This is a genomic window from Pseudomonas sp. GZJR-8, assembly GCF_002916705.1.
GTDB lineage: Bacteria > Pseudomonadota > Gammaproteobacteria > Pseudomonadales > Pseudomonadaceae > Aquipseudomonas > Aquipseudomonas synxantha_A.
The window spans coordinates 57,672-115,342 of sequence record NZ_JXSI01000008.1 but is presented as its reverse complement, the minus strand read 5'-3'; the positions used below and the strand labels follow the sequence as shown (position 1 = coordinate 115,342).

The 57,671-nt window shown below is 59.0% G+C and carries 43 protein-coding genes, 1 tRNA gene and 1 pseudogene (2 of these 45 cut by a window edge); 14 read left to right on the top strand and 31 right to left on the bottom strand.

The annotated features are described in order from the left end of the window. From TK42_RS17105 to TK42_RS17075, 7 genes are all read left to right on the top strand, one after another. Positions 1 to 1,083: the 3' portion of a sigma-54-dependent transcriptional regulator gene (locus tag TK42_RS17105; protein WP_005790844.1), read on the top strand. 426 nt of this gene lie to the left of the window's left edge; 1,083 of the gene's 1,509 nt are visible here — the last part of the coding sequence; the start codon falls outside the window, past its left edge; it ends in the stop codon at positions 1,081 to 1,083. A gap of 409 nt (positions 1,084 to 1,492) precedes the next feature. Further along, the gene (gene gcvH, locus TK42_RS17100; protein WP_032879722.1) at positions 1,493 to 1,876 is read left to right on the top strand and encodes a glycine cleavage system protein GcvH; all 384 of its coding nucleotides are present in this window, start codon (positions 1,493 to 1,495) and stop codon (positions 1,874 to 1,876) included. Between the two features lie 10 nt (positions 1,877 to 1,886). Then, positions 1,887 to 4,724 (top strand): aminomethyl-transferring glycine dehydrogenase, encoded by a 2,838-nt coding sequence (gene gcvP / locus TK42_RS17095; RefSeq protein ID WP_103734730.1) that lies wholly within the window; start codon positions 1,887 to 1,889, stop codon positions 4,722 to 4,724. A gap of 159 nt (positions 4,725 to 4,883) precedes the next feature. Beyond that, complete coding sequence (locus TK42_RS17090; RefSeq protein ID WP_103734729.1) at positions 4,884 to 6,260, top strand: L-serine ammonia-lyase; 1,377 nt, start codon at positions 4,884 to 4,886, stop codon at positions 6,258 to 6,260. 39 nt (positions 6,261 to 6,299) lie between these two features. Next, a complete protein-coding gene (gcvT, locus tag TK42_RS17085) occupies positions 6,300 to 7,424 on the top strand; it encodes a glycine cleavage system aminomethyltransferase GcvT (RefSeq protein ID WP_005790848.1) in 1,125 nt (374 codons plus the stop codon). A 393-nt stretch (positions 7,425 to 7,817) separates the two neighbouring features. After that, complete coding sequence (locus tag TK42_RS17080; protein ID WP_007253000.1) at positions 7,818 to 8,030, top strand: cold-shock protein; 213 nt, start codon at positions 7,818 to 7,820, stop codon at positions 8,028 to 8,030. Between the two features lie 94 nt (positions 8,031 to 8,124). Beyond that, positions 8,125 to 8,613, top strand: coding sequence for an RDD family protein (locus tag TK42_RS17075; protein WP_005790850.1), 489 nt, complete (start codon positions 8,125 to 8,127; stop codon positions 8,611 to 8,613). Between the two features lie 123 nt (positions 8,614 to 8,736). Here TK42_RS17075 and nadA read toward each other — a convergent pair whose 3' ends face one another. Next, entirely contained in the window at positions 8,737 to 9,795 is a 1,059-nt protein-coding gene (gene nadA, locus TK42_RS17070; RefSeq protein WP_032879720.1) for a quinolinate synthase NadA, read from the bottom strand. 471 nt (positions 9,796 to 10,266) lie between these two features. Between nadA and TK42_RS17065 the strand changes: the two genes are divergently transcribed. Beyond that, positions 10,267 to 11,982, top strand: a complete 1,716-nt coding sequence (locus tag TK42_RS17065; protein WP_103734728.1) for a ShlB/FhaC/HecB family hemolysin secretion/activation protein — start codon at positions 10,267 to 10,269, stop codon at positions 11,980 to 11,982. Positions 11,983 to 12,088: 106 nt separating this feature from the next. Beyond that, on the top strand, positions 12,089 to 17,044 hold the full coding sequence (locus TK42_RS17060) for a hemagglutinin repeat-containing protein (RefSeq protein ID WP_103734727.1): 4,956 nt from the start codon (positions 12,089 to 12,091) through the stop codon (positions 17,042 to 17,044). Positions 17,045 to 17,187: 143 nt separating this feature from the next. On the opposite strand, the gene TK42_RS17050 is transcribed toward TK42_RS17060, so the two are convergent. From TK42_RS17050 to TK42_RS17030, 5 genes are all read right to left on the bottom strand, one after another. Next, positions 17,188 to 17,649 carry an SRPBCC family protein gene (locus tag TK42_RS17050; protein ID WP_103734725.1) on the bottom strand — a complete coding sequence of 154 codons (462 nt, stop codon included), beginning with the start codon at positions 17,647 to 17,649 and terminating at the stop codon, positions 17,188 to 17,190. 86 nt (positions 17,650 to 17,735) lie between these two features. Next, entirely contained in the window at positions 17,736 to 19,283 is a 1,548-nt protein-coding gene (locus TK42_RS17045) for an MDR family MFS transporter (RefSeq protein WP_103734724.1), read from the bottom strand. Next, the gene (locus TK42_RS17040; RefSeq protein ID WP_103734723.1) at positions 19,276 to 20,427 is read right to left on the bottom strand and encodes an HlyD family secretion protein; all 1,152 of its coding nucleotides are present in this window, start codon (positions 20,425 to 20,427) and stop codon (positions 19,276 to 19,278) included. The genes TK42_RS17045 and TK42_RS17040 overlap by 8 nt, the downstream gene beginning before the upstream one ends. After that, complete coding sequence (locus TK42_RS17035) at positions 20,424 to 21,905, bottom strand: TolC family protein (protein WP_103734722.1); 1,482 nt, start codon at positions 21,903 to 21,905, stop codon at positions 20,424 to 20,426. The genes TK42_RS17040 and TK42_RS17035 overlap by 4 nt, the downstream gene beginning before the upstream one ends. Before the next feature lie 260 nt (positions 21,906 to 22,165). Next, a complete protein-coding gene (locus TK42_RS17030; RefSeq protein WP_103734721.1) occupies positions 22,166 to 22,906 on the bottom strand; it encodes a helix-turn-helix domain-containing protein in 741 nt (246 codons plus the stop codon). A 332-nt stretch (positions 22,907 to 23,238) separates the two neighbouring features. On the opposite strand from TK42_RS17030, the gene TK42_RS17020 reads away from it, so the two are divergent. Both TK42_RS17020 and TK42_RS17015 read left to right on the top strand, forming a co-directional pair. Further along, positions 23,239 to 24,627 carry a lipid II-degrading bacteriocin gene (locus tag TK42_RS17020; RefSeq protein ID WP_032879713.1) on the top strand — a complete coding sequence of 463 codons (1,389 nt, stop codon included), beginning with the start codon at positions 23,239 to 23,241 and terminating at the stop codon, positions 24,625 to 24,627. 80 nt (positions 24,628 to 24,707) lie between these two features. Beyond that, positions 24,708 to 25,262 (top strand): hypothetical protein, encoded by a 555-nt coding sequence (locus TK42_RS17015; RefSeq protein ID WP_103734719.1) that lies wholly within the window; start codon positions 24,708 to 24,710, stop codon positions 25,260 to 25,262. A gap of 110 nt (positions 25,263 to 25,372) precedes the next feature. Here the strand turns inward: TK42_RS17015 and TK42_RS17010 are convergent, their stop codons facing one another. From TK42_RS17010 to TK42_RS17000, 3 genes are all read right to left on the bottom strand, one after another. Continuing rightward, the gene (locus TK42_RS17010) at positions 25,373 to 26,251 is read right to left on the bottom strand and encodes a PoNe immunity protein domain-containing protein (protein WP_103734718.1); all 879 of its coding nucleotides are present in this window, start codon (positions 26,249 to 26,251) and stop codon (positions 25,373 to 25,375) included. Positions 26,252 to 26,343: 92 nt separating this feature from the next. Then, the gene (locus tag TK42_RS17005) at positions 26,344 to 26,943 is read right to left on the bottom strand and encodes a hypothetical protein (protein ID WP_103734717.1); all 600 of its coding nucleotides are present in this window, start codon (positions 26,941 to 26,943) and stop codon (positions 26,344 to 26,346) included. A gap of 13 nt (positions 26,944 to 26,956) precedes the next feature. Then, complete coding sequence (locus TK42_RS17000) at positions 26,957 to 27,541, bottom strand: papain-like cysteine protease family protein (protein ID WP_103734716.1); 585 nt, start codon at positions 27,539 to 27,541, stop codon at positions 26,957 to 26,959. A 534-nt stretch (positions 27,542 to 28,075) separates the two neighbouring features. Between TK42_RS17000 and grxD the strand changes: the two genes are divergently transcribed. Beyond that, the gene (gene grxD, locus TK42_RS16995) at positions 28,076 to 28,393 is read left to right on the top strand and encodes a Grx4 family monothiol glutaredoxin (protein WP_103734715.1); all 318 of its coding nucleotides are present in this window, start codon (positions 28,076 to 28,078) and stop codon (positions 28,391 to 28,393) included. Positions 28,394 to 28,639: 246 nt separating this feature from the next. Next, positions 28,640 to 29,839: pseudogene (locus tag TK42_RS16990) on the top strand (IS4 family transposase); the annotation flags it as partial. A gap of 83 nt (positions 29,840 to 29,922) precedes the next feature. Here TK42_RS16990 and TK42_RS16985 read toward each other — a convergent pair. The 20 genes from TK42_RS16985 to TK42_RS16890 all read right to left on the bottom strand — a co-directional run bounded on the left by TK42_RS16985 (position 29,923) and on the right by TK42_RS16890 (position 56,045). Next, the gene (locus TK42_RS16985) at positions 29,923 to 30,402 is read right to left on the bottom strand and encodes a pentapeptide repeat-containing protein (RefSeq protein WP_081883329.1); all 480 of its coding nucleotides are present in this window, start codon (positions 30,400 to 30,402) and stop codon (positions 29,923 to 29,925) included. Continuing rightward, the gene (locus tag TK42_RS16980; protein ID WP_256584600.1) at positions 30,399 to 40,745 is read right to left on the bottom strand and encodes a filamentous hemagglutinin N-terminal domain-containing protein; all 10,347 of its coding nucleotides are present in this window, start codon (positions 40,743 to 40,745) and stop codon (positions 30,399 to 30,401) included. Before TK42_RS16980 ends, TK42_RS16985 begins: the two co-directional genes overlap by 4 nt. Positions 40,746 to 40,775: 30 nt before the next feature. After that, positions 40,776 to 42,497: a ShlB/FhaC/HecB family hemolysin secretion/activation protein gene (locus tag TK42_RS16975; RefSeq protein ID WP_103734714.1), complete on the bottom strand. Its 1,722-nt coding sequence runs from the start codon at positions 42,495 to 42,497 to the stop codon at positions 40,776 to 40,778. 401 nt (positions 42,498 to 42,898) lie between these two features. After that, positions 42,899 to 42,974, bottom strand: a tRNA-Lys gene (locus tag TK42_RS16970). A 123-nt stretch (positions 42,975 to 43,097) separates the two neighbouring features. Then, positions 43,098 to 43,745 (bottom strand): 7-carboxy-7-deazaguanine synthase QueE, encoded by a 648-nt coding sequence (gene queE, locus TK42_RS16965; RefSeq protein WP_020302705.1) that lies wholly within the window; start codon positions 43,743 to 43,745, stop codon positions 43,098 to 43,100. Between the two features lie 164 nt (positions 43,746 to 43,909). Further along, complete coding sequence (ybgF, locus tag TK42_RS16960) at positions 43,910 to 44,740, bottom strand: tol-pal system protein YbgF (RefSeq protein ID WP_032879701.1); 831 nt, start codon at positions 44,738 to 44,740, stop codon at positions 43,910 to 43,912. 6 nt (positions 44,741 to 44,746) lie between these two features. Next, positions 44,747 to 45,247, bottom strand: a complete 501-nt coding sequence (pal, locus tag TK42_RS16955; protein ID WP_003193861.1) for a peptidoglycan-associated lipoprotein Pal — start codon at positions 45,245 to 45,247, stop codon at positions 44,747 to 44,749. 55 nt (positions 45,248 to 45,302) lie between these two features. Continuing rightward, entirely contained in the window at positions 45,303 to 46,583 is a 1,281-nt protein-coding gene (tolB, locus tag TK42_RS16950) for a Tol-Pal system beta propeller repeat protein TolB (protein WP_032803700.1), read from the bottom strand. A gap of 17 nt (positions 46,584 to 46,600) precedes the next feature. Further along, complete coding sequence (gene tolA / locus TK42_RS16945) at positions 46,601 to 47,674, bottom strand: cell envelope integrity protein TolA (RefSeq protein ID WP_005790902.1); 1,074 nt, start codon at positions 47,672 to 47,674, stop codon at positions 46,601 to 46,603. Continuing rightward, complete coding sequence (gene tolR, locus TK42_RS16940; RefSeq protein ID WP_161793227.1) at positions 47,674 to 48,126, bottom strand: protein TolR; 453 nt, start codon at positions 48,124 to 48,126, stop codon at positions 47,674 to 47,676. The genes tolA and tolR overlap by 1 nt, the downstream gene beginning before the upstream one ends. Before the next feature lie 23 nt (positions 48,127 to 48,149). After that, positions 48,150 to 48,845, bottom strand: a complete 696-nt coding sequence (tolQ, locus tag TK42_RS16935; RefSeq protein WP_003193865.1) for a protein TolQ — start codon at positions 48,843 to 48,845, stop codon at positions 48,150 to 48,152. A 1-nt stretch (position 48,846) separates the two neighbouring features. Then, positions 48,847 to 49,302 (bottom strand): tol-pal system-associated acyl-CoA thioesterase, encoded by a 456-nt coding sequence (ybgC, locus tag TK42_RS16930; protein WP_103734713.1) that lies wholly within the window; start codon positions 49,300 to 49,302, stop codon positions 48,847 to 48,849. A 140-nt stretch (positions 49,303 to 49,442) separates the two neighbouring features. Next, on the bottom strand, positions 49,443 to 50,501 hold the full coding sequence (gene ruvB / locus TK42_RS16925; RefSeq protein ID WP_103734712.1) for a Holliday junction branch migration DNA helicase RuvB: 1,059 nt from the start codon (positions 50,499 to 50,501) through the stop codon (positions 49,443 to 49,445). Beyond that, entirely contained in the window at positions 50,502 to 51,113 is a 612-nt protein-coding gene (gene ruvA / locus TK42_RS16920; RefSeq protein WP_003193868.1) for a Holliday junction branch migration protein RuvA, read from the bottom strand. Between the two features lie 68 nt (positions 51,114 to 51,181). Then, positions 51,182 to 51,706, bottom strand: coding sequence for a crossover junction endodeoxyribonuclease RuvC (gene ruvC / locus TK42_RS16915; protein WP_076949748.1), 525 nt, complete (start codon positions 51,704 to 51,706; stop codon positions 51,182 to 51,184). A 171-nt stretch (positions 51,707 to 51,877) separates the two neighbouring features. Further along, positions 51,878 to 52,624 carry a YebC/PmpR family DNA-binding transcriptional regulator gene (locus TK42_RS16910; protein ID WP_032879699.1) on the bottom strand — a complete coding sequence of 249 codons (747 nt, stop codon included), beginning with the start codon at positions 52,622 to 52,624 and terminating at the stop codon, positions 51,878 to 51,880. Positions 52,625 to 52,760: 136 nt separating this feature from the next. Further along, a complete protein-coding gene (aspS, locus tag TK42_RS16905) occupies positions 52,761 to 54,536 on the bottom strand; it encodes an aspartate--tRNA ligase (RefSeq protein WP_005790914.1) in 1,776 nt (591 codons plus the stop codon). Positions 54,537 to 54,644: 108 nt separating this feature from the next. Beyond that, the gene (locus TK42_RS16900) at positions 54,645 to 54,866 is read right to left on the bottom strand and encodes an FmdB family zinc ribbon protein (protein WP_003193872.1); all 222 of its coding nucleotides are present in this window, start codon (positions 54,864 to 54,866) and stop codon (positions 54,645 to 54,647) included. A 170-nt stretch (positions 54,867 to 55,036) separates the two neighbouring features. Beyond that, positions 55,037 to 55,390, bottom strand: a complete 354-nt coding sequence (locus TK42_RS16895; protein WP_032803701.1) for a ribbon-helix-helix domain-containing protein — start codon at positions 55,388 to 55,390, stop codon at positions 55,037 to 55,039. Positions 55,391 to 55,571: 181 nt separating this feature from the next. Next, positions 55,572 to 56,045 (bottom strand): Dps family protein, encoded by a 474-nt coding sequence (locus tag TK42_RS16890; protein WP_003193874.1) that lies wholly within the window; start codon positions 56,043 to 56,045, stop codon positions 55,572 to 55,574. Positions 56,046 to 56,473: 428 nt separating this feature from the next. Here TK42_RS16890 and TK42_RS27270 point away from each other — a divergent pair, with 428 nt between their 5' ends. Next, positions 56,474 to 57,076, top strand: a complete 603-nt coding sequence (locus tag TK42_RS27270) for a cold-shock protein (RefSeq protein ID WP_005790922.1) — start codon at positions 56,474 to 56,476, stop codon at positions 57,074 to 57,076. A 73-nt stretch (positions 57,077 to 57,149) separates the two neighbouring features. Here the strand turns inward: TK42_RS27270 and TK42_RS16880 are convergent, their stop codons facing one another. Together TK42_RS16880 and TK42_RS16875 are read right to left on the bottom strand one after the other, a co-directional pair. Continuing rightward, positions 57,150 to 57,356 (bottom strand): SlyX family protein, encoded by a 207-nt coding sequence (locus tag TK42_RS16880; RefSeq protein ID WP_005790924.1) that lies wholly within the window; start codon positions 57,354 to 57,356, stop codon positions 57,150 to 57,152. A 3-nt stretch (positions 57,357 to 57,359) separates the two neighbouring features. Next, positions 57,360 to 57,671 carry the 3' portion of an HIT domain-containing protein gene (locus TK42_RS16875; protein WP_032879698.1) on the bottom strand. Its footprint extends 114 nt past the window's final position, so only the last 312 of its 426 coding nucleotides appear in the window; the start codon falls outside the window, past its right edge; it ends in the stop codon at positions 57,360 to 57,362.

Here is a 57,671-nt window from a genome sequence, read left to right as displayed (position 1 = left end):
TTGCGCGAGATCAGCGTCAATGGCCAGACCCTGCTGCTGGACGCCACGCCGATCACCGACGCCGGAGCCCTGCTCACCCTCTACCAGCCCAACCGCATCGGCGAACAGCTATCGGCGCTGCACCACGACCATGCCGAAGGTTTTGATGCGCTGCTGGGCGAATCCCCGGCGATCCGCACCCTCAAGGCACGGGCACAACGGGTGGCGGCGCTGGATGCACCACTGCTGATCCAGGGCGAAACCGGCACCGGCAAGGAGCTGGTGGCCCGAGCCTGCCACGCGATCAGCACGCGCCACAGTGCACCATTTTTGGCGTTGAACTGCGCGGCGCTGCCGGAAAACCTCGCCGAAAGCGAGTTGTTCGGTTACGCCCCGGGCGCCTTTACCGGCGCCCAGCGCGGTGGCAAGCCAGGGCTGATGGAACTGGCGAACCAGGGCACGGTGTTTCTCGATGAGATCGGCGAGATGTCACCGTACCTGCAAGCCAAGTTGCTGCGTTTTCTCAATGACGGCAGCTTTCGTCGGGTGGGCGGTGACCGTGAGGTGAAGGTCAATGTGCGCATCCTCAGCGCCACCCACCGCGACCTGGAAAAAATGGTCAGTGAGGGCACCTTTCGCGAAGACCTGTTCTACCGCCTCAACGTGCTTAACGTTGAAGTGCCGCCACTGCGCGAACGCGGCCAGGACATCCTGCTGCTGGCCCGCTATTTCATGCAGCAAGCCTGCGCGCAGATCCAGCGCCCGGTCTGCCGCCTGGCCCCCGGCACCTATCCAGCGCTGCTGGGCAACCGCTGGCCGGGCAATGTGCGCCAACTGCAAAACGTGATCTTCCGCGCCGCCGCCATCTGCGAGGGCAGCCTGGTAGACATCGGCGACCTGGACATCGCCGGTACGTCGGTGGCGCGCCAGAGCGATGGCGAAGTCGACAGCCTGGAACAGGCGGTGGAAGACTTCGAGCGCGATCTGCTGGAAAAGCTCTACGCCAGCTACCCCTCGACGCGCCAACTGGCCAGCCGGTTGCAGACTTCCCACACGGCGATTGCCCATCGCTTGCGCAAATACGGCATCCCCAACAAACCCTGACTCAAGTTGGAATACAAACAAATGTGGGAGGGGGCTTGCTCCCGATTGCGGTGTGTCAGCCATAAATCTTTGACTGATACACCGCAATCGGGAGCAAGCCCCCTCCCACATTTGGAGAGCATTCCAAAATTTGGTCCAGGAACGACATTCAGTGTACTGAAAGCGCTACAGCGTAACGATATCGCTACAACCCTGTTTTTTACGCGCCATGCAAGGCTTTGATCCACATAGGCTTTTTTCAAGCACTCGACTGTAGCGAAATCGCTACAGCCAAATGCACTAACGTCATAACCGATTTTATTAACCTGTTGATTTATAACGAATTAATAACCTTGGCCGCAATATTGCTAAGCAACTCCCCATTATTCCAATCCCGTCCACCAGACGATTCTGGCCCTGAGGAGTTTCCATGAGCGAGTTGCGTTTCACTGAAGATCACGAATGGCTGCGCGCCGAAGCCGATGGCAGCGTCACCGTGGGTATCACCGCTTTTGCGCAGAACGCGCTGGGTGATGTGGTTTTCGTGCAACTGCCGGAGTTGCAGGCTTACGACAAGGGCGCCGAAGCCTCCACCGTGGAATCGGTCAAAGCCGCCAGCGGCGTCTACATGCCGCTGGACGGTGAAGTGCTGGAAGTTAACGACAAACTCGATGGCAGCCCGGAACTGGTCAACGAAGACCCGATGGGCGAAGGCTGGTTCTTCCGCTTTAAACCAGCCGACGCCGAGGCAGTGGCTAAGCTGTTGGATCAGGATGCGTACGACCGTCTGATCAAAGCCAACGCTGAAGCTTGAGGAGCGCGCCATGACCGTTAATCTGACCACCTCCAACGAATTCATCGCCCGCCACATCGGCCCTCGCCAGGAAGATGAGCAGCAAATGCTCGCCAGCCTGGGCTTTGATTCCCTCGAAGCCCTCAGCGCCAGCGTGATCCCGGAAAGCATCAAGGGCACCAGCGTGCTCGGCCTGGAAGACGGCTTGAGCGAAGCCGAGGCCCTGGCCAAGATCAAGGCCATTGCCGGGCAGAACCAACTGTTCAAAACCTACATCGGCCAGGGCTACTACAACTGCCATACACCGTCGCCGATCCTGCGCAACCTGCTGGAAAACCCGGCCTGGTACACCGCTTACACGCCCTATCAACCCGAGATATCCCAGGGCCGCCTGGAAGCGCTGCTCAATTTCCAGACCCTGATCAGCGACCTTACCGGCCTGCCGATCGCCAACGCCTCCCTGCTCGACGAAGCCACCGCCGCCGCCGAAGCCATGACCTTCTGCAAGCGCCTGAGCAAGAACAAAGGCAGCAACGCCTTCTTCGCCTCGGTGCACAGCCACCCGCAAACCCTCGACGTATTGCGCACCCGTGCCGAACCCTTGGGCATCGAGGTGGTGGTCGGCGATGAGCGCGAGTTGACCGATGTCAGCGCGTTCTTTGGCGCCCTGCTGCAATACCCGGCCAGCAACGGCGATGTATTCGACTACCGCGAACTGACCGAGCGCTTCCACGCCGCCAACGCACTGGTAGCCGTGGCCGCCGACCTGCTGGCCCTGACCCTGCTGACCCCGCCGGGTGAATTCGGCGCCGACGTCGCCATTGGCAGCGCACAACGCTTCGGCGTGCCGCTGGGCTTCGGTGGCCCGCACGCGGCGTACTTCTCCACCAAGGATGCATTCAAGCGCGATATGCCAGGCCGTCTGGTCGGCGTGTCGGTAGACCGCTTCGGCAAGCCGGCCCTGCGCTTGGCCATGCAGACCCGCGAGCAACATATCCGTCGCGAGAAAGCCACCAGCAATATCTGCACCGCGCAGGTGCTGCTGGCCAACATCGCCAGCATGTACGCCGTGTACCACGGTCCCAAGGGACTGACCCAGATCGCCCAGCGCATTCATCAACTGACCGCGATCCTGGCCAAGGGCTTGACGGCCCTGGGCTTGAAAGTCGAGCAGCAACACTTCTTCGACACCCTGACGATCAACACCGGTAGCAACACCGCCGCCCTGCATGACAAGGCCCGCGCCCAGCGCATCAACCTGCGCGTCGTGGACGCCGAGCGTGTTGGCCTGTCGGTCGACGAAACCACCACCCAGGCTGATATCCAGGCCTTGTGGGCCATCTTCGCCGACGGCAAAACCCTGCCGGCCTTTGCTGCAACCCAAAGCACCCTGCCGAGCGCCCTGCTGCGCCAGTCGCCGATCCTCAGCCACCCGGTGTTCAACCGTTATCACTCGGAAACCGAGCTGATGCGCTACCTGCGCAAGCTGGCCGACAAGGACCTGGCCCTGGACCGCACCATGATCCCGCTGGGCTCGTGCACCATGAAGCTCAACGCGGCCAGCGAAATGATCCCGGTGACCTGGGCCGAGTTCGGTGCCCTGCACCCTTTCGCCCCCGCCGCACAAAGCGCCGGCTACCTGCAACTGACCACCGAACTGGAAGCCATGCTCTGCGCGGCCACCGGCTACGATGCGATCTCCTTGCAGCCCAACGCTGGTTCCCAGGGTGAATACGCAGGCCTCCTGGCCATCCGCGCCTATCACCAGAGCCGTGGCGAAGAACGTCGCGACATCTGCCTGATCCCGTCGTCGGCCCACGGCACCAACCCCGCCACCGCCAACATGGCCGGTATGCGCGTAGTGGTGACCGCTTGCGATGCGCGCGGCAACGTGGACATCGAAGACCTGCGCGCCAAGGCCATCGAACACCGCGAGCATCTTGCCGCGCTGATGATCACCTACCCGTCCACTCACGGTGTGTTCGAGGAAGGCATCCGCGAAATCTGCGGGATCATCCACGACAACGGCGGCCAGGTGTACATCGACGGCGCCAACATGAACGCGATGGTCGGCCTCTGCGCACCGGGCAAGTTCGGCGGCGACGTGTCCCACCTGAACCTGCACAAGACCTTCTGCATCCCCCATGGCGGTGGCGGCCCGGGTGTTGGCCCGATTGGCGTCAAGTCGCACCTCACGCCGTTCCTGCCCGGCCACGCGGCCATGGAACGCAAGGAAGGCGCGGTATGCGCCGCACCGTTCGGCAGCGCGAGCATTTTGCCGATCACCTGGATGTACATCAGCATGATGGGCGGCGCCGGCCTCAAGCGCGCGTCGCAGTTGGCGATCCTGAATGCCAACTACATTTCCCGTCGCCTCGAAGAGCATTACCCCGTGCTCTATACCGGGAGCAACGGCCTGGTGGCCCACGAATGCATCCTCGACCTGCGTCCGTTGAAAGACAGCAGCGGCATCAGTGTGGACGACGTGGCCAAGCGCCTGATCGATTTTGGTTTCCATGCGCCGACCATGTCGTTCCCGGTGGCCGGCACCTTGATGATCGAGCCGACCGAAAGTGAATCCAAGGAAGAACTGGACCGCTTCTGCGATGCCATGATCGCCATCCGCGAAGAGATCCGTGCAGTGGAAAACGGCACGTTGGACAAGGACGACAACCCTCTGAAAAACGCACCACACACCGCGGCTGAATTGGTGAGCGAGTGGACGCATCCATACACCCGCGAACAAGCGGTGTACCCGGTGCCGTCATTGATCGAAGGCAAATACTGGCCACCGGTTGGCCGGGTCGACAACGTGTTTGGCGATCGCAACCTGGTGTGTGCGTGCCCGTCGATCGAGAGCTATGCATAACTGAAGAGGTACTCAGTCTAAATGTGGGAGGGGGCTTGCTCCCGATAGCGGAGGGTCAGTTATTAGATCTGGTGACTGACGCACCGCCATCGGGAGCAAGCCCCCTCCCACACTTGACCGAGTACGGCCTCAAGAATAATAAGAAACCGGAGAACAACCATGTCCCTTAGCGTGTTCGACCTGTTCAAGATTGGCATCGGCCCCTCCAGCTCCCACACCGTCGGCCCGATGCGTGCGGCGGCTCGATTCGTCGAGGGCCTCAAGCGTGACAACCTGCTGAGCGCCACCACCGGCATCAAAGTGGAACTCTATGGCTCGCTCGGCGCCACCGGCAAAGGCCACGGCAGCGACAAGGCCGTACTGCTGGGCCTGGAAGGCGAACACCCGGACACCGTCAATACCGAAACCGTAGCTGCACGCCTGTCTCAGATGCGCAGTGACGGGCGCCTCAACCTGCTCGGTGAACACAGCATTGCGTTCAACGAGAAAGAACACCTGGCGATGATTCGCAAACCCCTCGCCTATCATCCCAACGGCATGATCTTCCGCGCCTTTGACGCCGCCGGCATCCAGATTCGCAGCCGCGAGTACTACTCGGTCGGTGGTGGGTTTGTGGTGGATGAAGACGCTGCCGGCGCCGACCGGATCGTCGAAGATGCCACGCCCTTGACCTTCCCGTTCAAGCACGCCAAGAACCTGCTCGGCCATTGCACCACCTATGGGCTGTCCATCAGCCAGGTGATGCTGACCAATGAAAGCGCCTGGCGCCCGGAAGCGGAAACCCGCAGCGGCCTGTTGAAAATCTGGCAGGTCATGCAGGACTGCGTCGACGCTGGCTGTCGCAACGAAGGCATCTTGCCCGGAGGCTTGAAGGTCAAGCGCCGGGCGGCGGCGCTGCACAGGCAGTTGTGCAAGAACCCCGAGTCCGCCCTGCGCGACCCGCTGTCGGTGTTGGACTGGGTCAACCTCTACGCCCTGGCGGTCAACGAAGAAAACGCCAATGGCGGGCGCGTGGTCACCGCGCCCACCAACGGTGCAGCGGGGATCGTGCCGGCGGTGCTGCATTACTACATGCGCTTTATCCCGGGCGCTAACGAAGACGGCGTGGTGCGCTTCCTGCTCACCGCCGCCGCCATCGGCATCCTGTACAAGGAAAACGCCTCGATCTCGGGCGCCGAAGTCGGCTGCCAGGGTGAAGTGGGCGTGGCCTGTTCCATGGCCGCGGGCGCCCTGTGCGAAGTGCTGGGCGGCAGCGTGTCCCAAGTGGAAAACGCCGCCGAGATCGGCATGGAACACAACCTCGGCCTGACCTGCGATCCAATTGGCGGGCTGGTGCAGGTGCCGTGCATCGAGCGCAATGCCATGGGCTCGGTAAAGGCGATCAATGCGGTGCGCATGGCCCTGCGGGGCGACGGGCAGCATTTTGTATCCCTCGACAAGGTCATCCGCACCATGCGCCAGACCGGCGCCGATATGAAAAGCAAATACAAGGAAACCGCCCGTGGCGGTTTGGCGGTCAACATTATCGAGTGCTGACGCCCACAAGCGCGTCGGCACGTTTTTCAGGAGCTGAATATGTCCACCGAAACCCTGTTGAAAACCCCTCTGCACGCCCTGCACCTCGAACTGGGCGCACGCATGGTGCCCTTCGCCGGCTACGACATGCCGGTGCAGTACCCGCTGGGTGTGATGAAGGAACACCAGCACACCCGTGATCAGGCCGGGTTGTTCGACGTGTCGCACATGGGCCAGATCCGACTGACCGGTGCCAATGCCGCCAAGGCCCTGGAAACCCTGGTGCCGGTCGACATCATCGACCTGCCGGTGGGCATGCAGCGCTACGCCATGTTCACCAACGAGCAAGGCGGCATCCTCGACGACTTGATGGTGGCCAACCTGGGCAACGACGAACTGTTCCTGGTGGTCAATGCCGCCTGCAAGGACCAGGACCTGGCACACCTGCGTCAACACATCGGCGACCAATGCACCATCGAACCGCTGTTCGAAGAACGCGCCCTGCTGGCCCTGCAAGGCCCGGCTGCGGTGAAGGTGCTGGCGCGGTTGGCACCTGAAGTCACCCGGATGACCTTTATGCAATTTGCCACCCTGCGTTTGCTGGGCGTGGACTGCTATGTCAGTCGCTCCGGCTATACCGGTGAAGACGGCTTCGAAATCTCCGTGCCGGCTGAAAATGCCGAAAGCCTCGCACGCAGCCTGCTGGCCGAAGCCGAAGTACAGGCTATCGGCCTGGGCGCCCGCGATTCGCTGCGCCTGGAAGCCGGCCTGTGCCTGTACGGCCACGACATGAACACCGACACCACCCCGATCGAAGCCAGCCTGTTGTGGGCGATCTCCAAGGCCCGGCGTGCGGATGGCCCGCGTGCCGGCGCTTTCCCCGGCGCCGACCGGATCTTCACTCAGCAACAAGCTGGCGTCAGCCGCAAGCGCGTGGGCTTGCTGCCTCAGGAGCGCACCCCGGTGCGTGAAGGTGCAGAGATTGTCGACGAACACGGCACCGTGATCGGCACCGTGTGCAGCGGCGGTTTTGGCCCGAGCCTGGGGGGCCCGCTGGCCATGGGTTACCTGGACACGGCCTTCACTGCACTGGATACCGAAGTGTCTGCGTTGGTGCGTGGGAAAAAGGTGCCACTACGTGTAAGTAAAATGCCATTTGTGCCGCAACGTTACTATCGCGGCTGACGGATTGTTTCTATAAGTAACGCGGTTGCGTTAACGTGCACTAAACTGTAACGCAACCGCCATAAAACAGTGCATTTACGATAGTCATTTTTATAGGAATAGCCCTATAACAAGTGAACTACTCTATCGAATAAGCCAGCCGTTCAGCATTCAACAAAGTGTCATGCACCCCAGTAAAACCGGGGCCTTGCGCAGGGCTTGTTTTTTTCATATTAGTTGGCGTAGAGTTTGCTCACTGTGTTTGCATGGGTCGCTTGGAACCTGGACCTGGGCAGTAGCTGAAGTAGTTGCTACAACCCGTTCGACGTCTCTTAACTTTCCTGCAACCCAGCCCAGTACTCTTTCGTGTGAAAGGGGCTGTCATTAATTTTTAGCGTCAAAGGAAAGAAGAAAATGGCTGAGCGTCAGAGCGGTACCGTCAAGTGGTTCAACGACGAAAAAGGCTTTGGTTTTATCACTCCTGAGAGCGGCCCGGATCTGTTCGTGCATTTCCGCGCTATTCAGGGCAATGGCTTCAAGAGCCTGAAGGAAGGCCAGAAGGTCACCTTCGTTTCAGTTCAGGGCCAGAAAGGCCTGCAAGCTGACGAAGTTCAAGCAGAAGGCTGATCCTTGCTGCGACAAAAAGCCCCTGATATGACATCAGGGGCTTTTTTATGGGCGCCATTGCGTAAACTGCGTGCTTTCTCCAGAGAGCCCTGCCATGTCCAAACCCCTGTTGAGCCCCCAGGGCGAATTCCCCGCCGTTGGCCTGGGCCGCCGCCTGGCAGCGATGTTCTATGACTTCCTGTTGTGCACCGCCCTGCTGATCGTCACGGCGTTCATCTACAAGCTGGTGTGGATCGCCTTCATCGGCGAAGCGAAGATGCGCACACTCACCGAGTCCGGCGCGCTGGACGGTGACCCGTTGTTGTCGACGATCCTGTTGTTTGTGCTGTTTGGTTTCTTCGCCAAGTTCTGGACCCATTCGGGGCAAACCCTGGGCATGCAGGTGTGGGGCGTACGCGTGCAAAACGCCGACGGCTCGCGGATCAGCCTGTGGCAGGCGTTACTGCGTTTTGTGGTGTCGATTGCGTCGTGGTTGTGCGTGGGGTTGGGGTTTATCTGGTCGTTGTTCGATAAACACAAACGCAGTTGGCATGACATCTATTCGGATACGCAGCTGGTGCGGATCCCGAAGCAAAAGAAGTAACTCAAGCACATCGCCGATCAACTGTGGGAGCTGGCTTGCCTGCGATAGCGGTCTTGCAGCCAAACACCTGTGACTGTTACTCCGCTATCGCAGGCAAGCCAGCTCCCACATTTTGATTTGTGTTCAGGCGTTGCCGGCCAGCTTCAACCGCGCAGCCTGGGTGAAGTCCAACATCCGCTTGAGCGGCCGCACCGCCTGCGGAATCACCGACGGCTCGACGAAAATCTCGTTACTGCCCTCACGCAAACACTGCAATGTACGCTCCAGCGTATTCATCGCCATCCACGGGCAGTGCGCGCAGCTGCGGCACGCGGCGCCGTTGCCGGCGGTGGGTGCTTCGATGAAGACCTTGTCCGGACACAGCTGCTGCATCTTGTAGAAGATGCCGCGATCAGTCGCCACGATAAAGGTCTTGTTCGGCAAGCGTTGCGCCGCAGCGATCAGTTGGCTGGTGGAACCCACCGCGTCCGCCAATTCGATCACCGAAGTCGGTGACTCCGGATGCACCAGGATCGCCGCATCCGGGTACAGCGCCTTCATGTCTTCCAGCTGCTTGGACTTGAACTCTTCGTGCACGATGCAGGCACCGTCCCACAGCAGCATGTCGGCGCCGGTCTGGCGCTGGATGTAGGTGCCCAGGTGTTTGTCAGGGCCCCAGATAATGGTCTCGCCGTTGTCCATCAGGCTCTCGACGATTTCCAGTGCGCAGCTGGAGGTCACCACCCAATCGGCACGGGCTTTGACCGCGGCCGAGGTATTGGCGTACACCACCACGGTGCGCTCGGGATGCTGATCACAAAATGCGGAAAACTCATCCACCGGGCACCCCAGGTCCAGGGAGCACGTCGCTTCCAGGGTAGGCATCAGGATGCGTTTTTCCGGGGTGAGGATCTTGGCGGTCTCCCCCATGAATCGCACACCGGCCACCAGCACGGTCTTGGCTGGGTGGGCAGCGCCGAAGCGGGCCATTTCCAGGGAGTCGGAAACACAGCCGCCGGTTTCTTCGGCCAGGGCCTGAATCACCGGGTCGCAATAAAAGTGGGCGACCAGCACCGCGTCCTGAGCCTTGAGCTCGGCGGCGATGGCAGTACGCAAGCTTGCCTCTTCAGCAACGCTGAGAACCTTGGGCTGTTTGGCGTCGAGGTGGGCTTGAACCAGTAGGCGTTCGGAAATGTGCGTCATGTTCGCAAGACCTGCAGGCGCAGTAGCGCGAAAGTCGAGTGTACCACCGGCTCGGGAGCCCTTCGGGCGCCGCCGGACGAAGTGTTTTTGTTCATCAAGCACGGGTAAAGATGAAGCTGCGCAAGGCTACAGAATATCCAATGGATTCAAAAGCCTAATCTGGCAACGAGGCAAGCTGCCGTCCCTTGATCGGGCCCAGCCGATTAGGCGAAGTCTTGACAACAATCCAAACCATCCCTCTGCCACTTACGCGCCTTTAAGCGCAGGAATGACGGGCCTGCACACCTCAGTCCGCACCAAAAATGTGCATAAAAGCACTTAATTACGCGACCTTTCTTACGTATTGTGTGATAAATCCTACAGCGATGTAACAAACCGTCTACCACTCACTCAAGTGTGGCAAGTCCCGCTGAGTTCACTATTTGGCTCGGGCGGATGCATCGCGTGTATTTCTACGTTTAAGGAAGTCGAGTGCCACATCAGCTCTCAACCGCACACCTGTGTTGTACCCGGAAACTGGGCATCGCCCTGCTCTGCCTGTGGGCGCTGCCGGTGGCTGCCGCCGATGGCCCACAGCCCGGCCAGGAAGCCCTGCGCTTGCAGCAGCAACAGCAGCGCGATTTGCAGCAATTACAATTGGAGCAACGCCAGCGCCAAATGCAGCGCGGCAGTTTCGGCACGCAACCGGCCACGCCGGCCATGCCAAAAGAGACTGCCAAGGATGAAGGTTGCTGGCCCCTGAGCGGTACGCGTCTGGCCGGAGTTACGCTGTTCACCCGCAGCGAGCTGGACAAACACATCGAACCCTACGTGACCCCGTGCATGGGCGTCACGCAGATCAACCGTCTGCTGGCGCAGATCACCCAGCTGTACGTCGAGGCCGGTTACATCGCCAGCCGGCCGTACCTGATCAGTGCGCCGGCCGCCGGGCAGCCGTTGGATATTCATGTCGAAGAAGGCTACCTGGAGGCCATCGAGTTGGCCGATCAGAGCCTGCCGGTGGCGCTGGGCGGGGCATTCCCCGGGATGCTCGGCAAACCACTGAATCTGCGCGACCTGGAGCAGGGCCTGGACCAGCTCAACCGCCTGCGCTCGGTGGACCTGACCGCCGACATCGCCCCCGGCAGCATACCCGGCGCCTCACGCATCATCCTGCGCTCGCGCAGCAGTGCCTCGCGCTGGGCGCTCGGGCTTGGGGTGGATAACCTCGGCAGCGCCGGCACCGGCCGTGATCGCAACGCCATCAGCGTGAGCCTGGACAGCCCGTTGCAAATCAACGACTCGCTCAACCTGAGCTTCAGTGACACGCTCAACCATGGGCCACGCTACAGCCGCAGCCACAGCCTGTTCTATTCCATCCCTTACGGTTACTGGACCTACAGCCTGTTCGCCAGCCATGCCGAATACCGCTCACCGTTCAAGCTCAGCCGCACGACGCTTTACAACAGTGGCCGCACCGATCAGCTCAGCCTGCGCAGCGACCGCGTGCTGTGGCGCGACCAGAGCCACCAACTGAGCGCCAACCTGCAACTGGCCTACAAGGACGTCGACAGTTACCTGCAAAAGGTCCATCTGGACATTCAGAGCCCGACGCTCACGGTGGCAGAAGCGGGCCTCAACCTGTTCTGGCTCAATAGTGCGGTATGGAACCTGGACGTCAATTACGCCCAGGGCCTGACGTGGTTCGACGCCGATCGGGATGCCGACCAGGTGCAAAAAAAACACCCCAAGGCACAGTTCCACAAGTACCGCGCCAACCTCACCCAATGGCGCAACGGCCAATGGTCGGCGCAGCCATGGCAGTGGCAAAGCCAGCTGTCGGTGCAGTACAGCGAGGATGCATTGCCTGCCATCGAACAACTGCTGATCACCGATGACTCGGCCGTGCGTGGCTACCGCGAAAACAGCAGCTCCGGCGCCATGGGTGCGGTATGGCGCAACACCTTGCGCCTGCCGCTCAACACGGGCTTGCCGGTGAAGCTCACCCCGCGCCTGGGCCTGGACAATGCGTGGGTCAAGCACGAACACGGCGCCCAGAGCCAACGCCTGAGCGGTGCCAGTGCTGGGCTCAACCTGAGCTGGAAGAACGTGCAACTGGACATCGATTACCAACGCAACCTCAACACCCCCACAGGCTTTCGCCAGGAGCCGGAGGTCTGGCTGACACGCCTGAGCGTGCAAATATGAACCACCGCTGTTTTTAGCCTGAGACAACCGCCGTACCTGACCACCACAGCAGCGTTGCAACGAACAACGCACGTCGCGGATCAGCCAACACAGAGCGAAATTATTTATGCCGACTACTTCACACAGCTTTCACCTTTCACCCCAGGGCAAACTGCGCTGGGCCATTGCCAGCCTGTTTCTGCTGCCACAGTTGGTACTGGCTGGCGGCGTGACCGTCGTCACAGGCCCCGGCGGCACGCCGCAACTGCAAGACCAGGGCGGTGTGCCCATCGTCAACATTGTCGCGCCGAATGCCGGCGGCCTGTCCCACAACCAGTTTCTGGACTACAACGTCGACCGCCAGGGCCTGGTGTTGAACAACGCCTTGCAGGCCGGCCAATCCCAACTGGCCGGGCAACTGGCCGCCAACCCGCAGTTCCAGGGCCAGGCGGCGAGCGTGATCCTCAACGAAGTGATCAGCCGCAATGCCTCGGCCCTCAACGGCGCCCAGGAGATTTTCGGCCAGGCCGCCGATTATGTGCTGGCCAACCCCAACGGCATTTCGGTCAATGGCGGCAGCTTCATCAACACCCCGAACGCCAACCTGGTGGTGGGCCGCCCGGAACTCAACGACGGCAAGCTGCAAGCCTTGAGCACCCGCGATGCCAACGGCCAACTGACGATCCAGGGCCAGGGCCTGCACAACCGCGAGGGCTCCATCAAGCTGATCGCGCCACGCATCGACAGCGAGGGTCGCCTCAGTGCCCGTGATCAATTGAACCTCACGGTCGGTCGCAACCAGGTGGATTTCGCCAGCGGCGAGGTACGCCAGGTCGACCCGGCCGGCAAGGCCCAGGAGCAACGCATCGACGCACGCCTGTTCGGCGCGATGCAGGCCGGGCGCATCAATATCATCAGCACCGCCGAAGGGGCCGGGGTACGTGTGGGTGGTGTGCAGGTGCAAGGCACTGACGGTGTAAAGATCAGCTCGGCCGGTGACCTCGATGTCAGCGGCCAAGTTCACGCCAACAGCCTCGACGCCACCCGCGCCGGGGTGCAGAGCCGCCAGGGCGACGTCGACTTGCACAGCGCCAAGGACTTGAACCTGGCCGCCACTGACGTAGGCGGGCGCAACGTCAAGCTGGATGCCGGGCGCAACCTGACCCTCAGCAGCCTGGAAAGCCGCAAGCTTCAGGAAAAGCGTGAACAGTGGGACAACAGCAACTTGCTGTTCACCTACGAAACCTACGACCGCACCACCACCGACAAGGATTCCCGCCAGCACGGCAACACGCTCGTCGCCCAACAGGACGCGGCATTGTCTTCCGGCGCCAAGGCCGACATCAAAGCCAGCCACGTCGAAGCGGGCCACGCCTTGCGCGTCAACAGCGGCGCCGACCTGCAGGTGACCGCCGCGACCGAAACCCATGAGACCCGCGACCAGGGCAACCATCGCAAGCACCTGTGGAAAGCCAACTGGGACAAATCCAGCAGCGAACAGCGCAGCATCACCAGCAGCCTCAAGGCCGGCCACACGCTGGAGCTGACCAGTAAACAGAAACTGCAATTGCAGGGCGCCGAGCTGAAAACCCCAGGGGACATCCAATTGGCAGGCCGCCAAGTGGATATCACCAGCGCCAGCCGCACCCAAAGCAGCAGTGACAACACCTACGCAGGCGACCTCACCGGCGGCAGCTTCTTCGGCAAGAACGGCGACGGCAACCAGGGCAAGACCTTGAACACCGCCAGCAAGGTGAATGCCGACGGCAAGCTGATCGTCCAGGCAGACGACGTGCGCATCAGCGGCAGCCAGGCCCGAGGCGGCAAGCAGGCCAGTGTGATCAGCGACAAAGGCTCGCTGGTGATCGACGGCGTACAAGACACCTCCCACGACAACCGCTACAGCAACGACAGTAAGTTCTTCGGCATCTCCAAGGATGAAAGCCGCAAGAACCTCAAGGACAGCACCGTGGTTGCCAGTAACCTGCGCTCGGACAGCAACCTCAAGCTGCAAAGCGCCAAGGACATCACGGTGAGTGGCTCCCAGGTGTCTGCCGCGGGTGAGCTGCAAGCGAATGCCAAGGGCGATATCAAGGTCGTTGCGGCGCAGAACACCGCCCACGACACCACCAGTACCCATACCCGCGGCTTCGATGGCTACGCCAAGGAAACTGAAGGTGTCAGCCGCCAGTACCGTGCGGGCCTGAGCTATGAAGACCAGCAGCAAACCCGCCAGACCGACACCACCGGGCAGCAGGCTTCAAGCATCAACGGCGCCAGTGTGGCGGTTAACGCCGGTGGTGACGTCAGCATCAGCGGCTCCAACCTCCAGGCAACCGAAGGCGATGCAAGCCTGAGCGGCAAAAACGTCGAGCTGTTGGCCGCCCATGACCAGCGCACCGAAGCCGTCGACAAGACCACCACCGGCGGCAGTTTCTACTACACCGGCGGCATTGATCGGGCAGGCAATGGTGCTCAGTTCAGCCACCAGAGCAGCCACGACACCGCTGAAAAAACCACCGCGCAAACCAGCACCGTGGCCGCGACCGGCAAGCTGACCATCAATGCTGGCAACACCTTCACCAGCGAGGGTGCCCAGGCCAAGGCCGGCACCGAGCTGCGAGTCAACGCGGGCCAGATCGACAACCTGGCCGCCCATTCCACCGAGACCAGTACCCACAAGCAAAACGGCTGGACCGCCGATGTCGGCGCCAATGTGGAATACAAAGGCATTACCCGCCCGATCGAAAAAGCTGTTGAAGGCGTGGCCCAGGCCAAGTTCCATCAGCCGGGTTTGCTGGATGCATTCGAACAACCCAATGTCGGGCTGGACGTGGAAGTCGGGCATACCCACAGCACCCGCACACAACAGGACAGCACCGCCGTGGTCAGCCAATTCAGTGGCGCCACGGTGCAGGTCGATAGCATCGGCAAGTTGCAGGATGAGGGCACGCAATACCGCGCCACCAAGGGCGGGCTGACCATCAATGCCGGCGAGCATATCGCCAAGGCGGCAGCCAATACCCACAGCAGCAGCGAGCAAGGCGTGGACGCCAAGGTCGGCGTGCGGGTCTACACCACCACCGGCGAGGACGTGAATGTACGCGGCAGCGGCAGTGGCGGCAGCCGTGATGTACGCCAAGCCAGCAGCACGGCAGTGGTCGGCAGCTACGCGGGCACCCAGGGCGTGAGCCTCCAGACCAAGGGCGATGCAAGTTATGAAGGCAGCCAGTTCAACGGCGGCCAGGCAGGCGTCAACCTCAAGACCGGCGGTGAGTTGGCGCTCAACCAGGCTAACGACACCCAGAGCAACACCAGCAGCACGTTGCGCGGTAACGCGTCATTGACCGTGGGCACAGCGCCCGGCGCCAATGGCACCAACATCAACCTCGGTGCCGGTGTGCAATTGGATAACCAGCGCCTCGACACCCAGGACAGCCAGGCACGCGTCGCGACGCTCCAGGGCAACGGGCCGATCCAACTCGGCAGCGGCGGCGACATGACCCTGCAAGGCACGCAGATCGGCTCCGGCACCGCCAAGACCGGCGATATCAGCCTCAATGCCGGCGGCAAGCTGGACCTGCAAGCCGCCACCCACCGCCACGTCAGCAACGGCAGTAACCTGGGCGGCGGCCTGACCCTTGGCGCCGGCAAAACCAGCAGCGCCGAAAGCAGCAGCAAGACCGGCAACCTCAGCGCCAATTTCAACATCGGCAAGGTGGCCGAAGATGACCAGGCCGTAGTCGTCGGGCAACTGCACAGCAACGGCAAGGTCAGCCTCGCCAGCGGTGCCGATGCAGCCGATGCCATTCACTTGCAGGGTACTCAGGTAAGCGCGGCCAGCGTCAACCTCGACGCACAAAACGGCGGCGTCCTGCAGGAGTCGGCACAGTCGACCCAGGCTCATGACAGCTGGGGCGTGACCCTGGGCGCGGGCGCCAGCGTGGGCAAGACCACCTTGGCCGACGCCGGTGAACACGAAACACCCAAGACCCAACGCGGCATCAATGCGCGGGCCAAGGTCGATGTGGATCACGTGCAAGGCACCACCCAGCACGACAGCCTGATCAAGGCCGATACCGTGGTCATCAACAGTGCCGGCGATACCCGTCTGGCGGGCGCACGCATCGACGCCGAGCAGGTGAGCGGCAAGGTGGGCGGCGACCTCGTTGTCGAAAGCCGCAAGGACCAGGTCAACAGCACCCAGGTTCATGTCGATGCCAAACTGGATGTCGAGAAAAACCAGCCTGGCGTGGTCGATAAACTCGCCAAGGCCAGCGGCCCGCTCAAGGACACCGTAAAAGCCAAGGCCGAAGGCGCGTTCGACAAGCATCGCGACAAATTGGAGAACGTGGTCGACAAGGGCACCGGGCACCTGGCTGCGGCCAAGGACAAAGTGCTCGACAGCGTGGTCAACGCCAAGGAACGCCTGGAAGAAAAACTCACCCGCAGCGCCAGTTACGACGTGAACCCCGAGCCCCGCGGCGCCTTCGGCACCCGCGTGGACAAGGCCAAGGCTTACCTGGCAGACAAGACGGATGCGCTGGGCACGCGCCTGTCGGGCTTCAAGGACAAGGTCTGGCCAAAAACCAGCGACAGCTACGTTGTCAGCGGCAAGAACACCACCGGCAGCAAGGTGGCCGATACGGCTGAAAGCGTGTTGTTCGGTGACAAGAGTGGCAACACCAACTACACCCCGACCCTGAACCTGGACGTCAGCCATGTGATCAAGGACAGCGTCGCTCAGGCGTCAGGCATTCGCGGCAGCCAGGGCGTCAGTCTGCAGGTCGGTGGTGATACGCGCCTCACGGGTGCGCGGATCAGTGCCGAGCATGGCAAGGTCGAGCTGGGCGGTTCCAGGGTCACCGCAACCACACTGGCAGGCAGCGACTACCGCGCCGATGTCGGGCTGAATGTCTCCAAATCACCGGTCAACCTCGCACTCGGGGCCAAGGACGAACTGACCCAGAAACAGGACGACGCCACGCGCAAGGATCAAGCCTTGAACCTGGGCCTTCTGCGCGCCGGTGGCCATCGAGAGAGCCAGGCCTTGCAGGCGGGGATTGATCAGGCCGTCAACTAACGCTTAAAACAGCAGAATGCTTCTGTGGCGAGGGAGCTTGCTCCCGCTGGACTGCGCAGCAGTCCTATTCTCAGGGCCGCTTCGCGCCCCAACGGGAGCAAGCTTCCTCGCCACGGAATCAGCCACTGCCTGCTCGTTCTATGTCAGTTGAACAGCGCCTGCAGGTTCTTCATCGCATCATCGGCAAAGCCTTGCAGGAACGCTTCGAACGCCGGCATATCCTCCTTGCCGCCAGTGTAGGGCTGGCCAATGATGGTCCAGGTCACCAGGCTCTGGTTCGGGCCTTGCGGCGCCACTTCCATCAGCGCCCACAGGTTGCCGATATTCAGTGAGGTGTAAATCAGTGACCAGGTCATCGTCATGGCTTGGTCTTCACGGGTGTTGAGTTGCTCAATCACCACGTTGCCGTCCTTGAACAGTTTCTTGCGGACCGAACGCACACCCTCGCCCGTCATTTCGATATGGGACAACGCCGGAATGAATTTCGCGAAACCCGCAAAATCTCCGACGATACTCCACACGCTGCGCGCATCGCCATTCACGGTGACGCGGGCGACTACAGGGTTGCCGAGCGGGTTACGGACCAGGGTATCGGGTTGTTGCATGAGAGAGCTCCTCTTTTCCGGGGGGCAGATAGTGGGCTCCAACCAAACGCAGTGGGCTGTACAAGTTCAACACCTCCTTGGCGTGGTTAAGCGTTCTTGGCTGACTGCCGTAATGCCAAGGCCGCGACACCACACAAGATCAACGCGATACAGGACACATAGAACGCATCGCTATAGGCCATCAGGTACGCCTCGCGACGCACGGTGTGGATCAAGCCCTCGATAACCTGCTGTTGAGCGGGCAACAGTTGGTTGAAGATAAAACCCTCGCTGTCAGCCATGCTGGCGCGCAGGCGTTCCTGCAAGGACGGGGAAAACAGTGTGATCGACTCCCCTACCCGCTCGGAGTGAAAGCGTTCGCGCAGGGCGACGATCTGCGTCAGGCCCGCCGTACCCACGGCACCGCCAAGGTTACGCAGCATGGAGAACAACGCCGAGGCAGAGCCGGCTTCGTCTTTGGCCAGCCCGGACACCGCCAGTACCGAAAGCGCCACCATGATCAGCGGCTGCCCGATGCCCCGTACCACGGTAGAAGGAATAATCACGTTGGCAGCGCTGTCCACGTCCAGGTGCGCACCGAGGTAACACCCCAGGGCCATGATGAAAAAGCCACTGGCGACCATCAGTTTCGGGTTGAGCCACTTCATCAAGCGCGGCATGAACGGCGCCAGTACCAGTTGCACCATGCCGTAGGCGATCAGACTGATACCAATCTCCCGAGCGTTGTAACCCTGCAACTGGGAGAGGTAATTGGGCACCAGGAATACCAGGCCGAACGTGGCCCCGCCGAAGATGAACATCGCCGCGCTGGCCACTCCGAAGTTGTAGCTCTTGAGCAGGCGCAGGTTGATAAAAGAGCGGCTGCCATACAGCTGCGACAGTACGAAATACACCAGGGCAACGCCTGCGACCAGTGACATCCACACAATGAAATCGGAGCCGAACCAATCCTTGCGCCCGCCTTCTTCCAACACGATCTGCAAGCCACCCAGGCCAACGATCATGGCGATGATGCCGCCCCAGTCGCCGCGTTTGAGCAGGCTCAACTGCATGGGCTTGGCGTCGATGGACCACGCCACCGCCAGCAGCAAGAGAATACCCGGGGCCAGTTGCAGGTAGAAAATCCAGCGCCAGGAATAAGCATCCGTCAGCCAGCCACCGATGGACGGCCCGGCGGCCTGGGCAACGCTGTTGGACAGGGCGAACAAGGCCATGCCCATGGCAATCTTGCTTGGCGGCAGCTCGGTGATGATCAACTGGAATGACAAGGGGATAAGTACCGCGCCGGCTGCGCCCTGGATCACTCGAATGATGATCATCACCGCAAGGTTGGGCGCCCAGGAGCAGGCAATGGACGCCACCAAAAACACAAACGAACCCACGAGCATCACCCGGCGCAGGGAGAACACCTGCACCAGCCACGCGGTAAGCGGGATCATCACAATCTCCGCGACCAGGTAGGCGGTGGAGATCCACGAGCCTTCCTCGAACGTCGCCCCCAGGGAACCCTCGATCTCCGGCAGCGCGGCGCTGGTCACGTGTACGTTCATGCCGGCCATGAAACAGCCGAACAGCCCCCCGATTACCGCTACCCAGGCGCGAAAGGAGACGCTCTTTTCAGCCGCTTCAGTCATGTGCAGCGCCCTGCTTATCTGGGCGAGTGTCCACCGTGGTGATCACCGACATGCCCGGCAGAATAGGTCCGCCTTCGTCATGCTCATCAATGACGATCTTCACTGGAAAGCGTTGCACGATCTTGGTGAAATTGCCGGTGGCGTTGTCCGACGGCAACAGCGCGAACACTGCCCCGGAACCTGGCGAGAAACTCATCACATGGCCCTTGAGCTTGCGTCCTGAATAGCTGTCGATGCTGATGTCCACGGGTTGGCCGGCACGCATGTCGCGCAACTGGGTTTCCTTGTAGTTGGCCACCACGTAGGCCTGCTGCAAGGGCACCACTGCCAGCAGCGGCAAGCCTGGCGCGACGTACTGGCGGGTGCGCACTTTGCGCTGCCCCACCACGCCGTCGATGGGCGAGCGAATCAAAGTGTCTTCCAGGGCATGGGTCGCCAGGTTCAACTGCGCCTGGGCCTGACTGCGCCGGGCAATCTGCTGCTGGAGCGAAGCTTCGGCCAATTGGCGTCGGGTGACGGCCACGGTCAAGCGGGTTTCCTGTTGGCGTTGCATGGCCTTGGCAATTTCTACCGCGGCATTGGCCTGGGTGTAGCTGGCGGCGGCCGTTTCCAGACGCTGGGCGCTGGCGGCGTGGTCGCGCACCAACCCTTCGTAGCGGCGCTGGTCGAGGCTTGCGCGGCGCAATTCTGCAGCCACACTGCGGGCGTGAGCCTCAGCCTGGGCAACGCCGGCTTTTTGCTGGGCGATCAGGCTGTCAGTGACTTTCAAGTTGGCCTCTTGCGCTGCCACCGAGGCCTGGGTCTCGGCCAGTTCTGCACGAGCTTGTGCCAAGCGCGCCTGGTAGTCACGGTCCTCAATTCGCACCAGCACGTCCCCGGCCTTGACGGGCTGATCGTCCTCCACCACCACCTCGGCCACATAGCCTGAGACCTTCGGGCTGATAGGAATCCAGTCGGCGCGCACATAGGCATCATCGGTCTGTTCCAGGTAGCGGCCGACCGTCATCCAGTACACGCCGAACACCACCGCAGCGATCAACAGCGCAGCGCCGCCCAGCAGGAGCAGATGCCTTTTGCGGCGTGGGCTGCGCGTATGCGCCTGTTCATCCTGGACAGCAGTTTTTTCATCAACGGCGATATTCATGGTTGGGTACCGGAAAAAGTGGTGTGAGCGTGGGTGTGCGCTGAAGGCTGCCAACCACCGCCAAGCGCCCGAAACAGGCTGATCTGGCGTTGCAGCAACTGGCCGTCGGCGTCGGCGCGGGTGGCCTGCAAACGGATCAGTTCACGTTCGCTGTCCAACACGTCCAGAAAGTCGATAGACCCGGCGTCATAGTTGAATTGGGCCAACCTGTAGGCGTGGCGGCTGCTGTCCAGTGCCTGGCTCAAGGCCGCGTGGCGCTGGCGTTCGCCGTCATATAACGCCAGGGCCTGGCGCACCTCCTTGAGGGCCTTGAGCACGCTGGCCTCGAACTGCGCCACCTCCACCTGCTCAAGCGCCCGCGCCTGGTTGACCCGCGCGCGGTTGGCGCGCCAATTGGGAAACTGCCAGGTGATCAGCGGGCCAATGCCGAACATCACCGCGCTGCTGTCGCCCAGCTCATGGAATTTGTTGGCTGAGGAAGACACTGAAGCACCGAAGGTGACCTTGGGATACAGGTCGGCCTGGACGATATCCACTTGCAGCGTGGCCGCCTGCAACGCTCTCTCGGCCTGACGGATATCGGGGCGGCGCGCCAATAATTGCCAGCCATCGCCCACCGGCAGTTCGGCATTGAGGTGTGGAACCACCTCACAGCTCGCAGCGCCAGCGCCTTGTTCCAAATCAGCCACGCCGGTCAGCATTGCCAGTTCATACAGCGCAGCCTGTCGACGCGCCTCCAGCATCGGCAGCAAGGCCTGGGTTTCGCCCTGCAAGGCTTGCATACGCGTGTATTCAAGGTCCGTCACCACACCGGCCTGGCGCTGGCGATCGATCAACGCCAGGCTGCGCCCGACCACGTCCAATGAATGACGCTGGACCTTGGCACGAGCACCGAGGGCACAAGCATTCACATAGGCGCGGGTGGTTTGCGCCACGACCGTGATGCGCAACAGGTCCTCGGCGTCCTGCGCCGCCGCGGCTTGCACCTGGGCTCGTTCGATGCTGCGCTGGACCTGGCCCCACACATCCACTTGATAAGCCAGTTCAAAGCCCGGGTTGAACGCCCACTGTGACGGCGCATGGCTATCGGTGGCCTTGGCCAGGGTCTGGTCATCGGCCGTCTTGCCGTACTCGGCGCCCAGTGACGCCTGGGTGGCCGGCCAGCGCTCGGCATCAGCCTGCATGATCCCGGCCAGCATCGCCTGCACATGGGCCTGGGCCGCCGCCAGGTCGCGGTTGTGCAGCAATGCCTGCTGCACCAGCCCATCGAGTTTCGGGTCGTTGTACAACTGCCACCAGCGCTCGGGTAATGCCCGGGCCGAAACACCTTGCGGCAAGTGGCTCAGGGTATTGATGCGCTCTGGATGTGACTGTGCAGGCGGGTGAGCAACCCAGGACGAACAACCCGCCGACAACGCCAGCGCAATGCCCAGCAGCGCAACACGGCCATGCCATGGGGGAAAAGAAGGCGAACCCATCGAAGAAATCCAGAAGGCCAAGTAGAGACCCAGGGTAAGAGCGCGACGGAGTGCGAATCTCCCGAGTTCCGGACAACCATCGTTTTGATTGGGACAAGGTGCGGGGTGGCTTGGCAGTACTCGGGGCAAATGTGGGAGGGGGCTTGCTCCCGATGAGGGAGTATCAGTTAGCAAATCTGTAACTGACCTACCGCCATCGGGGGCAAGCCCCCTCCCACATTTGAACCGAGGCTGACAGGGAAGCCTATCGCCAAGTCAAATCACACCAATCGACAGTTACTCGGGGGGTAACCCATAGTGCGCTTGAACATCGCAGTAAACGCACTCGGGCTCTGATAGCCATGCTCCAACGCCACTTCCAGGATCGACACACCACAGGCCAGCCGCTGCATGCTGAGCAACAGCCGCGTGCGCTTGCGCCATTCGCCGTAACTCATGCCCAACTCCTTCCGGAACAGCCGCGCCAAGGTGCGCGAACTCATATTGAGCTGTAGCGCCCAACTCTCCAGTGTCGATTCCTGGGAAGGGTTGTCGATAAAGCCCGCACACAACAACTTGAGCCTCGGCTCATCCGGAATCGGCACATGCGCCAGCACCCTTTGTGCCCTGTCGAGCTCCGAGAAAATCAACTCGACAATCTGTGCGTGGCGCACCAATGCCGCCTCACTGTCGAGCTTATCCCCGGCAGCGATAATCAGCTCACGCAACAGCGGCGAAACCCTGATGACCTCGCACTCCGTCGTCAAGCCACGATGCGCCCCCGGCGAGATCAACAAGGTGCGCATACGCACTTCACCGGTCATGCGGATCTGATGCTCCAGCCCCGAGGGCACCCACAGTGCATGCCCGGAAGGCACCACCCAGGCGGTCGCCTCCACCGACACCAGCATCACACCGTTGATGGCATAAACGAGCTGGCCCTCGTCATGTCGATGGGGCGCCACGATGTGGCCGTGTCCATAGTTAGCGGCGAGCGCAGCTAATGCGGTAGGCGCGTTCATTTCAGCAGGCCATCGCGGCGTTTGCTCGTTTTGAGAGAAGCGCGCTATGTCGGCAGTTGCAGGAAGAGGCTGTGGGCATCATATCGTTTCTCCTTTCTAGGGCAGACCGCCAGGAGCGTTCGGCGCGTCTTGAGTGCGGAAATAACCCGTACATCAGAAAAAATGCACAAATGCATATTTTTGCCTTGAAAACCTCACTGTATGGATACACAGTATCAGCAGGCCTCATCTTATGCCGATTCATCGCTAGCGACGAGCAGCGCGGCGAGGCCGAGCCAGAGGGGTAATTCCCAGCAATTGACCGAAATATATATCGATAAGGATATCGACTCATGACTATCGTTCTTCCACCCATCGTCGTCACTGCCACCGAGCCCGGTTACCCGGCAAATCCTGGAGGCCTGCCGTTTCCCGCGCCGAACCCGGCGGTTGTGTTCCAAGGGCAGATGCTGGAACGCTTTGCTTATTATCGCCAGGGGTTGTGGCGCGAGATGCTAATCAAAATCGCCAACGAACAGGTCACCTGGGGAATGACAGGAGGGCCAGCGCCAGGGATCGTCCATGATTTGCAATCGGTGCCGTTTGCAGATAGCTACCTTTACTTTAATCCGGGCCTGACTTCTGGCCATGGTTTGAATTACGCCCAGCAATATTTCCAATCAGGTGGCGTAACCTCCTCTCCAGGCCTCTCGGGCGGAGACCTGACTCCGGTCGCGGCCGTTGGACACTTTCTTTACGGCAAAGGTACTCCAACCGAAACCTCAATCAACCTATTCGGGCTGAACTCACCGAGCATCTCAAGCGCTGTGTTCAATGATGTTCTAGCCTCAGCGCCAATTGGAACGTCGCCGATTTCCATTGGCAATATTCCTTTTACGCCAGACGCCACGTCCTGGCAGCTTGCAACGTGGATAGACAATCTTTCCCTGACCTTGCAAGGCACCCTCAATAAGGGTCAGGACGGTAGTTATCAATTTAACGGCTCCGTATCCGCCGCCAACCACACCTACGATTCGATGCCTGCCGGTTTCAAAGCGGCCATCGGCGAAGCGGCTGCAAATACGCTTCAAAGCGTATTTGACGCTCATGGCGCTATGCCCTTTGAGGTCGTGATCAAAGGCGAAACCGCAGTTACCGTTACCAAAGAGCTCACACCCGATGAAAAGGCTGCCTATACAGACGCTGTCAGCTTCGTATCGACCGCCAACGAACAAATGCTTCAAAAATATGGTGCCAACTTGAGCAAAGTCGCCCAAGACATGCAAGCTGAGATCGCTGGCAAGAAAGTCAGAAGTTATGCAGAAGCAATGGCGACCTTTGAGAAAATCAGCGCTAACCCCGCTATGAAACTGAATGCGTTGGACACCCAAGCAGTGGTCGATGCGCTGAATGCACTGGATAAGGCGACCTTTGCGGATAACATCACCCGTTTGGGCAAAGCATTCGGTGTGGTCGGTAAAGTCGTACAAGCAGAAGCCATCCGCGAGAAAACCGTTTCCGGTTTTCAAACCGGCGACTGGAAGCCTCTGATGCTTGAACTTGAAGCGATGGCAGTCGGCACAGGTGCTGGAATTTTGCTCGCCACCAGCATGGCGTTCTTCTTTCCTGTTTTTGCGTCGGCTGCCGCTGGAGTCGTCGTGGTGGCCTTGATGATGGCAGCCACCGCTGCCTATTTTGATGCAGCCAAAGTCGATGAGATCAACAACCTGATTCTTAACTAAAACAAAGGGTCCGGGCGAGCCGAGTCTTGTCCGGGCCCAGCGTGTTAGGATTAAAAATCGTACAACAGGATTTCCGAGCAATGAACAAGTCAATCAAACAGTGCATACCTCTGCCCTATTTATTCATTGCAATGACCATGGCACCTATATTTTTCATAGCTTTTTTATTTCCTGCAAAGGCCACATCCGCGCCCTATACAAATATTGAAAGCTTCATAAACACCTACCTGCTCGGCGTGGTAGGGTTTTGGTCGTCTAACTTCCCTTTCAGCTCCACAGTCATAACAAACTACATTGGCTTGCTCGGACCGATATTTGCGGTGATCTTTTTCTTGAAGGTCCGCAAGGGGATGATCATCGATGCCGATCAATATGCAAACATGACCATCAGCAAATATCTGTTCGGCTTGATAGTTTTATCGAGCTTTATCTATATGATCGTATCCGTGAGCTATTTTTACCCGCATGATCTGGCGGCTCACAACTTGAAATGGCGATTGTTTGGCACACACCTATTCACATATGCAATATTCTCTTCGGGCGTGCTATTTATTATTTACTTTATTACCTTGATCTCATACTTCTCTTTATTATACATACCGAGACTTTTAATAAAAAAGAATAAACAGCGCTAGCTTCACGCCATATAGCAAGATGACGGATAAAAGGATATTTAGTCCCGAAACAGGTGTAAGCCTATTTCGGATTGGAGACCATATCCCCTTCTCCCACTGCCACACCAATACTAGTGCCTTTTGCTGTCTCTACGGCTTTTCAGCCCCAGCAACCACCCCCACCACCCAGACTCGGCACTTGAATTAGGTGTTGGTATCACTTTCTCATTGGGATGTAGCAAATCACCCGGATAGTGCTCGTGCCCAATGCAATCGCTGTCCTCAAGCCCAAATACTTTCACGGCGGCGACCGCCTCAAAACACCAGCGGCCGAAGTAGCTTCCCATCTCAAGTGGGTGCATTACCGGATCACCATAAATGTACCACCACGGTTGCTGTTTACCGCGCCTGTTCAGCTCTGGATACCAATGCTCCACGAACGCCAGCAGTAGAGTTGCTTGCTGCGCCTGTTGCGCATCAATTGCCTTGAGCAGTCTCGCATATGGCTTGGCATGTAGCAGCTTCTCCCCAATTTCCCGCTCTGGTTGGCGGTATGCAATGATCCGATCCAGCAGAATGTCCTGCCCCCCATCACCTATTAACGCAACCAATCGAAGCCACTGCTCATCGGGAATCTCCAGAGTAAGCGCTAGCCCCACCAACCAGAAACAATAGATGTAATGGTTTAAATCGGTTAGTTCGAAGGTCCAGTCTCGGCAAGTCTTAAGATCATTTTCAGCGCATATTTTGTCGGACTCTCGGTTGGAAATTTCCCATGCATCCAGGACGCCGGGGAAGAATGTTGCAATCGTCGTAATATTTCCACCACTCGAGTAGCCCCGTATAGCCGCACGCAAATTATCTTTGGCAAAGTCGAATGTAAATTGCGCTCTATATACGGGATTAGCCGAAGGCTCCGACAGAATCTTACTGACACGCTCAATCCATTGCAGATCTTTTGCCTCATGATCATCCCAATACTGCTTATTTCCCCAAGGTGCACGAATCATGGAAAAACTCCATTCAACGCCGCCTTTTTACAGGCGGCGCCTTTATTTACAAGGCAAACCCGGACAGTGTCCGGTGATTACCTAAGGGTTGATCAACTGCCCAACAGTCCACTGGTGTCCGCGTCGAAGCGCTTACGGGCCTGATCAGCCGCCGGTTTGAGCAGCATGAGCAGCGCCGCCTCACTGTACAACTGAGTGACCGCCAGTTCCTTGGGGGTCGGCTCAATCGGGATCAGAACATCTTCGCTGTCTGCGTGCAGCCAGATTGCCACAACGTGCAATGCCGAGATGAACAGCACTCGCAGCTCAACGGTTTTACCTTGCAATTGCGGAGACTGTTCCGCCATTTTCAGCGCATCTACCGTCGCCGCAGCCAGGGGCCCGTGGTTGAGCGAGGCGAACTCGACATGCCCGCCTACGTCGGCCAATTGCGCATCCGCAATCGTCACGCCATCGGCAAACACCAAGTAATGCCAATCGCCGACCTCAGCGTCTTTCAGACCTTTACCCTGAGTCAAATCCTCGAGGGTGAGCGAGTAGCCACGATAGGCTTCGCTCAGCCTGATGTTGCCCGGTGCGGCGGCCGCGAATGAGTGATTGCGCCCCAGGCCCTGGGTTTGCAGCGCGGCTTGCAACGCCGGACGCAGTGTCTGTACGCCGTTTGAGGGCGCCTTTGGATAAATCAGTTGCATGATGCAGCCCTCCTCAGTTTTTTACGGTGAAGTAAGTGTTGGTCCAATTGCCGCCGCCGTTGTACGAACCAGGGAACGCGTTCAACGCACGGGTCGAGTAACCGTAGATCGAATCTGCGATCAACAAGTAGTTGCCGTTGGTCCCATAGATCACCAAAAAGTGCGCACCGCCACCGTACCAGGCACAACGCAAACCGATGGGGCGGCCCCTGTTAATCTGGTTCTGGATGGCCGACATCTGCAACGAGCCTTGATTCATGCCGTTGTAGCTGCGCGTGGTTCGTAAGGCGGAATCCAGATAGCCGTAGACGTTGCACGGTCCAGGTTGGTTGCAGCAGTTGCGGTCAAGCTCGCTGCTGGCTACACCGCACTGGGTCCAGGACCCGGTGCCGTAGTAGTTGCCGACCGAGGCAGAGAGCGCCGCCCAGCACCAATTGCTCTGGGTTTGTCTCTGCATGCTGAAATTGAGACTGGCGGCAGCCATTGCTTGGGGCTGAGCAGCCGCTTTGACTTCGACCAGTTGCGGATCGATCAGATGACCGACCAGGCAATTGGGCGGTGTGTCGCCGGTGAGTCGGGTTGTTTCAGTGGATAACATTTTTCAATCCTCCATGAGTGAAAACCAGCGTCCTGCTGGTAAACGTGTAGCGGTGTTGTTGAGCTATCGACGTTCAAGGTGGCCCATATTTGATGGGGGCGTTGCGATCTGGCTCGAGGTAACCCTAGACGCGAATATGCATATACGCAAATATGAAAATGCATTGGCGCATATTTTTGATGAGTGCGCGGAGTTTGTCTGGCAGGGTGAACCTATTTCAGGACTAGACATGGAAAAAAATCTGTCCCCTTTTTCTACGAGGAAGGGATGTTGACAACTAAAGATACGTATTTCAGCCGCGACGCTCACCGCAACTCCACCTAGGGCTTTATATTTAACTTCCGCCAGTCACTCCCTTTTATATTCAAAACTTCTAAATACCTCTAAACCCATAGCAAAATATACCAAGCAACTGTCATACTTGACAGTATCCACCAAGTAAAAACACGGCTATAAATCTCTATATGAATACGTGCAACATATCCCCCTATTGATACACCGGAAACTTTATAAATTTTTCAAACAAGTTCCGTAATGAACATACACACAAGAATCGATGATATTGTACAAAGCCACAATATCGTTCTGTTTATGAAAGGTTCCGCACAGTACCCTATGGATGGTTTCAGTGCAAAAGCCATTCAAATGTTGGAGACCTGCTTAGATCCAACCAAGATACACACAGTTGACGTTCTTGAAGACGACGAGCTACGACAAGGAATAAAGGATTATTCCAACTACCCTACCATCCCGCAACTCTACGTTAAGGGAGAGTTCATTGGCGGGAGGGATATCATAATAGACATGCATGCAAGCGGAGAGCTCCAACAACTGCTAAACGCCTCCGAATAAAACACTCTCTCACCAATACTAAATCGCCCTTAACGAAGAGGAAAAAAGGGGGCAGATTTGAATGGCACTTACTTAACAGCTAACTAGCTGATTCAGCTGCAAAAAAAATGAAAAAAAGGCCGTCCTTGGTCTACGGTGATAGTTGCGAACACACACCACTCGAACAAGGACAGCCCGCGTGAATCGTAGACGTCAAATCGTCAGGCATCAACAGCAGCGCGCTCATCAGCACGCAAAAAACAGCAATCCCAGGCCATGAATGCAGACCGCTCTTGCCAGAATGCCGTGAACGACTTTTCAATCAAACGCTCTTGCAATGGGTTAAAGCCCAGCAGCGTACACACCGGCGCTTATTGCAAAGCACGGGCGCGGTTGCCGGTAGAGATGGTGTCAACATTGTTGCGCTCCACGGGATCTGCGATGAGTCACAACGCGCCAGCGGCATGGCGCTGGATGGGTCGCCCGGTGCGCCTCATGGATGGCACCACGGTGACCCTGCCGGACACCGCCGCCAACCAAGAGGCTTATCCGCAATCTCGTGGTCAGAAGCCCGGGCTGGGTTTCCCCATCTGCCGTTTGGTTGGGATTATTTGCCTGGCCAGCGGTTCCGTTTTAGACGCCTCGCTGGGACGCTTTCGAGGCAAAGGTGGTGATGAACAAACACTTCTCAGAACGATGCTCGACACGCTGAACCGAGGCGACATTGTGCTGGGTGATGCCTACTACGCGACGTACTTTTTGCTGTGCGAACTGCAACGTCGCGGGATCGATGGTGTGTTCGAACAATACGGCGCCAGGCGGCGCAGTACCGACTTTCAACTTGGGCAATCGTTGGGTCCGGAAGATCATTTGGTTGAGCTGAAAAAGCCCCCACAACGACCCTCCTGGATGAGCCAGACGTACTACGACGATGCACCGCAAACACTGACAGTACGTGAACTGAAAACCGGTGGAAAAATCCTGGTGACCACCTTGAACTGCCCACAGCAAGCGCCCAAGGCTGGGCTGAAATCTCTGTACAAGGACCGTTGGCATGCTGAGTTGGATCTGCGCAATCTCAAGACAACGCTGGGGCTTGAAACGCTGAGCTGCAAGACGCCTGCCATGGCCGTCAAAGAGTTATGGGTGTATCTGCTGGCGCATAATCTGATTCGGATGATCATGGCCCAATCGGCGCTATTGGAGGATTGTTTACCGCGAGAGCTGAGCTTCAAACATAGCCTTCAGCTATGCCTTGCACTGAGGCATTACGGAGCGGGAGAAGACGACGAGGACGTGTTGAGCCTGCTCAAATTGATTGCCCGAAAACGTGTTGGAAATCGACCCGGTAGAATCGAGCCCCGCGCTGTAAAACGAAGACCCAAGCCTTACCCCATGCTGATGCAGGCACGAAGGCTGGCAAGGGCCGAGGTACGCGAGAATGGGCATCCGAAGAAGGTTAAGTAAGTGCCATTCAAATCTGTCCCCTTTTTTTCCAAGTCTTCTTTAGCTCTCACTTCCAGAACCTCAAACAAAAAAAACATTTCCTTTTACTTTCTTAACAACCCATAAACTCCTGGACTGAAGCCTTCTGGCCACTTAGTTAAATTATTATATACCCCCCCCTGAAGCTTACACGCTTCCAACCCAACAACACTGACATCCGCCCCGGAAAAATCAGCGCCTCGAAAGTCGCAACCATCTACATTAGCGCCCTTTAAATTTGCCAAGCCTAAATCCACATTAGAAAAATCAGAATACATTAGTAACGCCCCAGACAAATTACTCCCCCTCATTCTAGACCCTGTCAATATTGCATTAACCATTGAAACATTTTCCATGCACACATGATCTAACACAGAAAAATAAAAAACGGAATTCCTCAGATCACCACCTGTAAAATCAGCCCGACTAAAATCCAGATACTCAAATATAGCACGATGAAAATCTATCCCCTTAAGATCCGCTCCGACAAAGCTTTCAATAGGAAGCTGTAAATTGTCACCCGTCTCAAACCTTACAGTAATCATCTGTTATCCCAATCTAAAGGTGAAATCTCAAGATTAACGGTTGGCCTTTTCTTACTAGCTTTGTAGCTAGTCAACACACCAGGATCTATCTCAGGCTCCTTACCAAGTATTTTAGCTGCAATATATCTATGATTCCCATCCACAATAACATTGCCATCCATTTTAATTGGTGGAGCAACATCCCCTTTAAGGAGCCTATCAACGTACCGTTGAATCATTGGCAGAGAAACACCATCTTGCGCACTAATAGTTTTGTCATCCCTCAGTGCTTTCTGGATAATTTCTGGAGTTACATCGCTTCCTTTAGTTACCAGTGGCTTTGCATTTGCACCGCCCGCTTTTTTAACTCCAAACAGCATAGCTGTCCACTTGGAAAGCATACCCACCGTCTCAGGGGCTATGTCAACGCCTGCTTCCCCAGCCGCGTTACTCGCTGCCTGCAAAGCACCATCGACAATGCCTACACCAACCACCTTCAATCGGGAGTTGACGTTCAGCAAGTCAACTGCCCCCAGCATGCGTTCCACCTCATCAGGTAGGTCACCGTGGGCTCGTACTTGAGAAATCATCTCATGGGTTTTGTCATAGCTCGCCACCCAGTCGCCATAAGCTTCCTTGCACTTAGCAGGATCGCTTTCACAAATAGCATTCAGGCGTTTTTCGTTAGCCTCATTCAAATCAGCATATTTATTGATGACGTCCCTGCAACTGTCTGTTGCAGTACAGGTTTTAGCCTCACCAATGAGCGCTTCAACCTCCTTGTGCTGCAGCTCGTTATAAATTGTGCCCTGCTGCGCTACCCACCCCGCTACCTCCTGGTCTTTTGCACTCCCACCCACACCTGCCGCAACCGTCATTCCGATTAGCTGGGAAGTCATGGCCAACACGCGATCGTGGGCCTCGCCAGGGAATAACTTCTCACCGAACGTTTGTATCAGGGCTTTATTCGCGCCAGCAGCAATAGCACCAGAAGCGAAATCTCCTCCTGCCGCTTCGGCGATTAATCCTCCGACAATCGCATGCACTGCCACCTTAGTGGAAAGGTTGGAACCAACGAGTTCGGTCCCCACACGCTCATAAATCATTCCAGAGAGAACGCTGGCAGTCAGATCAATAGCTGCTTGACCGATATTCTTAGTAAAACTGCCGCCATTGGTGACAGTTCTCAGCGCCGAGTTGACCGCCAATTGCCTCCCAAGGTCTGCGGCAGTGAATTCACCGGTGACGCCGGCAAACTTCGCTATCGCCCCACTGAGCCCTGCGATTGCATAGCCTTTCAGGCTATCGCCCGACGTCACATCCTTGGCAATATCGCCTAAGTTCCCTTTGTTGTTGATGGTACTTGTCGCGCCTTTGACTGCGACCGCAGTAACCACCGAGTTCGCAACGAGACCGGTTGTTGTAGTAGACGCCGCTCCCACAAGACCCGCTCCAGCGCCCCAGGTGAAGTAAGTGACAATGATGGCGATGACCAACGCCGCGCCACCACCCAGGCTTGAGTTGTTGTACTTGAAGCTATCGTGAACTTCTTGGACCTTGCGCCAATCCACGTCCCCGCGCTGCTCGGCTTCTTTCAACCAAGCCAGTTGCGGGTCGGCCTTAACCATCACATCAATGGTTTGGCTGACGGTGTGCTGATCAATGTGCTTGATATCAATCTTCAAACCATCGACCGCTTTAATCACGACGCTACCTTGCGCAATCATCTGCGTCTGACGTAGCGTCTCGTCGGTGTTGCCTTTGCCTTTGGAGCTCGTCCACACCATGTCACTCTTGCTCTTGGTGTGGCTCTCGTCATGCAGATCCTTCACCGCCTCAAACGTCACCGCCCCGCCACTGACAATCGCAATATCCCCACCACTCTCAAGCTTCGCCGCCTGATACTTCTGATCCCCACCGCTCTCCAGCGTCAGATCCCCCCCAGTCTTGATCTCGCTCCCGACATTCCTCACATCGGTCACTTCATCACGCTGAGTCTTCTTGCTGCCCCAACTGCCCTTCTTGCTCATGTCATACAGCGAGTAATGACTGTCCTGCGCCGCCAGCATTTGCAGTTCGTTATCCGCATGCACATAGGCTTCGTTGCCCGCGCTGATTTTGCTCGCGACTAGCGTGAGGTCAGTGCCGGCGATGGCGATCAGGTCGCCGCCGGCTTTGAGTTCGGCGCTTTGTTGGGTGACGTCGTCCAGTTGGGTGGTGGTTTTGGTGCCGCCTTTTTTGCCTTTGGAGTAGTCGTGTTGTTCGTTGGCGGCGGCGGCCAGGGTCAGGTTTTCGCCGGCTTTGACGCTGAGGTCTTTTGCCGCGCTTACGGTGCTGGCGACGACTGCGATGTCGCGGCGGGCGTCGATGGCGAGGTTGCCGCCCACGTCCACGGCGGAGGCGTGTTGCAGGATGGTTTGCTCGGTGCCGCTGATGCGGCGGAGTTGGTAGGCGTAGTCGTCCTGTTCGGTCTGGCTGGCGATCAGCACATCACGCCCGGCGGTCACGCTGGCGTTGCCACCGGCTTTCAGGTTGCTGCCGACGTTGAGCACATCGCGCCCGGCATTCAGCTTGAGCGTGTCGGTGGCTTCGAAGCGTGAGGCTTCGCTGGCCACGTCGTTGCGCAATTGGTAGCCCTGGCCGTCCTGTTTGAAGGTGGTGACGGTGCGTTCGTTGATGATGTCGCCGGTCACGGCGGTGGCGCTGATGTCGCGGCCATTGACGATGCCGCCACGGCTGTTGCGGATCGAGTCGGTGGCGAGCATTTCCAGGCGGTTGCCCGCTTGCATCAGGCCGCTGTTGTCGATGTTGCCTGCGACCATGTTCAGGTTGTTGGTGGCACGCAGGGTGCCGCTGTTGTGCAGGTCGCCGCCGGTGATCAGGCTCACGTCCTGGCCCTGGATCAGCGCGCCGTTGGGGGCCAGGCGGTTGTTGGCCTGGGCCAGGTAGAGCACCGGGGTCAGGACTTTCTGGCCGTTGACCTCGGCTTCTTCCATCCACACGATGTCGTGGGTCAGCGCCGCGACTTGCTCGGCGGTGAGGGATACGCCCAGTTGCAGGTTGAGTGAGTCCTTGTAGGAGATGGCGTTGTCCATCAGGTAGCGGAACAGTTGGTCATCGCTGGCGATGCCGTTGATGTAGCGCTGGCCGGTACGGGCCACCACGGCTTCGCGGATCAGGCGCTGCTCGTACAGGCCGTCGCCCAGGCGCTTCCAGCTGGCGTCGGGGTTGTAGCCGAGTTTGCCCAGCAGGTAGTCGGAGCTCATGAATTGCTTAAGGTCGGTGAGCGCCGGGTTGGTTTCGATCAGGTATTTGTGGCTGTTATCCACCGGGGCGATTTCCGGCAGGCCTTGCACGCGGGTGATCGACGGTGTGCGGCCGTCCAGGACCAACGGGCCCTGGCCGTTGACTGCGCCGCTGACGGGCTGGCCGTCGAGGTTGAAACCGCGTTCTTGCACGGCGGTGTAGTCGAGGGTTTTCTCGCGGTCAGCGGCGGTGATGACACGCCCGTTGACGCTAAAGTCCCCGGTGGCGGTGTCCGCTTTACTCGCTGCGCCGCCTTTCGCTGCCTGGCCGCTGAGACGGAACAGGCCGTTCTGGCTGGTCGGCAAACTGAAGCCGGGCAAGGTCACCGGGTTGACCTGGCGCTGGGCCAGGTCCGGAGGAAGTTGCGCGGTGATTGCCGGTTTTACGGTGGAGGCAAATACATCCGAGTTGGTGTTGCGGTTGGCCGCCGGGGTGTCGATGTTGGTAGCGTTCGGGCGGATGACGCTGTTGTTGATTTCTTTGGTTGCGTTAACGGTGACCGAACCGGCTGCCTGGATCACCGCTTGGGCGATCACGCTGCCAGCGGTGGGGACGGTGTAGTCGATAGGTGATGTGAAGAAGGTGTCCGAGAACCTCGTCTTCTCAATGAACTGGTCGAACGTGTACTGACCCGGCTTATAGTCACTTGAGCTGGGATCGTTGCTACGGTTGAACTGTTCGACTTCGCTCATCAGCAATGAGTAAGCCGACCGGTTACGCGTGTAGTAGGCGTAACCGAAATTACGCTGCTCACCGCCGGCAGCGCCGGTGTTGTTCAGCACGTCGGTGTTGATCAGGATGTTTTTAGCGGCCGATACCGAGCTGTAGAGGTTATCGAACGTCTGGCTGCCTACCGTGAGATCACCACCGGCATTGATGAACGCGGAGGCGGAGCTGCCTTTGATGACGTCCTCATAGGTTTCGACGCCGCTGAAACTCAGCTCGCAGCCTTTACCTTTGCAGTAATCGTTGCCGTAGACACCGATGCTCCCGGAGACCAGGCTTTTCTCCGTGGTGAACTGGTCGCGGCGGTTGCTCAGGGTATCCGTCAGCAAGCGCATGTTGCCGTCGCTTTCCAAGGTACCGGAGACGTTTTCAATCAGTGCACTGCGCCCGTTGGCATCATCGCGTGCGATGTCGAGGCCACCCAGGCTGTAGACATCACCAAAGCGGTTGCTGAAGTCGTTGACGCGCAAGGTCATGTCCTTGCCGCTGAACAACAGGCCTTTTTCATTGAGCAGATGCGTGGCGTTGAGGCGAACATTCTCGGAGCCGCCCAGGGTGCCGTAGTTGTTCAGGGTGGCAGCGTTGACCGTCAGGTTGCCTACCGAGGTCACGCGACCACGATTGGTCAGGACGTTGGTGCTCGTGACCTGGGTGATTGCACCACCACCAATACGAGCATTCTCACCCAGGTCCATGTTGGCGGCGGCGAGGGTCATGTCGCCCAGGCTACTGACCCAGCCGTTACCGCTATAGCCGCCGGTGAGGGTCAACTTGAGGGTGCCGTCACTGGCCAGCAGGCCGTCGTTGGTCCAGGTGTCGCCGGTGCCGGTCAGGCTTTGTGCGCCGAGCAATTGGCCGCTGGCGGTCTGGGTGAATTGGCCAATGCCCAAGTTCAGTCGTCCGGCCTGGATCACACTGTTGTTGGTCCAGCTTGCTGCCTTGATATCCAGTTGGCCGTTGGTGACGAAGCTGCCACCGGCACGGGTGACCTGGTCGGAGGTCAGGTCAAACGTGCCAGTGCCGGTATGCACGATGCGCCCACCGTTGTTGTCCAGGCTGCCAGCTTGCAGGTTGAGGGTTTCGTTGGCGCTTTCCAGCGCGCCGAAGCGGTTATCGAACAGGCCCGTGGTACGAATATCGGTGGTGCCGACCCGGCCCATGGCGCGCAGGTTGCCGCTGACGTTGTTGATGGTTTGCGCGGCAAGGCGCAGGGTGTCGTCGCTTTCAATCAGGCCATAGCTGTTGCTCAGCGTGCCTGTCAGGCCGAAATCAATTGCGCGGGCGCCGACCTTGCCACCATTACCGACCTCAGTGCCCTGGTTATCGAAGTTCGCGGCCGTGACTTTGAGCAAGGTGTCGGCATACACACCGCCGCCCTGGTTATTCAAGGTGCTGGTGACGATGCGGTTTTCACCGCCCAGCGCCGACAGATGCCCCATCTGGTTGAGCAACCCGTCCCTGGCTGTGATATCCAGCGATTGCGCCTGGGTGATGCCGCTGCCGTTATCGAACAGGCCGGTGACCAGCTTGATCCAGCCCTTGCTGCTGTTGAGGATGCCGCCTGCGGTGTTGGTTACGCTGGCCGCTTCCAGGTCCAGGTTGCCACTGAGGCTGTCGACCCGACCGCCCTGGTTGTTCAGGGCGCCACTGAGGCGCAAGCGGTTTTCGGTCTGGCTTTGCAGCGTGCCCTTTTGGTTGTTGAGCGCTTGAGCGGCAAGATCCAGCTTGCCTTTTTGGCTGTAAATCAAGCCGTCTTGCTGGTTGTGGATGTCACCGGCCAACAGCTTGATCAGCAGGTCTTTCTGGCTGGCGAGCGTGCCTTTGGCGCTGTTATCCAGGTCGCCGTTGGCAAGGGTCAGGTCGAGTCGATCCTGGCTGACCAGTTGGCCGCCACGGTTATCCAGGCTGGCGGCGTTCAGCAACAAGGCTGCTCCACTGGCCAGACGGGCGTTGTTGGCGTTGATCAGCGCACCACTGAGGGTGCCTTCCAGGGTGCCCTGGCTGATCAGTTGCCCGCCGCTGTTGTCCAGGCTTTGACCGGTCAGGGAGATATTGGCCGCGCTGATCTGGCCGCCACGGTTGAGGATTTCACTCTGGGCGTTGTTGAAGTCCAGCTGTTGACCGGCAGAAATCAAGCCGCTGTTGCCGTTGTCCAGGCGACCGGCAACGGTGAGGTCAACATCGGCCTGGCCGGAGATGATCCCTTGGTCATTGTTCAGGCTGGCCGCGCTGAGGGTTTGTTTGCCCTGGCTGACCAGAGCGCCCGCTGCGTGGTTATCCAACGCGCCGGTGAGGCTGGTTTGCAGGGTGCCGCTCTTGCTCGACAACGTACCTTCGGCACTGTTGTCCAGGCTGCCGCCCACTACCGCCAGGCCATTCCAACCGGAGATCAAGCCCTTGTTGGCGTTGACCACTGTATCCGCTTCAAGGCGCAGTTGATCGGCACTGAGGATGACCCCGCGATCACCGTTGTCGATGCGCTTGGCGGCGACGGTGAACGCCGTCTGGCTGGAGATTTCGCCTTGTTCGCGGTTGGTCAGGTTAGCCAGGCGCGCGAAGGTCAGCGGGCCTTTGGCGCTGATCAAGCCTGCGCTGTTATCGAGATTGCCGCCTTGCAGGTCGAGGGTTACGGCGCGTTCGCCGATCAAGCGGCCCTGACGCTGGATCAGCTGTTGGACGATGAGCTTCAAGTCGCCCTTGGCTGAGATTTCGCCATCCAGGCTTGAGTCGACTGTTTGCCCGGTCAGGGTCAGGTCCGCCTGGCTGTTGATCAACCCGGCAGTGTTATCGAGGTTGGCAGTGGTCAGGTTCAGCGCCTGTTGACTGCCGATCACACCCGCACGGTTATCCACATTGGCGGCAGTGACGGTCTGGCTACCGTCGCTGACGATTCGTCCGCCCTGGTGATTGTCCAGCGCGCCGGTGTTGAGCGTCTGTAGCGTGCCGGCCGAGAGGCTACCTTTGTCGCTGTTGTTCAAGGAGCCTGAGGTGATAGTCAAAACCGTAGCGGCGGATATCTGCCCCTGGTTATGGTTATCCAGCACACCGGTGACCTTCAGGTCCAGCGCACCACGGCTGGCGAGCGCGCCACGGGCCTGGTTGTCCAGGCTGTCGGCTGCCACTTGCAGAACGCTCTTGGCGGACAGTACACCTTCCACGCTGTTATCCAGCGCCTTGGCGATACGTACCTGCAGGCTGTCGCCACTGATGACTTTGCCGCCGCGGTTATTCAGCGCATCGGCCATCAAAAGGAATGACTGGGTGCTGGAGATTTCACCGCCCTGACTGTTGTCGACGTTGCCCAGGTTGTTCAGCAGCAGTTGGCCCGGTGTCGCGATCAGGCCGTGGTCGCGGTTGATCAGTTGCCCATGGTTCAAGTCCAGTTCGATGTTGGTGTTGCTGACCAGCTCGCCACGATCATGTTGGTCCAGCCCGGTCAGGGTTGCCTTGACCGTGGACTTGGCGAAGATCGAACCTTGTTGGCTGTTGTCCAGTCGCCCTGCGTTGAGGGTGATGCCAGCGTCACTGCTGATGCTGCCGCGCTTGCTGTTGTCCATGCCGGCGCTGCGCACGTCCACCTGTTGCTTGGCGCTGATCACACCGCCCTGGCTGTTGTTCAGCGCAGCGCTGACCAGCGTGGCTGTGCCATCGGCGAGTAGTTTGCCTGCCTGGTTGTTCAACTGGCCCTGAGTGGTGATCGACAACACATTGGCTGCGGACAAAATGCCGCCCTGGCTGTTGTCCAGCGTACCGGCCTTGACGGTTAACGCGCCCTCGCTGAGCAGCGTGCCCTGCCCTTGGTTGAGCAGGTCGCCGGTCAGGGTGATATTCAGGTCTTTTTGGCTGCTGATACGACCACCCTGGCTGTTATCCAGTTGGGCGCCGTTCAACACAAGGCTCTCACGCCCCGCCAGCAGGCCTTTGCTCTGGTTGAGCAGACGTTGGACCGTGAGCGTCAGGCCGCTGTCGCCGATCACCTTGCCGGTGGTGTTGTTCAGTTGATCGGCGACCACCAGCACCTTTGCCTGGCTGGATATCTCGCCTTGCTGGTTAAGGATGGTCTGGCTGCGCAGGTCCACGCCGTGGGTGGCAGCGATAAGGCCGCCGTTGCGGTTATCCAGGGACGTGCCGGTCAGGTTCAGCGCACCGTCGCTGACGAGTTCGCCCGCTTGTTGATTGAGCACACCGACCGTTGCCTGCAAGTCGCCCTTGGCGCTGATGCGACCGGCGCTGTTTTCGAGCCGGTCGGCGTTGAGGGTCAGCGCACCATCGCTGCCCAACTTGCCACCGTTGCTGTTGTTCAACTGATTCAGTTGCACGTGCGCTACGGCCTTGGTGCTGATCACGCCCGCTTGGCTGTTATCCAGATCGCCGCCGGTGAGGGTCAGCGCGCCGTCGGCAATGACCAGGCCACCCTGGTTGATCAGGCTGTCGCCGTGCAACGCCAGGGTAGTTTTGCTGGACACCAGGCCGCCCTGGCTGTTGTTCAACTGCCCTGCGGTTATTTGATGAGCCCCCTGGCTGACGAGGTTGCCTTCATTGCGATTGTCCAGCAGCCCGGCGACGGTCAGGTTGATCACGCCCTGGCTGGCGATGGAACCTTTGTCGCGGTTATCCAGGCTGGCCGCCTGTACCGTCAGGCTGGTGGCGGAGAAAATCCCCAGGCGGTTATCGATGGCACCGCTGGCGGTCACGTTGAGGTTGCTGCCCAACAATTTGCCGGAACGGTTATCCAGGTTCGTGGCAATCACGGTGGTCTGGCTGGCAGAGATTTCACCCGCCTGGTTACTCAACTGCCCGGCGGTTACACGGGCCTGCGCCTGGCTGGCAACCAGACCGCTATCGTTAGTCAGTTGGCCGGCGTTGAGCGCCAGGTTCTTGAGGCCGATCACGCGACCGCTCTGGTTATCCAGTGCAGCGGTTACCGTAACGTCGGTGCTGTTTTCACTGTGCAGCAGACCATTGGTGCGGTTATCCAGGCCGGTGGCCGTGACCTTGAGCGAGTCCTTCCCCAATACACGACCGCCACGGTTGTCGAGTTGGCCGGCGTTAACCACGGCGTCTATACCGCTCAATGTGCCACCTTGATTGTTCAAGGTTTGGTTGGCTGTCGCGGTGAGGGTTCGGCTGGCAACCACGCTGCCGCTATTGCTCAGGTTCGCCGCGTGCAGGCTGACATCGCCATTGGCATTGCGGCTTTCATCAGCGTTGACACCGGCTTCGATGATGCCGCTGTTGACCACCGTGCCACCGCTGGTAACGGTGATACTGTCGCGGGCCGCCAGGCTTTTCTGGTTGTTCAGGCCCGCTGTGGTTTGCAGATCGATTCGCGTGCCGGCATACACAGCCCCAGCAGCGTCTAATTGACCGGCCTTGACCACCACCGCTTCGCTGGCTTTGGCATTAGCCATGCTCAAGCGTCCATTGGCATCGAGCTGAATATCCCCCCCACTGGCCATCAACGCACCGTCGAGCTTAACGCCCACACCGGCTTCAGTCCCCACCAGCTTGATCGCCCCGGCATACATCCCACCCAACGCCGTCGAGTCAATCGCCAGCTCCGGCTTGGCACTGCCGTCATCGGCGCGGGTGGTGGCGTTCAAGGTCTGCGCATTTACATCATTGCGCCCAGCAACCACGCTCAAGTTGCGCGCATTGATCTGCGCATTGATCTTGGCCGAGCGGGTGATGATTTCGAAGCGGTCGACGTTGCTGGCGTTCAAGCCCTGGCCGTCGATAGTCACGGCACCGCCATCGACTTGGTAACGGTCCAGGCGGCCGTTATCGAGGATGGGTTTGCCGGTGGTCAGGGTAACGTTGGGGGTGTTGATGAAGCCGCAGCCACTGCAGGTGATGCCGTAGGGGTTGGCGACGATGACCTTGGCCGACTGGCCCGCCACTTCGGTGTAGCCGCGCAATTGGCTCGGGCTGCCACCGTTGACTTCGTTGAGGATGATATTGGCAGCGCGGCCCTGCAGGTTCGGGTTGCCCAGGATGATGCCGCCCAGTTGCGTCGATTGAGTGCGTTCGGTGGCGTTGTTGAGGATCACGCCGTTGGTGCCGACGTTGTAGTCCTTGAACTGGTTGTGGGACAAGCCACTGCCATTGGGGGTGGCGATGTTCACTACCGGCACGCCATTGCCCGCCGCGCCCACTGTGGTGCCGGGGGCGCTGACCACGATGCCTTCGGCCTGGGCCAGCAGCGGTTGCCAGAACAGCGCATTGGCCAGGATCAGCGCCAGGCCACGTTTGGGCAGGCCGAGGAACGCGTCACGGCTTTTCAGGGCAGCAGAAGGCTGGCGAACCAGGAAGGCAAATTGGCGAACATCCATTTCAAATTCTCGTTGCAACTGGGCGTTGAATTACAGGAAGAAATCCATGCGGAAGTAGATCGGTGCTTCACGCTCAAATAGCGCGGCCGGTCGTTCCAGCGAGTGGGCAAAGGTCACGCTGGTACTGACGTGTTGGCCGCGGGCGAACAGCTCAAGCGAGTTGCTTGAGACGCGGCCGTGCACTTCGCCGTTGTAGCGACCGTTGCGGATCACGCCCTGGTCGTAGCCCACGCTGGCACCGTATTCACCGAACACCGGGCGCAGCCAACCGAGGGTCACCGGGCGGCTCCAGCGCAGGTCATTGCGCCAGTAGCCGCCACTGTCGCCGGTCAGTTGCTGGTCCTTGTAGCCACGTATCGACGCCGAGCCGCCGAGGCTCATGCGCTGGGGGCTGAACAGCACGTCTTCACTGCGCTGGCCGGTGGCCAGGCTGGTGAAACTGAACGACTCGCCCCACAGCGTGAACGGTTGCAGGTAGCTGACGGTGGCGGTGTATTTGCGGTAGCGGGAGTTGGCCAGTCGATTGCCGTTCTGATCGCGCTCATGTTGGGCCTGGGCATCAAGCAAACCAATGCCGTCCTGCATACCGAGGTCAATGTTGACAAAAGCACTGCCAACTCGCCGACCGTGGTTGATGCCCCACTGCAACTCGCTGAGCCGATTGCTGCTGACGGCCAAGCGGCTGTCTTCGATGTAATTGTTGGTACGCAGGTGGGACAGGCCGACGTTGAGCGAGGTTTTGCTCACGGCATCACGGTGGATCACCCGCTCAGCGCGCAACTGATGGTTTTCACTGTCCCCGGTTTGCTTGAAGTCGAAACCATCGCCCTGGACGACCGAACGGTAGTCGCTCTGGTTGTAGCTGTAGCTGAAGTTCCACCAGCCCCAGGGCACGTTGTAGTACAGCATCGCGTTCTTGGAGGTTTTCTGGTGATCGCTGACGGCGTCGTGGCCGCCGCGCAGAATCAGTTGATCGGCCAGGCCCAGCGGGCTGTCCCATTCAAAGCCGGTACCCCACTGTTGTTCGCCGGTGCTTTTCTGGCCATCGTTGTTACGCGACAGGCTGGCACGCCATGGCTTTTGCGGGTTGTTTTTGACCATTACCGAGCTGCCGCCCACGGCCTCGCCCGGCGTCAGCTCCATCTGTGCCTGATTGGACGGTAAACGGTTGAGTTGATCGACAGCCTGCTCGATTTCTCGCAGGTTCAATATCTCGCCGCTTTTGCCGGGAAAGGCCATGGCCAGTTCGCGGTCCGACAGCTTGCTGCTGTCGGCGCCCTTCAGGCCTTCAAGCTTGCCTTCCACCACCAGGACTTGCAGATGCCCTTTGGACATATCCTGCTGCGGCAAGTAGGCGCGGCTGGTCACCAGGCCTTTGTCGATGTAGTAGTTGGTGATGTCTTTGAGCAGGGCATTGAGTTGTGCAACGCCCAGGCACTGACCGGCGTACGGTTTGAGTAGACGCTCGCGTTCAGCGGCAGGCAGGTGGTCGGCACCCTGGAGTTCAATGGTCTGGATCGGGAAGCAACGACTGTCCACCGGGGCTGCCGGCGCTTCGGGCCTGGCCGCTTTGCCGGGCAGTTCCTTGAGCTGCTCAAGACGGCGCTGCTGATCTTCCAACAGGCGGTTTTGCCGCTCGCGGATCAGGTCCTGATCACCCGGCAGGGTCGCCGCCATCACGCAGTGGGAAGCGAGGCAGGCAAGCAGGGCAATGCTCAGTGAATACCGAGTCCGTGGCAGTGAGGCAGACATGTTCGATCCATCGAATTTACGAAGGGTGGCAAATTAACATCGACCACCTTTCTCGCCAATAATCTGACCAAGCTTTAGGAAAAGCCCTAAAAAACACGCAACCAACTGATGGCTAACGAAAAAAATCAAATAGGAACAGATCTCGCTTGAAGTTTCTGGTTGTTTTCCGACCAGCGGTATCAAATTTGATACACATTGAACACGCACACGAACGACCGGACTATTCGGCCAACACCGGTCCGCGTATGAGTATTTGATTGATTTAAGGAATGTCTGGACGACAACGGGAATCTGAGCAGCCGCTGACCCAAGGTCGACTCGGCCAGGCCAAATTACAGGCAAAAAAAAACCCGGAAATCCTCACTTGCGTGGGCCTTCCGGATTTTCTAAACCGCCAAAAATGGTGGGTCGTGTGGGATTCGAACCTACGACCAATTGGTTAAAAGCCAACTGCTCTACCAACTGAGCTAACGACCCGCTGTGTGGTGGCGCGTATAATACTGATTTCTAAGGATTATTCAACACCTTATTTGAAATAAATCAGAAAAAACGCATTTGAACGGTAATTCGGTGGGCAGAACGTCTCTCGCAGCAGCCGGATCAGCGCCCCGGCTCGTCGTTCCACAGGTACTTATGCAGCTGCAATTGCAGGCGTACCGGCAGGTTGTCTGCCACTACCCAGTCCGCCAACTCACGGGCATTCAGGTCGTGATGGCTGGGCGAGAACAGCACCTCGCCCGCGCGACGCTCCAGGCCATACTGGATCAGCTTGGAAGTCGCCCAGTCATAATCGTCGCGGGAACAGATGACGAACTTGACCTGATCGTTGGCCGTCAGCAAGTCGATGTTCTCGTAGCGGTTGCGGTGGGCTTCCTTGGAGTCGGGGGTCTTGAGGTCGACCACCCGGCTTACACGCGGGTCGACCGCAGAGATGTCCAGGGCGCCGCTGGTTTCCAGTGAGACCTCGTAGCCGGCGTCACACAGCCGTTTGAGCAGTGGGATGGCATTGGGTTGCGCCAATGGCTCACCGCCCGTCACGCAGACGTAGCGCGGCCGGTAGCCGGCAACCTGTTCCAGGATGTCGTCGAGGGTGCGCACGGTGCCGCCGCTGAAGGCGTAGGCGCTGTCGCAGTATTGGCAGCGCAATGGGCAGCCGGTGAGCCGTACAAATACGGTGGGCAGGCCAGCAGTGCGCGTTTCACCCTGCAACGAGTAAAAGACTTCGGTAATACGTAATGTGTCTTGCATAGTCGCCACGGGCATAACAGCTAAACAGGCTGTCCGCCTCCGTCAGGCACTTCAAGGGATTGCGCCAACGCGCCAACCCCAGGAAGCGTGTTTCATAAAAGGGCGTGGATTCTAACGAAAAAACCCGCGCCAGGCGCGGGTTTCTTCTAAACGGGCGGTATTGCTTACAAGCGTTGCAGATCGCGCTGGGCCAACTGCGCGGCGGAGGTACCCGGATACTGGGCAACCACCTGTTGCAGAATGCCTTTGACCTTGTCGGTATGACCCAGGCGGCGCTCTACGTCAGCGAGCTTGTACAGCGAGTCCGGCACCTTGGCGTGCTTGGGGTACAGCTGGCTGACCTTGGCAAAAGCCTGGCCTGCCCCCTGCAAATCACCCTTTGCCAGGTTGACCTCGCCCAACCAGTACTGGGCATTGCCCGCGTACTGGCTGTTGGGGTACTTGCGCAGGAATGCGGTAAAGGCCTGGCTGGCCTTATCGAAATCCTTGGCCTTGATCAGGTCGAAGGCTGCATCGTAATACAGCTTTTCCTTCGCCGGATCACCCGGTTCACTGCTGGCGGCAGGGGCAGCCGCGGCGGCCCCAGCTGCAGCGCCACCGGCAGCAGCGCTTGGCGCGCCACCGGCAGCAGAATTATCAGGAGTAGCGGCAGGTGCAACGCCGGCTCCAATACGACGATCAAGATCCTGGTATCGCTCCAGGCCTTCTTGCTTGAGCTGGTTCACCTGGTTCTGCAGCACTTCAATTGCGCCTTGTTGCTGCGCCAATTGATCCTGCATGCGTTGCAGCTGGTTGAACAGCTCGCCCTGTGCCGAGGGAGCGGACGTAGCCGCTCCCCCAGCATAGGCGCCGTTCGTGCCATAACCTGCTGGCGGATAACTGCTCCCGCTATTGTTATAGCCTGAGTTGCTATCCGTTACAGGAACCGCAGCCCACACCGCAAGCGGGGCGAGGCTGAGAGCCAATACAGTCAGAGCACGACGGCACGTTCGCATGACGAATTACTTACGCAGTTCGACGCGACGGTTCTGAGCCCACGACTGTTCGTCGTTGCCAGTTGCAACTGGACGCTCTTTACCGTAGGAAACCAGTTCCAGTTGGCCTGGAGCAACACCTTGCAGTACCAGGTAGCGCTGAACGGCTTTCGCACGACGCTCGCCCAGTGCCATGTTGTACTCACGAGTACCACGGGCGTCAGTGTTACCTTCCAGAACAACGCGAGCGCCGTTAGCTTTCAGGTCCTTGGCGTGAACGTCCAGAGCGCGCATGGCTTCTGGCTTCAGGTCCGAACTGTCGTATTCGAAGTAGAAAGTGGTGATAGCGCGCAGAGCAGCCTCTTCGCTCAGGGAGCCGTCGACCGCACCAGTGTTAGCGCCGTAACCAGCGTTTGGATCAACAGCTGCGCCTTCACCGGCATTGTCGCCGCCTTTAGAGGAGCAACCAACGGCTACGGACAGAGCCAGAGCCAGAGCAGCAAACTTACCAAACTTCAGCATTTCCATCGTGAAACTCCTAATGAACCCCAGTGTGTTAAGTACTTCTTTTTGTAGCGCCGCGTCAGTTCAGGTAAGGGGACCAGGATGGTTCTCTGACTTCGCCTTGTGCGGTAGGAAGTGGGAGCCTTACGCGTCCATTGATGGACACGAGCATCAAGACTCCCCGGCCCTGCTGGCGGGTGGCGTAGATTACCATGGTGCCGTTGGGCGCAACAGTGGCTGACTCATCAAGGTTGGTATCTGTAAGGATTTTAACGGTTCCGCGCTGCAAATCCTGGGCCGCAACCCGGAAATTAGTGAAACCATCCTGACGGTGAATCATCACCAACGTCTTTTCATCGGCCGAAAGCTTGGGGTTGGCGTTGTAGTTACCGATAAAGGTCACACGCTCAGCACCGCCACCGTTCACGTTTGCCTTGTAGACCTGAGGCTTGCCGCCACGGTCGGAGGTGAAGTAGATGGTCGAACCATCCTTACCCCAGAACGGTTCGGTGTTGATGCCCGGGCCGCTGGTCACGCGACTCAGTTGGCGCGAGGCCATGTTCATCACGTAGATATCCGGATTGCCGTCCTTGGAGAGCACGAAAGCCAGGCGCGAACCATCCGGCGACCAGGCTGGCGCACCGTTGAGGCCTTCAAAGTTGGTGATCTGCTCGCGACGACCCGTATCAATGTGCTGCACGAAGATGCGCGGGCGACGCTGTTCGAACGATACGTAGGCAATACGCTTGCCGTCCGGCGCGAAGCGCGGCGACAGGATTGGCTCGCGGGACTGCAGCAAGGTCACTGCACGTGCGCCGTCGTAGTCCGAACGTTGCAGGGTGTAGCGGGTGTTGTCTACCGAGAAACGCTCAGCCGTGACATACAGCAGGCGCGTCGAGAACGCCCCTTTGATACCGGTGAGCTTTTCAAACGACTGGTCCGAGATGTAGTGGGCCATGTCGCGCAGTTGCTCGGCGGTACCCGATACGCTGCCGGTCAGGACCTGCTGCTCGGTGGCCACGTTGAACAACGTGTACTGGATCTGCAGGCGACCACCGGCCGGCGTGATGTTGCCCACCATCACGTACTGCGCGCCCACGGCTTTCCAGTCACGGAACACGACTTCGCTGGCCTGGTTGGGCTGGCTGATCATGTTGCCTTTGGGGATCGGCGCGTAGTAACCGGAGTTACGCAGGTCGTCGCTGACGATCTGGGCCATGTCGTCCGGCAGCACGCTGCCGCCCTGCCAACCGAAGGGTACGACTGCAATCGGAGTAGCCCGATCGCTGCCGCTGGTTACCAGGATGTTCTTTTCATCCGCCGCCGCTATCCCTGCCATACAGCAAATAACGACAAGCATTCCTCGAAGAAGGTTTCTCACAAGGCTAGATCCTCAGGTGTGAATGTCATCTTGAATGAACGATAGGGAGCGAAGTCACTTGGTTTCATTCCCTGCATCTCGGTCAACCGGCCAATATTCTTGACTGCGGCAACCGCTGAACTGTCGAACGTACCGTCACCACTGGACTTGGCCACGCTGACCGAAGTCACCGTACCGTCCGGCAACATGCCGATCTGCAGCACTACCGTCATGCCTTTGCGTGCCGAAGGTGGACGTGTCCAGCCTTCCGCTGCCCGCGCTCGAATCAGATCGTCGAAACTGCCCGCGACTTCATCACCACGCTCATCGGCCAGGGCTTGCTGACGCTGCGGCGTGTCGGAAAGCAAATCTGCCAGGGCCTGGGCCTTTTTCTCTTCGGCGGATTTGCGTGCTGCTTCCTGGGCCTTTTTCTTGGAGGCGTCGGCGGCAGCTTTCTTCTTCGCTTCGTCGGCGACTTTCTTCTTCGCCTCGTCTGCTTCAGCTTTTTTCTTGGCGTCTTCGGCGGCTTTCTTCTTCGCGTCTTCGACTATCTTTTTCTTGGCTTCTTCAGCGGCCTTTTTCTTGGCCTCTTCCTCGGCAGCCTTCTTGGCTTCTTCTTCAGATTTCTTCTTGGCTATATCAGCCAATTGTTTCTCTTCAGCCTTTTTGGCTTCGGCAGCTTTCTCGGCTTTCTTGGCTTCATCAGCCTTTTTCGCCTCGTCGGCTTTCTTGGCTTCGTCGGCCTTTTTCGATTCCTCGGCCTTTTGAGCCGCCTCTTCTTTCTTTTGTTCCGCAGCAGCCTTCACCGCTTCCTGCTCGACCTTCTTCTGTTCCATCTGCTCGACTTCAGTCTGGCGCGCAGCCGACTTCTGGGCCTCACCTGCAATCTTCTGATTGGTCTGGGTGGTGGCCTGGCTTTTCGATTTCAGCTGATACAGGGTCGCCTGCACGATCGGCTTGGCTGGCGGCAGGTCCGGGGTCATGGCAAAGCTGACAAACAGCATGCCGAACACCAGGACGTGCAGGGCTATCGCCCACACGCCAGGCCAGAAGTAGCTTTCCGAGGCGGACGGCTCTCGCTGTTGCTGCATCAGGGCGCCTCGGTAATCAAGCCAACGTTACCGACGCCGGCTTTCTGCAGCCCGCCCATGGCACCCATGACGGAGCCGTAGTCGACCGATTTGTCGCCGCGGATAAATACCTGAGTGTGCTTGCCGCCTTCGTTGCCGGAGCGAATGATCTTGGTCACCGCATCGGTCATCGCCGGCAAAGTCAGGGCCTTGTCCTGCTGCTTCTGGGTGTCGACTTCGCTGCCAAGGTTCCAGTAATAGGTCTTGTCAGCCTTGATCGAAATGGTCAGGACCTGCGTGTTGTTGTCCTGCGGCAAGGCTTCACTGGAAACCTTGGGCAGATCAACCTTCACGCCCTGGTTGAGCATCGGCGCGGTCACCATGAAGATCACCAGCAGCACCAGCATCACGTCGATGTAGGGCACTACGTTCATCTCGGCGACCGGCTTGCGCTTTTTGCGAGCTCGAGCGATTAAAGCCATTGGGAATTACCTGCTTATTCTTCGCTGGTGTGCACTTTACGGTGCAGGATCGCCTGGAATTCATCGGCGAAGGTGTAGTAACGGCCGATCAAGGTTTCGCTGGTTGCGGCAAAACGGTTGTAGGCGATTACTGCGGGGATAGCGGCAAACAGGCCGATCGCGGTGGCGATCAGGGCTTCGGCAATACCCGGGGCCACGGTGGCCAGCGTGGCTTGCTGGGCCTGGGCCAGGCCGCGGAAGGAGTTCATGATCCCCCATACGGTACCGAACAGGCCGATGTACGGGCTGACGGAACCGACGGTGGCGAGGAACGGCAGGCCCTGCTCGAGTTTCTCTTCTTCGCGGGAGATGGCCACGCGCATGGCACGGGCCACGCCTTCCATCACCGCTTCAGGGTCGACACCCGGCTGCTGGCGCAGGCGCGAGAATTCCTTGAAACCGGCACGGAAGATCTGCTCGACGCCCGAATCCGGGTCCGGGTTGCTGCCGGCCTGGCGGTACAGCTTGGACAGGTCGATACCCGACCAGAAGCGCTCTTCGAAGCTCTCCAGGGCACGTCGACCGGCGCGCAGCATGTTGCTGCGCTGAAAAATCATGACCCAAGAGGTAACCGATGCGGCTACCAGGGTCAGCATGACCAGTTGAACCACGACACTGGCATTGCTGACCAGGCTCCACATGGAGGAATGGTCGACGACGGTAGGTTCCACGCTAAATCTCCTGCTTTGATTGTTTACCCGCGCCGCTCACGGCGGCAAAGGCCGCGCGTAGAGTTTCGGGAATGGCCCGAGGTTTCAAACTGTTGGTGCGTACACATGCCACCAGGAACTGCCCCTCACAGAGCAGCGTTGCATCCGTTGCCCGCCTGACCTGCTGTTTGAATCGCAGGCTGGCACGGTTCAATTCGATGACCTCAGCGCTGACCAGCAATTCATCGTCCAGTCGCGCCGGTGCGTAATAACGCGCCTCGCTGGAATGCACGACGAATAACAGGTCCTCCCCTGCCAGCGTGGATTGGGCAAAGCCCAGCTCCCGTAGCCGCTCGGTTCGAGCCCGCTCCATGAATTTCAGGTAGTTGACGTAATACACGATGCCGCCGGCATCGGTGTCCTCGTAATAAACGCGACAGCGATGTGCGAACGACTGATCCCCGTTTTGCGCGCGCATACTCTAGTGCTTACTCCTCAGGTTGCCAATCCGGCTGGACAACTGTTTTTTCATTCCTGAACGCTTTTGCAGTGACTCAAATGACGACGCCAGACACTGGGACAGCACAAAGCTCAGATAAATCGTCCGGCGTTAGCTTTTTAATCGTCCACTGCATCAAGGAATTCGTCTACCGCAGGCATCTCGCCCAATCGTGACGGAATGTTTAGCCCAAAGTGCAAATAGGCATGGCGCGTCACCACCCGGCCCCTCGGTGTACGCATGATATAGCCTTGCTGGATCAGGTACGGCTCCAGCACATCCTCAATGGTATGGCGCTCTTCACTGATAGCCGCCGCCAGGCTGTCCACGCCGACCGGGCCACCGTCGAACTTCTCGATCATGGTCAAGAGTAGACGTCGATCCTGGTGATCGAAGCCGTGCTCGTCCACGTCCAGCAGGTTCAAGGCCAGGTCCGCGACCGCCTTGGTGATGTGCCCTTTGGCACGCACTTCGGCAAAATCGCGCACGCGGCGCAGCAAACGGTTGGCGATACGTGGCGTGCCGCGGGCGCGCCGGGCGATTTCAAAGGCGCCTTCCGGGTCCAGGGGCAAGCCAAGGATGCTCGCCGAACGGCTGACGATGGTCGCCAGATCAGCGGTGCTATAGAACTCCAGACGTTGAACAATGCCGAAACGGTCTCGCAACGGGTTGGTCAGCATACCCGCACGCGTGGTCGCGCCCACCAGGGTGAAAGGTGGCAGGTCGAGCTTGATCGAACGGGCTGCCGGGCCTTCGCCGATCATGATGTCGAGCTGGAAGTCTTCCATCGCCGGGTACAGCACTTCTTCGACAATCGGTGATAACCGATGGATTTCGTCGATAAACAGCACGTCATTGGGTTCAAGATTGGTCAGCAGTGCCGCCAGGTCTCCAGGACGCTCCAGCACCGGGCCGGAGGTGGACTTGATCGACACGCCCATTTCCTGGGCGATGATATTGGCCAGGGTAGTCTTGCCCAAACCCGGCGGGCCGAAGATCAGGGTGTGGTCCAGGGACTCACTGCGCCCGCGTGCGGCCTGGATAAACAGCTCCATCTGCTCGCGCACGGTGGGCTGGCCGATGTATTCGGCCAGGCTCAGGGGGCGGATGGCCCGGTCCTGGACTTCTTCACGGTCACGCGGGCCGGTGGCCGCGATCAGACGATCGGCTTCAATCACTTAAATCATTCCCTTCAGGGCACGGCGAATCATGTCTTCAGCGCTCAGGTTCTTGTCCTTGATGGCCGATACGGCCTTGCTGGCTTCCTGGGGCTTGTAGCCCAGGGAGATCAGCGCATTGACGGCATCGCTCTCGGCACTGGCGACCTGGGCGGCCGGCATATCCGGCTGGTTCGGTACCAGGGCGAACATGCTCGGCACCACTTCCCAGGCCTTGAAGCGGTCCTTGAGCTCCACCAACAGGCGCTCGGCGGTTTTCTTGCCCACTCCCGGCACCTTGGTCAGGGCCGAGGTATCCTGGGCGGATACAGCACGCACCAATTCATCCACTTCCAGGCTCGACATCAAGGCCAGGGCCAATTTGGGCCCCACGCCATTGAGACGAATCAGCTCGCGGAAGAAATCGCGATCGCGCTTGCCGATGAAACCATAGAGCAGTTGCGCGTCTTCACGCACTACCAAATGCGTGTGCAAGGTTATCGGCTCGCCGACCGACGGCAAGCGGTACAACGTGGTCATGGGCACTTCCAGCTCATAACCCAACCCATTCACATCCAGAATCAGGTGCGGCGGCTGTTTTTCGGCCAGGGTGCCGCGCAAGCGTCCAATCACGGTTCAGATCCTTAAAGCTTGGGGGTCAGATCAGGGCCTGACCGCAAATAACCAATGCGCTGATGCTATCAGAGACGCAGCCGCCCGCCACGACTACGTGCCGTTCCCAAGCCGTGAGGCAGCAGGCTGGAACGGGTATGTGCATGGCAAATGGCGATGGCCAGGGCGTCGGAGGCGTCGATCTGCGGTTTTGAAGTGAGCTTGAGCATGTGCATGACCATCATCTGCACCTGCTCCTTGTTGGCTGCACCGGTGCCGACCACGGCCTGTTTGACCTGGGTCGCGGTGTATTCGGCGATTTCCATGCCCTCTTCGGCGCCTGCCACGATAGCTGCACCCCGGGCCTGGCCAAGCTTGAGCGCCGAATCGGCGTTCTTGGCCATGAAGACCTTTTCGATGCCCATGGTGATCGGGCCGTAGGTCTGGATGACTTCACGTACGCCGCGATAGACGATCTGCAGCCGCTCGGCCAATTCCCCTGCGCCGGTGCGGATGCAGCCCGAGGCAACATAGATGCAGCCGCGCGGGGTCTGCTGCACCACGCCAAAACCGGTGATGCGCGAACCGGGGTCGATACCTAGGATTAAAGTCATAACGCCTGCGGGTTGGATAAACACATTTTTTGATACACAGAGACTCTAATGTGGGAGGGGGCTTGCTCCCGATGAGGGAGTGTCAGTAAGTACATTTGTGACTGATCCACCGCCATCGGGAGCAAGCCCCCTCCCACACAAGCCCCTCCCACATTGGGATATTCATCGTTCTTAAGTGAGCTGTTCGGCCACAGACTCAGGGATGTCGGCATTCGAATACACATTCTGCACATCATCCAGGTCTTCAAGCATATCCAGCATCTTCAACACCTTCTGCGCCCCCTCCAGGTCCAGCTCGGCACTGGTGGTCGGCAGCATCACGATTTCCGCGTCGGTGCCGCTGAAACCAGCAGCTTGCAGGGCATTACGCACGGCGTAGAAGCTGGCGAACGAGGTAAACACATCGATAGAGCCGTCTTCGTTGGTGACCACGTCGTCGGCGTCCGCTTCCATCGCGGCCTCCATCAGCGCGTCTTCATCGGTGCCAGGCGCGAAGGTGATCTGCCCTTTGCGTTCGAACAGGTAGGCCACCGAACCATCCGTGCCGAGGTTGCCACCGCATTTGCTGAACGCGTGGCGCACGGCTGCGGCGGTGCGGTTGCGGTTATCGGTCATGCACTCGACCATCACCGCCACGCCGCCCGGGCCGTAGCCTTCATAGGTCAGTTCGACCATATCGTCGGTGTCGGCCGCACCGGCACCACGAGCCACGGCGCGGTCAATGATGTCGCGGCTCATGTTGGCACCCAGCGCCTTGTCCAGCGCCAGGCGCAGACGCGGGTTAGAGCCCGGGTCACCGCCGCCCTGACGGGCTGCGACGGTCAGTTCGCGAATCCACTTGGTGAAGATCTTGCCCTTCTTGGCATCCTGACGCTCTTTGCGGTGCTTGATGTTCGCCCACTTGGAATGGCCAGCCATAACACAACTCCGAAATTCTCTAGAAACCTTATCAATCCCGCCCCCGGCGGGATTTCCCTCTTTTAAACGCAAAGGCGCATCCGAAGATGCGCCTTTTTGACTGCGTACAACCTTATCGCGCTTTCACGCTGCAGCCTTACTCAGCCTTCGGCGTCTCGCGCAGACGGATGTGCAGTTCGCGCAACGCCTTGGCATCCACCACACCCGGGGCCTGGGTCATGACGTCCGCAGCGCTCTGGGTTTTCGGGAAGGCGATCACTTCACGGATCGACTGGGCGCCGGTCATCAGCATCACCAGACGGTCCAGGCCGAACGCCAAACCACCGTGCGGTGGCGCGCCGTATTTCAGGGCGTCGAGCAGGAAGCCGAACTTCTCTTCCTGTTCCGCTTCGTTGATGCCCAGCAGGCGGAACACCGCTTGTTGCATCTCTTTGCGGTGGATACGGATCGAACCGCCACCCAGCTCAGTACCGTTGAGCACCATGTCGTAGGCACGGGACAGTGCGCCTGCCGGGTTGGCTTCCAACTCCTGCGGGGAGCACTTCGGCGCGGTGAACGGGTGGTGCAACGCGCTGAAGCTGCCGTCGTCGTTCTCTTCGAACATCGGGAAGTCGACGACCCACATCGGTGCCCATTCGCAGGTCAGCAGGTTCAGGTCGTGACCGAGCTTGATACGCAGCGCGCCCAGGGCTTCGCTGACGATCTTGGCCTTGTCGGCGCCGAAGAACACGATGTCGCCGTCAACGGCACCGACACGATCGAGGATCGTGTTCAGGTTGGCTTCAGGGATGTTTTTCACGATCGGCGATTGCAGGCCGTCAACGCCGTTGGCGCGCTCGTTGACCTTGATGTACGCCAGGCCCTTGGCACCATAGATGCCGACAAACTTGGTGTAGTCGTCGATCTGCTTGCGCGGCATGCTCGCGCCGCCAGGTACGCGCAGGGCAGCAATGCGGCATTTAGGGTCGTTGGCCGGGCCGCTGAACACCTTGAAGTCGACATCCTTGAGCTGGTCGGCCACGTCCACCAGTTCCAGCGGGTTACGCAGGTCTGGCTTGTCGGAACCGTAGCGGCGCATGGCTTCTTCGAAGGTCATGTGCGGGAATTCGCCGAACTCCAGGTCCAGCACTTCCTTGAACAGGTTGCGGATCATCTGCTCGGTCAGGCCCATGATCTCTTTTTCATCGAGGAAGCTGGTCTCGATGTCGATCTGGGTGAATTCCGGCTGGCGGTCAGCGCGCAGGTCTTCGTCACGGAAGCACTTGGCGATCTGGTAGTAACGGTCGAAGCCAGCCACCATCAGCAGTTGCTTGAACAGCTGCGGCGATTGCGGCAAGGCGAAGAAGCTGCCGGCGTGGGTACGGCTAGGCACCAGGTAGTCACGTGCGCCTTCCGGGGTAGCCCGGGTGAGGATCGGCGTCTCGACATCAAGGAAGCCGTTCTCATCCAGGAAACGGCGAATGCTGGTGGTCATGCGCGAACGCAGGCGCAGCTTCTCGGCCATTTCCGGACGACGCAGGTCCAGGAAGCGGTAGCGCAGGCGGGTTTCTTCGCCAACGTCGGAGTATTCGTTGAGTGGGAACGGCGGGGTTTCCGACTCGTTCAGCACTTCCAGCTCATAGCCCAGCACTTCAATGCCGCCGGACGCCATGTTCTTGTTCACGGCACCGGCCGGACGCAGGCGTACCTTGCCGGTGATCTTGACGACGTATTCGCTGCGCACGCGGTCGGCGGCGGCGAAGCTCTCGGCGCGGTCCGGGTCGAACACTACCTGGGCCAGACCATCGCGATCACGGATATCGAGGAAGATCACCCCGCCGTGGTCGCGGCGACGGTGAACCCATCCGCAAAGGGTGATTTCCTGACCTTCCAGGGTCTCGTTCAGTTGGCCGCAATAGTGGCTGCGCATCATGGTCGTGGTTTCACTTCTCGTAATTCGAAATTCGGTGGCAGGCCCGCCTCGTCACCGTACATTAAAGCAGGGGACGGATAATGCAGGAGCCTGCGCGTAGAGTTCAACTCAGTCTGCTTTGTCGCCGCCGGCCAGGTTCTTCTTGGCACCGGTCTTGAAATCAGTCTCGTACCAGCCGCTGCCGCTCAGGCGGAAGCCCGGCATGGACAACATCTTCTTCAACTCAGGTGCCTGGCAGGCAGGGCAATCGACCAGCGGCGCTGCGCTGATCTTCTGAATGGCTTCCAACTGGTGACCACAGGAAGCGCATTGATAGTCGTACATGGGCATGGAGATGTCTCGGCGATCAGATCGTTACAGCGCCACGCCCTGCCCTGTGCATAAAGCCCCGGCATGCGCAGCAAAGCGCGGGATTATATCTGGTAAATCGACACAGCGCAGCCGGCTTTCTGCCCCGGGGCCGGCCCACAAGGATGAAGGCCGGGCCCAGGGCCGCCGGGCTACGACGCGAAGGTGCCCTCAGCGGCGGGAGCAACCCGGCCCTTGAGCACGTGAACCACGCACACCACCCTCACCAGCCCACTGAAGTTCTTCACGCCTCCGTAACGCAAATGCACTTCCCGATCGACATAGGACAACAAGGCACTGACCGAACAGGCATTGATCCTGGCGATCTCCGTCAGGATGTTCCAGTAGATCTGCTCAAGCCGCAGGCAGGTCGAAAACCCATTGAGCCTGACCGACCGCGACAAGGGCTTGGCCAGCCCCATATCGAACCCTTTTGCAAAAGGGTCGACCTTTATCTTGTGAAAACCACAGGTTTCCATCACTCCTTTACCCATTCCACGCGACATACACCCGACACTCCATTGCCAAACAGCAGCCAATGGGCTTCTCCCATTGAACGATGGGCCTATAAAACAGCACCCAGCGTGCAGCAGCCAGAAGACGGGGAGTCGTTAGTCGTAGGACAACGCCAGGAAGCGCAGGGAAACAAGCAGGCAGCGCTGAAACAGCGCCGCCCGGGTTTGACGGTTACTGGTTTTCGAGCAGCGAACGCAGCATCCACGCGGTTTTCTCGTGTACCTGCATACGCTGGGTCAACAGGTCGGCCGTCGGCTCATCGCTGACCTTGTCCAGCAGCGGGAAGATGCCTCGGGCGGTACGCGTAACCGCTTCCTGACCGGCCACCAGTTGCTTGATCATCTCTTCGGCGCTCGGCACACCCTCCTCTTCCTTGATCGAAGACAGGCGGGCGTAGATCGAATAGGCGCCCGGCGCCGGGAAGCCCAGGGCACGGATGCGCTCGGCAATGGAGTCCACCGCCAGCGCCAATTCGTTGTACTGCTCCTCGAACATCAAGTGCAGCGTACGAAACATGGGGCCTGTGACGTTCCAATGGAAGTTGTGGGTCTTCAGATACAGAACATAGGTATCGGACAGCAGTCGTGAAAGTCCGTCGACGATGGACTTACGGTCTTCTTCACTGATACCAATATCGATTGCCATGTTTTTCCCCTTCAATTGACGAGTATTCATTGATCAGGTGCAGGACCACTCTAGCAAGAGAGCGAGCCGCATGCAGCCCGTCACACCCAGGCGACCTGCGGCAAATCGCCCCGCATCGCTTGCAACTCGCGAATTGGCAAGCCTTTTTAGCCGTAGGAACGGTCTCGCAACGCCCGCCAAAAAATCCTGCACCTGTCTAGGACAAGCGTTTGCTGCACAAATGCCGTTGCCGTCGCAACACCCCGAAATGCTTGATTTGAGTAGGCACAGCCTTTGCTGTTAAATAGACGCCGTGTGGCTGCCGTTTATTCCTGCGGCACTTCACATAGGCTGATACCCGCGCACGTGCTCAACGCCTCCCATTGTTCAGAAGCGAACCGTGCCAGTCAGCTCTTCCTTGTGATCCGTCTTAACGTGAGTTAATCAAAATGTTGAAAATCGTCCACCTGCTAACGGGCGTTGCAGCTTTGCTGCTGTCCTTTATCCCGAGCCTGCAGCCTGAAAGCCTGCCCTACCTGCAACAACATGACGCTCTGTACCTGGCCTTGTTCGGCCTTCTTAACCTGACGCTCGCACCGGTAATCCCTTACTGGAACAAAGGCACGCGTCATCAACTGCAAAACCTGGTCAGTGCGCTGCTGGTGCTGACTGTTGTTGTTCAAACCCTCACCCTTTTGGCGCCTATGCCTGAAGTGGGTGGCCATCCGGCTATCCTGCTCAGCCTGGTGATTGCTGTGGTTGCCATTGTTCTTCACCTGGCCATCAGCTTCTACCGTTCGTCTCCGGCGGCCGCGTCGCAAAACTACGACATGACCAACCGGGATACCGGTACCGTCAAGTGGTTCAACACCTCCAAAGGCTTCGGCTTCATTTCCCGCGATTCGGGCGACGATATCTTCGTCCACTTCCGGGCTATCCGTGGCGAAGGCCATCGCGTGCTGGTCGAAGGCCAGCGCGTGGAGTTCTCGGTGATGAACCGTGACAAGGGCCTGCAAGCCGAAGACGTCATCGCTGCCCTGCCGCGTCGCTGATCCCAAGCCTTCGCAGCAAAAAAAACCGCGATCCGGCGTTGGCTGGATCGCGGTTTTTTATGGCCTGTGCATTTCAATAGTGCGGCGGCGGCGCTTCTTCTTCAGATGACTCGAACTGGCCGCCCATTTCTTCCTGGCGCTTGAGCAATGCCGTCATTTGCAATTGCAGGCGTTCAACCGCCCGCTGCTGTGTGACCAGGATGTCGTTGAGGGTCTCGATGGTGTCGTCCTGGAAGGCCAGGCGGCTTTCCAGGTCGGTAACGCGCTCTTGCAGGTCCATGATTCAGTCCTGGGTAAAGATGAAGTCGGCAGGCAACAGCGCACGCAATCGAGCGCGAATCGCCGCCACTTGCTCTTGGGTATAGGGCCGGGCCGGATGCTTGCCCCACACCGGCGCCGGCCAGGCCGCGTCATCGCGTTTGCGCACGATCACATGCACATGCAATTGGCTGACGACGTTACCCAGCGCACCGATGTTCATCTTGTCAGCGGCCAGCCCCTCGTTAAGCAGTTGCGCCAGGGCCGTCGTTTCTTGCCACAAGGTTTGTTGATCTGCGACATCCAGTTGAAACACTTCGCTGATACCGTCGATGCG

Bases quoted from the DNA above. Each gene is read 5' to 3' on its own strand.
- TK42_RS17030 (WP_103734721.1), bottom strand. From the start codon at position 22,906: ATGAACGCGCCTACCGCATTAGCTGCGCTCGCCGCTAACTATGGACAC.
- queE (WP_020302705.1), bottom strand. From the start codon at position 43,745: ATGCAAGACACATTACGTATTACCGAAGTCTTTTACTCGTTGCAGGGT.
- TK42_RS17050 (WP_103734725.1), bottom strand. From the start codon at position 17,649: ATGCAACAACCCGATACCCTGGTCCGTAACCCGCTCGGCAACCCTGTA.
- TK42_RS16985 (WP_081883329.1), bottom strand. From the start codon at position 30,402: ATGATTACTGTAAGGTTTGAGACGGGTGACAATTTACAGCTTCCTATT.
- TK42_RS17045 (WP_103734724.1), bottom strand. From the start codon at position 19,283: ATGACTGAAGCGGCTGAAAAGAGCGTCTCCTTTCGCGCCTGGGTAGCG.
- TK42_RS27270 (WP_005790922.1), top strand. From the start codon at position 56,474: ATGTTGAAAATCGTCCACCTGCTAACGGGCGTTGCAGCTTTGCTGCTG.
- gcvT (WP_005790848.1), top strand. From the start codon at position 6,300: ATGTCCACCGAAACCCTGTTGAAAACCCCTCTGCACGCCCTGCACCTC.
- ybgC (WP_103734713.1), bottom strand. From the start codon at position 49,302: ATGCGCGCGCAAAACGGGGATCAGTCGTTCGCACATCGCTGTCGCGTT.
- TK42_RS16980 (WP_256584600.1), bottom strand. From the start codon at position 40,745: ATGGATGTTCGCCAATTTGCCTTCCTGGTTCGCCAGCCTTCTGCTGCC.
- aspS (WP_005790914.1), bottom strand. From the start codon at position 54,536: ATGATGCGCAGCCACTATTGCGGCCAACTGAACGAGACCCTGGAAGGT.
- TK42_RS16880 (WP_005790924.1), bottom strand. From the start codon at position 57,356: ATGGACCTGCAAGAGCGCGTTACCGACCTGGAAAGCCGCCTGGCCTTC.
- pal (WP_003193861.1), bottom strand. From the start codon at position 45,247: ATGGAAATGCTGAAGTTTGGTAAGTTTGCTGCTCTGGCTCTGGCTCTG.
- TK42_RS16895 (WP_032803701.1), bottom strand. From the start codon at position 55,390: ATGTCGCGTGGAATGGGTAAAGGAGTGATGGAAACCTGTGGTTTTCAC.
- gcvP (WP_103734730.1), top strand. From the start codon at position 1,887: ATGACCGTTAATCTGACCACCTCCAACGAATTCATCGCCCGCCACATC.
- nadA (WP_032879720.1), bottom strand. From the start codon at position 9,795: ATGACGCACATTTCCGAACGCCTACTGGTTCAAGCCCACCTCGACGCC.
- TK42_RS17035 (WP_103734722.1), bottom strand. From the start codon at position 21,905: ATGGGTTCGCCTTCTTTTCCCCCATGGCATGGCCGTGTTGCGCTGCTG.
- tolB (WP_032803700.1), bottom strand. From the start codon at position 46,583: ATGCTTGTCGTTATTTGCTGTATGGCAGGGATAGCGGCGGCGGATGAA.
- TK42_RS17005 (WP_103734717.1), bottom strand. From the start codon at position 26,943: ATGCAACTGATTTATCCAAAGGCGCCCTCAAACGGCGTACAGACACTG.
- TK42_RS17000 (WP_103734716.1), bottom strand. From the start codon at position 27,541: ATGTTATCCACTGAAACAACCCGACTCACCGGCGACACACCGCCCAAT.
- TK42_RS17090 (WP_103734729.1), top strand. From the start codon at position 4,884: ATGTCCCTTAGCGTGTTCGACCTGTTCAAGATTGGCATCGGCCCCTCC.
- grxD (WP_103734715.1), top strand. From the start codon at position 28,076: ATGAACATACACACAAGAATCGATGATATTGTACAAAGCCACAATATC.
- TK42_RS17060 (WP_103734727.1), top strand. From the start codon at position 12,089: ATGCCGACTACTTCACACAGCTTTCACCTTTCACCCCAGGGCAAACTG.
- ruvC (WP_076949748.1), bottom strand. From the start codon at position 51,706: ATGACTTTAATCCTAGGTATCGACCCCGGTTCGCGCATCACCGGTTTT.
- TK42_RS16975 (WP_103734714.1), bottom strand. From the start codon at position 42,497: ATGTCTGCCTCACTGCCACGGACTCGGTATTCACTGAGCATTGCCCTG.
- tolA (WP_005790902.1), bottom strand. From the start codon at position 47,674: ATGCAGCAACAGCGAGAGCCGTCCGCCTCGGAAAGCTACTTCTGGCCT.
- TK42_RS17075 (WP_005790850.1), top strand. From the start codon at position 8,125: ATGTCCAAACCCCTGTTGAGCCCCCAGGGCGAATTCCCCGCCGTTGGC.
- TK42_RS17020 (WP_032879713.1), top strand. From the start codon at position 23,239: ATGACTATCGTTCTTCCACCCATCGTCGTCACTGCCACCGAGCCCGGT.
- TK42_RS16910 (WP_032879699.1), bottom strand. From the start codon at position 52,624: ATGGCTGGCCATTCCAAGTGGGCGAACATCAAGCACCGCAAAGAGCGT.
- TK42_RS17080 (WP_007253000.1), top strand. From the start codon at position 7,818: ATGGCTGAGCGTCAGAGCGGTACCGTCAAGTGGTTCAACGACGAAAAA.
- TK42_RS16900 (WP_003193872.1), bottom strand. From the start codon at position 54,866: ATGCCCATGTACGACTATCAATGCGCTTCCTGTGGTCACCAGTTGGAA.
- TK42_RS16890 (WP_003193874.1), bottom strand. From the start codon at position 56,045: ATGGCAATCGATATTGGTATCAGTGAAGAAGACCGTAAGTCCATCGTC.
- TK42_RS17015 (WP_103734719.1), top strand. From the start codon at position 24,708: ATGAACAAGTCAATCAAACAGTGCATACCTCTGCCCTATTTATTCATT.
- gcvH (WP_032879722.1), top strand. From the start codon at position 1,493: ATGAGCGAGTTGCGTTTCACTGAAGATCACGAATGGCTGCGCGCCGAA.
- TK42_RS17010 (WP_103734718.1), bottom strand. From the start codon at position 26,251: ATGATTCGTGCACCTTGGGGAAATAAGCAGTATTGGGATGATCATGAG.
- TK42_RS17040 (WP_103734723.1), bottom strand. From the start codon at position 20,427: ATGAATATCGCCGTTGATGAAAAAACTGCTGTCCAGGATGAACAGGCG.
- ybgF (WP_032879701.1), bottom strand. From the start codon at position 44,740: ATGCGAACGTGCCGTCGTGCTCTGACTGTATTGGCTCTCAGCCTCGCC.